Source organism: Streptomyces sp. P13-3-3, from assembly GCF_050571355.1.
Classification (GTDB): domain Bacteria; phylum Actinomycetota; class Actinomycetes; order Streptomycetales; family Streptomycetaceae; genus Streptomyces; species Streptomyces althioticus.
On record NZ_CP192228.1, the window covers coordinates 3399068 to 3454584 of the forward strand.

53 protein-coding genes and 1 tRNA gene (2 of these 54 running past the window's edge) are annotated in these 55517 nt (G+C 72.1%); 31 read left to right on the forward strand and 23 right to left on the reverse strand.

Annotated elements, in window-relative coordinates:
• A protein-coding gene (locus ACQZOG_RS15540; protein WP_430741564.1) for a serine/threonine-protein kinase crosses the window boundary here: on the forward strand, positions 1-1488 show its 3' portion. 342 nt of this gene lie to the left of the window's left edge; 1488 of the gene's 1830 nt are visible here — the last part of the coding sequence; the start codon falls outside the window, past its left edge; its stop codon occupies positions 1486-1488.
• Between the two features lie 147 nt (positions 1489-1635).
• Here ACQZOG_RS15540 and ACQZOG_RS15545 read toward each other — a convergent pair whose 3' ends face one another.
• Positions 1636-2379, reverse strand: coding sequence for an SLATT domain-containing protein (locus ACQZOG_RS15545; protein WP_037640813.1), 744 nt, complete (start codon positions 2377-2379; stop codon positions 1636-1638).
• Positions 2380-2692: 313 nt separating this feature from the next.
• Here ACQZOG_RS15545 and ACQZOG_RS15550 point away from each other — a divergent pair, with 313 nt between their 5' ends.
• From ACQZOG_RS15550 to ACQZOG_RS15560, 3 genes are all read left to right on the forward strand, one after another.
• Positions 2693-3034: a YbaB/EbfC family nucleoid-associated protein gene (locus tag ACQZOG_RS15550; protein WP_078492938.1), complete on the forward strand. Its 342-nt coding sequence runs from the start codon at positions 2693-2695 to the stop codon at positions 3032-3034.
• A gap of 103 nt (positions 3035-3137) precedes the next feature.
• On the forward strand, positions 3138-3737 hold the full coding sequence (gene recR / locus ACQZOG_RS15555) for a recombination mediator RecR (protein WP_030863096.1): 600 nt from the start codon (positions 3138-3140) through the stop codon (positions 3735-3737).
• Complete coding sequence (locus tag ACQZOG_RS15560) at positions 3730-4389, forward strand: DUF5063 domain-containing protein (RefSeq protein WP_037640814.1); 660 nt, start codon at positions 3730-3732, stop codon at positions 4387-4389. The genes recR and ACQZOG_RS15560 overlap by 8 nt, the downstream gene beginning before the upstream one ends.
• Before the next feature lie 82 nt (positions 4390-4471).
• Here the strand turns inward: ACQZOG_RS15560 and ACQZOG_RS15565 are convergent, their stop codons facing one another.
• Together ACQZOG_RS15565 and ACQZOG_RS15570 are read right to left on the reverse strand one after the other, a co-directional pair.
• Positions 4472-4744 (reverse strand): hypothetical protein, encoded by a 273-nt coding sequence (locus ACQZOG_RS15565; protein WP_037640815.1) that lies wholly within the window; start codon positions 4742-4744, stop codon positions 4472-4474.
• 83 nt (positions 4745-4827) lie between these two features.
• Complete coding sequence (locus tag ACQZOG_RS15570) at positions 4828-5301, reverse strand: hypothetical protein (RefSeq protein WP_230228985.1); 474 nt, start codon at positions 5299-5301, stop codon at positions 4828-4830.
• 672 nt (positions 5302-5973) lie between these two features.
• On the opposite strand from ACQZOG_RS15570, the gene ACQZOG_RS15575 reads away from it, so the two are divergent.
• The 4 genes from ACQZOG_RS15575 to ACQZOG_RS15590 all read left to right on the forward strand — a co-directional run bounded on the left by ACQZOG_RS15575 (position 5974) and on the right by ACQZOG_RS15590 (position 11085).
• Positions 5974-7251: an aspartate kinase gene (locus ACQZOG_RS15575; protein ID WP_033274843.1), complete on the forward strand. Its 1278-nt coding sequence runs from the start codon at positions 5974-5976 to the stop codon at positions 7249-7251.
• On the forward strand, positions 7251-8333 hold the full coding sequence (locus tag ACQZOG_RS15580; protein ID WP_033274844.1) for an aspartate-semialdehyde dehydrogenase: 1083 nt from the start codon (positions 7251-7253) through the stop codon (positions 8331-8333). Before ACQZOG_RS15575 ends, ACQZOG_RS15580 begins: the two co-directional genes overlap by 1 nt.
• 527 nt (positions 8334-8860) lie before the next feature.
• Positions 8861-9436, forward strand: coding sequence for a SigE family RNA polymerase sigma factor (locus ACQZOG_RS15585; protein ID WP_033274845.1), 576 nt, complete (start codon positions 8861-8863; stop codon positions 9434-9436).
• On the forward strand, positions 9433-11085 hold the full coding sequence (locus ACQZOG_RS15590) for a hypothetical protein (RefSeq protein ID WP_106963305.1): 1653 nt from the start codon (positions 9433-9435) through the stop codon (positions 11083-11085). The genes ACQZOG_RS15585 and ACQZOG_RS15590 overlap by 4 nt, the downstream gene beginning before the upstream one ends.
• Positions 11086-11174: 89 nt before the next feature.
• On the opposite strand, the gene ACQZOG_RS15595 is transcribed toward ACQZOG_RS15590, so the two are convergent.
• Complete coding sequence (locus tag ACQZOG_RS15595; RefSeq protein ID WP_203550415.1) at positions 11175-12017, reverse strand: SURF1 family protein; 843 nt, start codon at positions 12015-12017, stop codon at positions 11175-11177.
• A gap of 212 nt (positions 12018-12229) precedes the next feature.
• Here ACQZOG_RS15595 and ACQZOG_RS15600 point away from each other — a divergent pair, with 212 nt between their 5' ends.
• Positions 12230-14077 carry a S9 family peptidase gene (locus ACQZOG_RS15600; protein WP_203550414.1) on the forward strand — a complete coding sequence of 616 codons (1848 nt, stop codon included), beginning with the start codon at positions 12230-12232 and terminating at the stop codon, positions 14075-14077.
• Between the two features lie 384 nt (positions 14078-14461).
• On the opposite strand, the gene ACQZOG_RS15605 is transcribed toward ACQZOG_RS15600, so the two are convergent.
• A complete protein-coding gene (locus ACQZOG_RS15605) occupies positions 14462-16357 on the reverse strand; it encodes an NAD-binding protein (RefSeq protein WP_359520497.1) in 1896 nt (631 codons plus the stop codon).
• A 332-nt stretch (positions 16358-16689) separates the two neighbouring features.
• Here ACQZOG_RS15605 and ACQZOG_RS15610 point away from each other — a divergent pair, with 332 nt between their 5' ends.
• From ACQZOG_RS15610 to ACQZOG_RS15620, 3 genes are all read left to right on the forward strand, one after another.
• Positions 16690-17370, forward strand: coding sequence for a TetR/AcrR family transcriptional regulator (locus tag ACQZOG_RS15610; protein WP_193454457.1), 681 nt, complete (start codon positions 16690-16692; stop codon positions 17368-17370).
• Between the two features lie 98 nt (positions 17371-17468).
• Positions 17469-18458, forward strand: a complete 990-nt coding sequence (locus ACQZOG_RS15615) for an NAD(P)-dependent alcohol dehydrogenase (RefSeq protein WP_037640820.1) — start codon at positions 17469-17471, stop codon at positions 18456-18458.
• A gap of 546 nt (positions 18459-19004) precedes the next feature.
• Positions 19005-20207, forward strand: coding sequence for a cation:proton antiporter (locus tag ACQZOG_RS15620; RefSeq protein WP_037640823.1), 1203 nt, complete (start codon positions 19005-19007; stop codon positions 20205-20207).
• Positions 20208-20211: 4 nt separating this feature from the next.
• Here the strand turns inward: ACQZOG_RS15620 and ACQZOG_RS15625 are convergent, their stop codons facing one another.
• Positions 20212-20682, reverse strand: a complete 471-nt coding sequence (locus ACQZOG_RS15625; RefSeq protein ID WP_033274853.1) for a cation:proton antiporter regulatory subunit — start codon at positions 20680-20682, stop codon at positions 20212-20214.
• 197 nt (positions 20683-20879) lie between these two features.
• Here ACQZOG_RS15625 and ACQZOG_RS15630 point away from each other — a divergent pair, with 197 nt between their 5' ends.
• The 3 genes from ACQZOG_RS15630 to ACQZOG_RS15640 all read left to right on the forward strand — a co-directional run bounded on the left by ACQZOG_RS15630 (position 20880) and on the right by ACQZOG_RS15640 (position 22045).
• Positions 20880-21107: a type II toxin-antitoxin system VapB family antitoxin gene (locus tag ACQZOG_RS15630; protein WP_354793484.1), complete on the forward strand. Its 228-nt coding sequence runs from the start codon at positions 20880-20882 to the stop codon at positions 21105-21107.
• The gene (locus ACQZOG_RS15635) at positions 21104-21511 is read left to right on the forward strand and encodes a PIN domain nuclease (RefSeq protein ID WP_033274855.1); all 408 of its coding nucleotides are present in this window, start codon (positions 21104-21106) and stop codon (positions 21509-21511) included. Before ACQZOG_RS15630 ends, ACQZOG_RS15635 begins: the two co-directional genes overlap by 4 nt.
• Before the next feature lie 177 nt (positions 21512-21688).
• Positions 21689-22045 carry a DUF6233 domain-containing protein gene (locus ACQZOG_RS15640; protein WP_430741565.1) on the forward strand — a complete coding sequence of 119 codons (357 nt, stop codon included), beginning with the start codon at positions 21689-21691 and terminating at the stop codon, positions 22043-22045.
• 10 nt (positions 22046-22055) lie between these two features.
• On the opposite strand, the gene ACQZOG_RS15645 is transcribed toward ACQZOG_RS15640, so the two are convergent.
• Both ACQZOG_RS15645 and ACQZOG_RS15650 read right to left on the reverse strand, forming a co-directional pair.
• Entirely contained in the window at positions 22056-22316 is a 261-nt protein-coding gene (locus ACQZOG_RS15645; RefSeq protein ID WP_230228989.1) for an Imm32 family immunity protein, read from the reverse strand.
• A gap of 125 nt (positions 22317-22441) precedes the next feature.
• Complete coding sequence (locus tag ACQZOG_RS15650) at positions 22442-22723, reverse strand: hypothetical protein (protein ID WP_158698215.1); 282 nt, start codon at positions 22721-22723, stop codon at positions 22442-22444.
• Between the two features lie 123 nt (positions 22724-22846).
• On the opposite strand from ACQZOG_RS15650, the gene ACQZOG_RS15655 reads away from it, so the two are divergent.
• From ACQZOG_RS15655 to ACQZOG_RS15670, 4 genes are all read left to right on the forward strand, one after another.
• The gene (locus ACQZOG_RS15655; protein ID WP_033274858.1) at positions 22847-23467 is read left to right on the forward strand and encodes a TetR/AcrR family transcriptional regulator; all 621 of its coding nucleotides are present in this window, start codon (positions 22847-22849) and stop codon (positions 23465-23467) included.
• Between the two features lie 40 nt (positions 23468-23507).
• Positions 23508-24728, forward strand: coding sequence for an acyltransferase family protein (locus ACQZOG_RS15660; RefSeq protein ID WP_033274859.1), 1221 nt, complete (start codon positions 23508-23510; stop codon positions 24726-24728).
• Between the two features lie 103 nt (positions 24729-24831).
• A complete protein-coding gene (locus ACQZOG_RS15665; RefSeq protein WP_158698216.1) occupies positions 24832-25086 on the forward strand; it encodes a hypothetical protein in 255 nt (84 codons plus the stop codon).
• A gap of 148 nt (positions 25087-25234) precedes the next feature.
• Entirely contained in the window at positions 25235-25474 is a 240-nt protein-coding gene (locus ACQZOG_RS15670; protein WP_430741566.1) for a hypothetical protein, read from the forward strand.
• A gap of 36 nt (positions 25475-25510) precedes the next feature.
• On the opposite strand, the gene ACQZOG_RS15675 is transcribed toward ACQZOG_RS15670, so the two are convergent.
• From ACQZOG_RS15675 to ACQZOG_RS15685, 3 genes are all read right to left on the reverse strand, one after another.
• A tRNA-Pro gene (locus ACQZOG_RS15675) sits at positions 25511-25584 on the reverse strand.
• 48 nt (positions 25585-25632) lie between these two features.
• Positions 25633-26388, reverse strand: a complete 756-nt coding sequence (locus ACQZOG_RS15680; protein WP_430741567.1) for a Pr6Pr family membrane protein — start codon at positions 26386-26388, stop codon at positions 25633-25635.
• A gap of 185 nt (positions 26389-26573) precedes the next feature.
• Complete coding sequence (locus ACQZOG_RS15685) at positions 26574-27497, reverse strand: metallophosphoesterase (protein WP_033274862.1); 924 nt, start codon at positions 27495-27497, stop codon at positions 26574-26576.
• A gap of 145 nt (positions 27498-27642) precedes the next feature.
• On the opposite strand from ACQZOG_RS15685, the gene ACQZOG_RS15690 reads away from it, so the two are divergent.
• Entirely contained in the window at positions 27643-28107 is a 465-nt protein-coding gene (locus tag ACQZOG_RS15690; protein ID WP_033274863.1) for a GatB/YqeY domain-containing protein, read from the forward strand.
• A gap of 245 nt (positions 28108-28352) precedes the next feature.
• On the opposite strand, the gene ACQZOG_RS15695 is transcribed toward ACQZOG_RS15690, so the two are convergent.
• The gene (locus tag ACQZOG_RS15695; RefSeq protein ID WP_037640827.1) at positions 28353-30626 is read right to left on the reverse strand and encodes a transglycosylase domain-containing protein; all 2274 of its coding nucleotides are present in this window, start codon (positions 30624-30626) and stop codon (positions 28353-28355) included.
• Positions 30627-31054: 428 nt separating this feature from the next.
• On the opposite strand from ACQZOG_RS15695, the gene wblA reads away from it, so the two are divergent.
• On the forward strand, positions 31055-31393 hold the full coding sequence (gene wblA, locus ACQZOG_RS15700; RefSeq protein ID WP_019527064.1) for a transcriptional regulator WblA: 339 nt from the start codon (positions 31055-31057) through the stop codon (positions 31391-31393).
• Between the two features lie 442 nt (positions 31394-31835).
• Here wblA and ACQZOG_RS15705 read toward each other — a convergent pair whose 3' ends face one another.
• Complete coding sequence (locus ACQZOG_RS15705) at positions 31836-33212, reverse strand: ArsA family ATPase (protein WP_359596943.1); 1377 nt, start codon at positions 33210-33212, stop codon at positions 31836-31838.
• Between the two features lie 103 nt (positions 33213-33315).
• On the reverse strand, positions 33316-34293 hold the full coding sequence (locus ACQZOG_RS15710) for an ArsA family ATPase (protein WP_033274866.1): 978 nt from the start codon (positions 34291-34293) through the stop codon (positions 33316-33318).
• Between the two features lie 127 nt (positions 34294-34420).
• Here ACQZOG_RS15710 and ACQZOG_RS15715 point away from each other — a divergent pair, with 127 nt between their 5' ends.
• The 4 genes from ACQZOG_RS15715 to ACQZOG_RS15730 all read left to right on the forward strand — a co-directional run bounded on the left by ACQZOG_RS15715 (position 34421) and on the right by ACQZOG_RS15730 (position 37391).
• Complete coding sequence (locus ACQZOG_RS15715; protein ID WP_003975360.1) at positions 34421-34582, forward strand: DUF4177 domain-containing protein; 162 nt, start codon at positions 34421-34423, stop codon at positions 34580-34582.
• A complete protein-coding gene (locus ACQZOG_RS15720; protein ID WP_033274867.1) occupies positions 34579-35049 on the forward strand; it encodes a RidA family protein in 471 nt (156 codons plus the stop codon). The genes ACQZOG_RS15715 and ACQZOG_RS15720 overlap by 4 nt, the downstream gene beginning before the upstream one ends.
• A 633-nt stretch (positions 35050-35682) precedes the next feature.
• On the forward strand, positions 35683-36564 hold the full coding sequence (locus tag ACQZOG_RS15725) for an NUDIX hydrolase (RefSeq protein ID WP_193468065.1): 882 nt from the start codon (positions 35683-35685) through the stop codon (positions 36562-36564).
• Positions 36561-37391, forward strand: coding sequence for an MBL fold metallo-hydrolase (locus ACQZOG_RS15730; protein WP_037640832.1), 831 nt, complete (start codon positions 36561-36563; stop codon positions 37389-37391). The genes ACQZOG_RS15725 and ACQZOG_RS15730 overlap by 4 nt, the downstream gene beginning before the upstream one ends.
• Before the next feature lie 77 nt (positions 37392-37468).
• On the opposite strand, the gene ACQZOG_RS15735 is transcribed toward ACQZOG_RS15730, so the two are convergent.
• The gene (locus ACQZOG_RS15735; protein ID WP_006132548.1) at positions 37469-38143 is read right to left on the reverse strand and encodes a Crp/Fnr family transcriptional regulator; all 675 of its coding nucleotides are present in this window, start codon (positions 38141-38143) and stop codon (positions 37469-37471) included.
• A gap of 276 nt (positions 38144-38419) precedes the next feature.
• On the opposite strand from ACQZOG_RS15735, the gene nth reads away from it, so the two are divergent.
• The 3 genes from nth to ACQZOG_RS15750 all read left to right on the forward strand — a co-directional run bounded on the left by nth (position 38420) and on the right by ACQZOG_RS15750 (position 41636).
• The gene (nth, locus tag ACQZOG_RS15740) at positions 38420-39604 is read left to right on the forward strand and encodes an endonuclease III (protein WP_430741568.1); all 1185 of its coding nucleotides are present in this window, start codon (positions 38420-38422) and stop codon (positions 39602-39604) included.
• Between the two features lie 91 nt (positions 39605-39695).
• Entirely contained in the window at positions 39696-40391 is a 696-nt protein-coding gene (locus tag ACQZOG_RS15745) for an NUDIX hydrolase (RefSeq protein ID WP_033274959.1), read from the forward strand.
• Positions 40392-40436: 45 nt separating this feature from the next.
• Entirely contained in the window at positions 40437-41636 is a 1200-nt protein-coding gene (locus tag ACQZOG_RS15750; RefSeq protein ID WP_058916338.1) for a MarP family serine protease, read from the forward strand.
• Positions 41637-41688: 52 nt separating this feature from the next.
• Here the strand turns inward: ACQZOG_RS15750 and ACQZOG_RS15755 are convergent, their stop codons facing one another.
• From ACQZOG_RS15755 to ACQZOG_RS15780, 6 genes are all read right to left on the reverse strand, one after another.
• Positions 41689-41871 (reverse strand): hypothetical protein, encoded by a 183-nt coding sequence (locus ACQZOG_RS15755; RefSeq protein WP_078492825.1) that lies wholly within the window; start codon positions 41869-41871, stop codon positions 41689-41691.
• A 100-nt stretch (positions 41872-41971) separates the two neighbouring features.
• Entirely contained in the window at positions 41972-42922 is a 951-nt protein-coding gene (locus ACQZOG_RS15760) for an alpha/beta fold hydrolase (protein ID WP_230228993.1), read from the reverse strand.
• A complete protein-coding gene (locus ACQZOG_RS15765; RefSeq protein WP_037639460.1) occupies positions 42919-43407 on the reverse strand; it encodes a phage holin family protein in 489 nt (162 codons plus the stop codon). The genes ACQZOG_RS15760 and ACQZOG_RS15765 overlap by 4 nt, the downstream gene beginning before the upstream one ends.
• 86 nt (positions 43408-43493) lie before the next feature.
• Positions 43494-44927 (reverse strand): Na+/H+ antiporter NhaA, encoded by a 1434-nt coding sequence (gene nhaA, locus ACQZOG_RS15770; RefSeq protein WP_033274874.1) that lies wholly within the window; start codon positions 44925-44927, stop codon positions 43494-43496.
• A gap of 403 nt (positions 44928-45330) precedes the next feature.
• Positions 45331-47286 carry an acetate--CoA ligase gene (acs, locus tag ACQZOG_RS15775; RefSeq protein ID WP_193468063.1) on the reverse strand — a complete coding sequence of 652 codons (1956 nt, stop codon included), beginning with the start codon at positions 47284-47286 and terminating at the stop codon, positions 45331-45333.
• Between the two features lie 195 nt (positions 47287-47481).
• Positions 47482-49926 (reverse strand): SulP family inorganic anion transporter, encoded by a 2445-nt coding sequence (locus ACQZOG_RS15780; RefSeq protein WP_430741569.1) that lies wholly within the window; start codon positions 49924-49926, stop codon positions 47482-47484.
• Between the two features lie 331 nt (positions 49927-50257).
• Here ACQZOG_RS15780 and ACQZOG_RS15785 point away from each other — a divergent pair, with 331 nt between their 5' ends.
• Entirely contained in the window at positions 50258-51526 is a 1269-nt protein-coding gene (locus tag ACQZOG_RS15785) for a polysaccharide deacetylase family protein (protein WP_033274877.1), read from the forward strand.
• 3 nt (positions 51527-51529) lie between these two features.
• Here the strand turns inward: ACQZOG_RS15785 and ACQZOG_RS15790 are convergent, their stop codons facing one another.
• Positions 51530-52510 carry an ATP-binding protein gene (locus tag ACQZOG_RS15790; RefSeq protein WP_430741570.1) on the reverse strand — a complete coding sequence of 327 codons (981 nt, stop codon included), beginning with the start codon at positions 52508-52510 and terminating at the stop codon, positions 51530-51532.
• Positions 52511-52611: 101 nt separating this feature from the next.
• Here ACQZOG_RS15790 and ACQZOG_RS15795 point away from each other — a divergent pair, with 101 nt between their 5' ends.
• The gene (locus ACQZOG_RS15795) at positions 52612-53436 is read left to right on the forward strand and encodes a hypothetical protein (RefSeq protein WP_058916336.1); all 825 of its coding nucleotides are present in this window, start codon (positions 52612-52614) and stop codon (positions 53434-53436) included.
• A gap of 432 nt (positions 53437-53868) precedes the next feature.
• Here the strand turns inward: ACQZOG_RS15795 and ACQZOG_RS15800 are convergent, their stop codons facing one another.
• On the reverse strand, positions 53869-54702 hold the full coding sequence (locus tag ACQZOG_RS15800) for an HAD family hydrolase (protein WP_033274879.1): 834 nt from the start codon (positions 54700-54702) through the stop codon (positions 53869-53871).
• 596 nt (positions 54703-55298) lie between these two features.
• On the opposite strand from ACQZOG_RS15800, the gene ssd reads away from it, so the two are divergent.
• Positions 55299-55517: the start of a septum site-determining protein Ssd gene (ssd, locus tag ACQZOG_RS15805; protein WP_033274880.1), read on the forward strand. Its footprint extends 879 nt past the window's final position; the window shows 219 of its 1098 coding nt (coding positions 1-219); its start codon is at positions 55299-55301; its stop codon lies off the right edge, out of view.

The window sequence follows — 55517 nt, forward strand, 5'->3', positions numbered from 1 at the left end:
GTGCGCATCCTCGGCGCGGGCCTCGCCCACGCCCTCAAGGACATCCACGCGGCCGGGATCGTCCACCGCGACCTCAAGCCGTCCAACGTCCTCGTCACCATCGACGGGCCCCGCGTCATCGACTTCGGCATCGCCCGCGCGCTGGAGACGGTCACCGACGGCGGACTCACCCGCACCGGCGCGCTCGTCGGCTCGCCCGGCTTCATGGCGCCCGAGCAGGTGCGCGGCGACCGCATCACGCCCGCCTGCGACGTGTTCTGCCTCGGCTCCGTGCTCACCTACGCGGCGACCGGCGCGCTGCCGTTCGGCACCGCCGACAGCGGGGTGCACGCGCTGATGTTCCGCATCGCGCAGGAGGAACCCGACCTCACGCAGGTGCCCGAGGGGCTCGCCGACCTGGTGCGGTCGTGCCTGCGCAAGGACCCGGCGGCCCGGCCCACGCTCGACGAGGTGCTGGCCGCCACCGGCGCGGAGGACACGGTCGCCGACGGCCGCTCCCGCGATCCGTGGCTGCCCAGCGCGCTGGTCGCCCAGCTCGGCCGGCACGCCGTACGGCTCCTCGACGCGGAGGACCCCCAGGCGCCGGCGCCCTCCGGGGAGCCGGGAGGGGAGGCGCCCGCCGAGCACGCGCGCGCCGCCGACGACGGCGCTGTCCCGCCCCCGCCGGGACAGCCCGGCGTGAACCACCTGCCCACGGTCGTGGTCGGCCAGGGCGGCGCCCCGGCCCCACCGCCGGGACCGGCACCGGGACCCGCGCAGGGTGGGGCGTACGGCGGAGGCGCCTACGGCCAACCGCAGCAGCACCCGCAGCCGCCCGCGTACGGCTACCCGTACGGCGGCCACGCCGCGGGCGCGACCCCGCCCTACGGCCCGCCGCCGTACGTTCCCCCACCGCACGGGCCGCGCCGCGACAACCGCTCCACCGCGCTGCTCGTGGTGATCGCGCTGGTGGTGGCGCTCGCCGCGGGCGGCAGTGTGTACGCGCTGATGAACGGCGCCCGGGACGACGACCGCGCGGGCGGCGACCCGTCGACGCCCGCCGCGCCGAGCAGCGCACCGCAGGGCACCGGCGACGCGGCCACCACCGACGACGCGCCGCCCGAGGAGACGCGCTCACCGAGCGGCAGCGAGCCCGAGGACGGGACGGTCCCGGAGGAGTTCCTGGGCCGCTGGTCGACCACCATCGACAACGACAGCGGCTCCCACAGCCGCCGCCTCACCGTGCGGCAGGGCGAGGCCGGCGACACGGTGATGTCCCTGGTGGCCGACGGCCCCACCGGCGACGGCACCTACCACTGCGTCTTCGAGGCCCGCCTCACCGACGCCTCCGACGGCCGCCTCCGGATCGGCCCCTCCACGGTCACCGTCGGCGAACCCCGCTCCGCCTGCACCCCCGGCTCCGCCAGCGAGATCACCCTGCTCCCGGACGGCACCCTCCGCCGCGAAAGCACCGGCACGGGCGAACGGCTGACGTACACCCGCGACTGACGGCTGCCGCGCGCCGCCGCCCGCGGGCAGCCGTGCCGCAGGGCGGCACGGGTGGGCGCGGACGGCACCCCGCAAACGCCGGGCTGCGCGGACACCCGCCCGCCGACATCGGCGCACCGCACACCCGAATGCGCCCCCGGCGGAACCTCACCGCGCCTCCGGCGGCCGCTGCCGAGGCATGTTCGGCCGGGCCCCGTTCGGCGCGGCGGCGAACCGTCCGACGGGCAGCGCCGTCTCGGCCCGCCCTCCGCCGGCCAGGGCGGACCGCACCCCCAACGGCACCCCGCTCCGGAACTCCATCATCCAGTCCGCCGTCTCCACCCGGATCAGCTCCGTCACGTCCTCGGTGAATCGCCGCAACACCGTCAGGCACCGCTCCGCGGCCTCACTCGCCGTCCCCTCCGCGGGCCCCAGCACCTCCCGCACGCACTCCGACGCCCAGTCGAACTGGAACGCCTGCAGCCGCCGCTGCACGGCCTGCGCGGTCGCCACGTCCCGCATCCACCCGGACGTCATCCCGAAGAAACGATCGGCCGCCACACACGCCACGGCGACCAGCAGCGCCAGATACCCCCACGGCGTGACACCGTCCACCGCCCCGGTCAGATCGAGCAGCGGCAACGCGGCCCCGGCCAACGCCCCCACCGCCGTACCGGCCCGCAGCGCCCACGCGCACCGCCGCTTCCACATCCGGTCCTCGAGGTACCACGCGGCGGTGTCCAGCGCCCCGCGCTCCACCCACCGGTACAGCTCGTCCAGCCGCGCGGCCGGCTCCCCCCAGTCCCCGAGCGGGAACGCCCGGCCGACGGGGTCGCCCGGACGCAGCCCCGCCGCGCCTTCGCCCCGCCCGTCGTGAGGCCGACCCTCGGGCTGCATCTCCGGCTGACCCACCCGGTATCTCCCCTCCTGAACCGACCTGACCGACCCCACGCGCACGCACCGCGCGCGGTCGGCCGGTCACGCGTGGTGCTCGCGCGCCGGGCCCTTCCTACCGCCCAACGGGTGGGCGCGTCGGGGGTTCGCGCGCTTTTACGCCCGGAAGAAGGCGGTCATCGGGTATAGGGCCCCGGAACGGACTCACCCGAAAGAGTGCCGGGGCAACGGCCGTCCCGAGCACGTAGGCTCGTGCCGAGGGTGCGGTCGTCGCACCCGGACCGACGCGGCGACCCGGCGTCGACCCGACATACCGACCTAGGAGCGAATCGTGATCCCCGGTGGTGGCCAGCCCAACATGCAGCAGCTGCTCCAGCAGGCCCAGAAGATGCAGCAGGACCTGGCCAAGGCCCAGGAGGAGCTGGCGCGCACGGAGGTCGAGGGCCAGGCGGGCGGCGGCCTGGTGCGGGCCACCGTCACCGGCTCCGGCGAGCTGCGGGCGCTGAAGATCGACCCGAAGGCCGTGGACCCGGAGGACACCGAGACCCTCGCGGACCTGGTCGTCGCGGCGGTCCAGGCGGCGAACGAGAACGCGCAGACGCTGCAGCAGCAGAAGCTCGGCCCGCTCGCCCAGGGGCTCGGCGGGGGCGGCATCCCCGGCCTCCCCTTCTGAGCGAGGTCACCGGCCGGGGCCCCGCGGGCCTTCGGGGCTTCTAAGCGGGGCCGCGGGCCTCTACCGTACGTAGTGAAGGAACACCAGGAAGGACGGCAGTCCGTTGTACGAAGGCGTGGTCCAGGACCTCATCGACGAGCTGGGGCGGCTGCCCGGCGTCGGTCCCAAGAGCGCGCAGCGGATCGCCTTCCACATCCTGCAGGCGGAGCCCACGGACGTACGGCGTCTGGCGCACGCGCTGATGGAGGTCAAGGCGAAGGTCCGCTTCTGCGCGACCTGCGGGAACGTCGCGCAGGAGGAGCAGTGCAACATCTGCCGCGACACCCGCCGCGACCCCGCGGTCATCTGCGTCGTGGAGGAACCCAAGGACGTCGTGGCCATCGAGCGCACCCGCGAGTTCCGGGGCCGCTACCACGTGCTGGGCGGCGCGATCAGCCCGATCGACGGGGTCGGCCCCGACGATCTGCGTATACGAGAACTGCTGGCCCGGCTGGCGGATGGCACCGTGACCGAGCTGATCCTCGCCACGGACCCCAATCTCGAAGGCGAGGCCACGGCCACGTACCTCGCCCGCATGATCAAGCCCATGGGCCTGAAGGTCACCCGCCTGGCCAGCGGCCTCCCGGTGGGCGGCGACCTGGAATACGCGGACGAGGTGACCCTCGGCCGCGCCTTCGAGGGGAGACGACTCCTAGATGTCTGACGCCACGCTGCACGCGACGCACCAGAACCCGGACGACTTCGCGGTACAGATCGCCGATCAGATCGAGAGCTTCCTGGTGGCCGTCACGGAGGTCGCGAAGGGCGCAGAGCCGGACTCGGCGGTGCCCTTCCTCCTCCTGGAGGTGTCCCAGCTGCTCCTGGCCGGCGGCAGGCTGGGCGCCCACGAGGACATCGTCCCCGACGAGCGCTACGAGCCCGACATGGGACCCGAGGCCGACGTCGACGAACTCCGCGAGAACCTCGCCCGGCTCCTGGAGCCGATCGACGTCTACTCCGAGGTCTTCGACCCCTACGAGCCCCGCAAGGCCCCGGTCCCGGCCCGCATCTCCGACGACCTCACCGACGTCATCACCGACCTGCGCCACGGCATGGCCCACTACCGCGCCGGCCGTACGTCGGAGGCGCTGTGGTGGTGGCAGTTCTCCTACTTCTCCAACTGGGGCTCCACCGCGTCCGCGACGCTGCGCGCCCTGCAGTCGGTCGTCGCGCACGTCCGCCTGAACCAGCCCCTGGCCGAGCTCGACGGCCTCGACACCGACCAGGGCATCGGCGACGACACCCTCGAGTTCGAGGCGGGCAAGGTCATGGCCGAGGAGATCGGCACCCCCCTGGGCGTGCGTCCGGTCACCTGAGGGGCCCTCGGATCACCTGAGGGGCCTTCGAGTCACCTGCGAGGCATTCGAGCCGGCGGTGCCCGGCGTCCCGCCGCGCCCGTCAGCCCCAGGGCGGCCCCTCGTTGATCCCGAACAGCACGGACATCAGCACCAGCAGCCCCAGCGGTACGACGACGAACGCCGTCTCCGGCCGTTCCCTGCGCAGCGCCTGCCACCCGAGCGCGACGAGCGGTCCCGACAGCCCCCCGGCCATCAGCGCCCACCCCGCCCCACGGCTGCCGGCCACGTTGAACGCGACGAACGCCGCCAGGACGAACAGCGCGGGAGAGGCCCACAGGTGCCGCAGCGCCTGCGGGGCTTCGACGTTGCTCATCGTTGTGTCTCCTTCCGCCCCGCGGGGCGGTGCGCCGTCCCCCCGGCACGGCGCACCACCCCCACGCGACGAGTCCCGGTGTCTCAGACGAGGCCGCGGATGTACGTGTACAGCTGGTACTGGGCCTCGGCGCCGGCCGCGACCCAGGCGATGCGCACCGGGTGGTACCAGGGCAGGCCGTCCATGTAGGAACGGAACTTGCCCCAGTTCGACTTGGCGGCCTTGACCGCGCCGCTGTACACCTTGCCGCCGTGCTTCTTCAGCAGGTTGAACAGGGCCTTGGCGGCACCGCCGACGGCCCCGCGGGCCTGGACCTCGGTGGCAGTTCCGTCGGCCACGGCACGCAGGGACGTGGTGTCCCGGGCGTTCAGTTCGGCGGAGACGGCCGGGTCGGCGAGGAGCGCCCGGGCCTGAGCCGCGGTGAGGGCCGGCGCGGACGAGACCGCCGCGGGGGCCGAGGCGGTGGCTTCCGCGGCCTGGGCCAGGCTCGCGCCCGCCCCGACCGCCAGGACGGCAACGGCCGAAACAGCGGCCAGACGCAGAGTAGTGCGGGTCATGTACGATCTCCCTTGTGTTCAATCACAAGGGGAGGAAGCCCAAAAGGGCGACCTGGACTGGCGTGGAAACCGAAATGGTCCCCCCGCGGACTTCTTCCCCCGATTAATGTCCCCTCCGACCGTCACGTCACTTCGTGACGGCGGTTCCGGCGTCCAATCCGGCTGGTCAGGCCAGGTGTTCGACGCGGCAGGAATGTAACACGGAGGGTGATCATTTCGCCAATGGCTGTTTTCCGTCCGCCTGTTCGCGGGTCATGTATTTCAGTTTTGAATTCAACGTCCGGGGTTTGTCGGCGTCCCCCCTGATTCCCCCGCGCTTCCGCACGTCGTCCCGGAGCTTGAGAAAACCCGGAGCGGAGCACGGGCGGCGCCGGTTGTGCCCGACACGTTCCGGCACGTCCAGCGTCGTCGGTCTTCCCGAACCCGTGAGCGTCAGCCCGGACACCCGGCCCCGAAGCTCTCGCCGACCGGAAACCGCCGCGTCGCGGTGTGACGCGGGGCACTTTTCGAGTGGCGGGGCTGAGGCTGGGCATGAGCCCCTGGCGAGCGTCCGATGTCTCACCATGCGATATCGCGAAGGGTGGATTTTCGGACGTCGATAGACTGAGCGGACCGCAGCGCACACATATGTGGGCGGACTGTGGACAACGACGGACTGAGCGAGGAGCGCACGTGGGCCTTGTCGTGCAGAAGTACGGAGGCTCCTCCGTAGCCGATGCCGAAGGCATCAAGCGCGTCGCCAAGAGGATCGTGGAAGCCAAGAAGAACGGCCACCAGGTGGTCGCCGTGGTTTCCGCGATGGGCGACACGACGGACGAGCTGATCGATCTCGCCGAGCAGGTTTCCCCGATCCCTGCCGGCCGCGAGCTCGACATGCTGCTGACCGCCGGAGAGCGGATCTCCATGGCCCTGCTGGCCATGGCGATCAAGAACCTGGGCCACAACGCCCAGAGCTTCACCGGCAGCCAGGCAGGTGTCATCACCGACTCGGTCCACAACAAAGCCCGCATCATCGATGTCACGCCGGGCCGCATCAAGGCCTCGGTCGACGAGGGCAACATCGCCATCGTCGCCGGGTTCCAGGGCGTCAGCCAGGACACCAAGGACATCACCACGCTCGGCCGCGGCGGCTCCGACACCACCGCCGTCGCCCTCGCCGCGGCGCTCGACGCCGAGGTGTGCGAGATCTACACGGACGTCGACGGTGTGTTCACCGCCGACCCCCGCGTGGTGAAGAAGGCCAAGAAGATCGACTGGATCTCGTTCGAGGACATGCTCGAACTGGCCGCCTCCGGTTCCAAGGTGCTGCTCCACCGCTGTGTGGAGTACGCCCGCCGGTACAACATCCCGATCCACGTCCGCTCGTCCTTCAGCGGACTCAAGGGCACGTGGGTCAGCAGCGAGCCGATCGAGCAAGGGGACAAGCAGGTGGAGCAGGCTCTCATCTCCGGTGTCGCACACGACACCTCCGAGGCCAAGATCACGGTCGTCGGCGTGCCCGACAAGCCCGGCGAGGCCGCGTCGATCTTCCGCACCATCGCGGACGCCGAGATCAACATCGACATGGTCGTGCAGAACGTGTCCGCCGCGTCCACCGGCCTGACGGACATCTCCTTCACCCTCCCGAAGTCCGAGGGCCGCAAGGCCATCGACGCCCTGGAGAAGAACAAGGGCGCCATCGGCTTCGACTCCCTGCGCTACGACGATCAGATCGGCAAGATCTCCCTCGTCGGCGCGGGCATGAAGACCAACCCCGGCGTCACCGCCGACTTCTTCACCGCTCTCAGTGACGCCGGTGTGAACATCGAGCTGATCTCGACCTCCGAGATCCGCATCTCGGTCGTCACCCGCAAGGACGACGTGGCGGAGGCCGTGCGCGCCGTGCACACCGCCTTCGGTCTCGACTCCGACAGCGACGAGGCCGTGGTCTACGGAGGCACCGGCCGCTGATGACCGGCACCGCAGGGCCCGGACGCTCCGGGCGGCCGACGCTGGCGGTCGTGGGGGCGACCGGGGCCGTCGGCACGGTCATGCTCCAGATCCTGTCCCAGCGCGCGGACGTCTGGGGCGAGATCAGGCTCATCGCCTCCCCGCGCTCGGCCGGCCGCAAGCTGGCCGTGCGCGGTGAGGAGGTCGAGGTCGTGGCGCTCACCGAGGAGGCCTTCGACGGGGTCGACGTCGCCATGTTCGACGTGCCCGACGAGGTCTCCGCCGAGTGGGCGCCCGTCGCCGCCGCGCGGGGCGCGGTCGTCGTCGACAACTCCGGAGCCTTCCGCATGGACCCGGACGTGCCGCTGGTCGTCCCCGAGGTCAACCCGCACGCGGTGCGCAGCCGCCCCCGCGGCATCGTCGCCAACCCCAACTGCACGACCCTGTCGATGATCGTCGCGCTCGGCGCGCTGCACGCCGAGTTCGGCCTGCGCGAGCTGGTCGTCTCGTCGTACCAGGCGGTCAGCGGCGCCGGTCAGGCCGGCGTGCGGACCCTGCGCGACCAGCTCTCCCTGGTCGCCGGCACGGAGCTGGGCACGCACCCCGGCGACGTACGGCGGGCCGTGGGCGACAACACCGGGCCCTTCCCGGAGCCGGTCGCGCTGAACGTCGTGCCGTGGGCGGGCTCCCTGCGCGAGGACGGCTGGTCGTCCGAGGAGATGAAGGTGCGGGACGAGTCCCGCAAGATCCTCGGCCTGCCCGCCCTCCCGGTCGCCGTCACCTGTGTCCGCGTCCCCGTGGTCACCGTGCACTCCCTCACCGTCCACGCCCGCTTCGAGGGCGAGGTCACCGTCGACAAGGCGCGCGAGATCCTCGCGACCGCCCCCGGTGTCGTCCTCTTCGACAACCCGGCCGCCGGGGAGTTCCCCACGCCCGCCGACGTCGTCGGCACCGACCCGACCTGGGTCGGGCGGGTGCGCCGGGCCCTGGACGACCCCACGGCGCTGGAGCTCTTCGTGTGCGGGGACAACCTGCGCAAGGGGGCCGCGCTCAACACCGCGCAGATCGCCGAACTGGTGGCCGCGGAGCGCAAGGCCGCCTGACCCGGGACGGACGGACCGCCGGCCGGGCATAAAAGTCCTGGATCACAGAGGATCCATTTGTAGGATCTGTGAGGGACTTGTGGGCCGGACCGGTCGGTCGAGCCACTTGAACATGCAACTTCCTGGGCCGAGGATTGCAGACGAGGATTCACCTCCCCGCCAGCCGCAACCGAGCGGAGGGCGGGGAGCGTCTTTGCGGTCACCCTTATCCGGGGCGTGGGGACGCTGCTTCCCAGACGTGGGGACGTCTGGAGCCGGGCGTGGGGACGTCCGTTCAAAATGGAACACAGGGGAAGAGCGGGACGCATGAGGGCATTCGGTGTGCTGTCGGTGGTGCTGCCTGACGCGGGTGGGCGGTGGACGGTACCGGTCGGCGCAGACGTGACGCCCGGCACGTACAACCCTCCCGGGGGGAAGTGTGTCCAACTGGCGTGGCAGAGGTACTCGACTTCACAGCGCCCCGTGGCACGGTGTTCCGGCCGCCTCGCGGCGCGCTCCGGCCCCGCGTGGCCGGCGCGTCCGGTGGCATGCCGGTGATCGCGCCCATGCCCGCAGCGCGCCCCGCCCGCATCCCCGGTCAGCGCGACGGCGCCGACGAGACGGTGGTGGCCGGCACCACGGTCGACCACCTCACCGAGACCTACCGCGTGCACTACCGCTCGCTGCTGGGCCTCGCCGCGCTGCTCCTCGACGACACGGCCTCCTGCGAGGACGTCGTCCAGGAGGCGTTCATCCGCGTCCACTCCGCCCGCAAACGCGTCCGTGACCCGGAGAAGACCCTGGCCTACCTGCGCCAGACGGTCGTGAACCTGTCCCGCAGCGCGCTGCGCCGCCGCATCCTCGGCCTCAAGCTGCTGTCCAAGCCCATGCCCGACATGGCGAGCGCGGAGGAGGGCGCGTACGACCAGCTCGAACGCGACTCCCTCATCAAGGCGATGAAGGGGCTTCAGCGCCGTCAGCGCGAGGTGCTGGTCCTGCGCTACTTCGCCGACATGACGGAGGCGCAGGTCGCCGAGACGCTCGGCATCTCGCTCGGCTCGGTCAAGGCGTACGGCTCACGCGGCATCGCCGCGCTGCGGGTGGCCATGGAGGCGTCGGCATGAGCGACGGCCAGGACGCGCGGGACCCGCGCCCCGAGGAACGCGAGCCGGAGGGCTCGCGGGGCTCCTCCGGGGGCGCGGCGGACACCGCGAAGGGCCAGGAGGCCGCGGACGGCCGTACGGCCGGCGCCGGCGAGAACTCCGCCGAAGGCGACGGCGACGGCGGATCCGAGAGCGACCGGCGCCCGGCCGGATCCGGACGTACGGCGGACGCCGTGGGGGAGGATGGCTCCGCGGCGGAGCCGCAGGCCGAGGACGGGGAGGACACCGCACCGGACCGGGAACCGGAACAGGACGCGGAACCGGAAGCGGAGACGGAACCGGAAGCGGAGACGGACCCGGAAGCGGAGACGGACCCGGAAGCGGAAGTGGGTTTGGAGCCGGAGACGGACCGGGACGCGGAACCGGAGACGGACCGGGATGCGGACGCGGAACCGCAAACGGAAACGGACGCGGAACCGGCTGCCGCGGAACGCCGTCCGGACCCTGCACGGGGCCCGGACCACGGGGGCGTGCCCGAGGGGGACGGGCTCGCGCGGCTGCGCGCGCTCGTGACACCGCACGGGCAGAACCCGAGAGACACGCACGCTGGGAACGGAACTGTGAACGACGGCCGGGACGAACAGGGCCCCGACGGGCTCGACTCGGACGAGCTGCACCTGCGCACCCTGCTGCACCAGGCCGTCCAGGACGTGGAGCCGAGCGACGGCACCCTGGACTACCTGCGCCGGGCGGTCCCCGCCCGCCGTGCGCGCAAACGCCAGGCACTCGTCGGCGCGGCGGCGGCCGCGCTCTTCCTCGGCACGGCCGTCCCCGCCGTCGTCCACGTCTCCACCACCTCCGGCTCGGCCGCCAACCCGTCCGCCGTCGGCCACGCCTCACAGGCCCAGGGCGGCACCGGCCAGGGCAAGGACGCCGGCAACGGCGAGACCACCGCCGGCGGCGCCTCCGACGAGATCGGCGACGACCGGAAGGACCCCACGAAGGAGGGGGACAAGGCCGGCGCGAGCACCGGGACGGGCACGGGCGCCTCCGAGGGCGCCGACCCCTCGGCCGGCACCACGGCGGACGCCCCCGCCTGCACCGCCGACCAGCTCGGCCCGGCCACCGCGACCAGCGCCGCCCCCGACTCGGCGGGCGCGGTCTACGGCTCTTTCCGGGTCACCAACGTCTCCGGCGCGGCGTGCGTCGTCGACGGCCCGGGCACCGTGGGCGCGACCCCGCAGGGCGCGGCCGACCCGGCGAAGATCGGCACCGCCCGGCATGTCGCGGGCGACGCGGCGGCCGCCCTGCCGGACCCGTCGCTGGAGGCGGCGACCGTGGTCCTGAAACCGGGCGAGGCGTACGAGGTGCGGTTCGCGTGGGTGCCCTCGGAGACCTGCCCGGTCCCCGGCGACACCGCGGGCGGCGGCACGGGCGGCCCCTCAGCGGACCCGACCCCGACCGGGGAGCCGACGAACACGGCCGGCGCGTCCACGGGCACGGGCACCGCCCCCGGCACGACGACCCAGCTCCTCCGCCAGGACGGCGGCACCGAGGGCAGCGTGGCGGTGACCTACACGACGACCACCGGCTCCGGCTCGGCCACCACGACGGTCACCAACGCCTGCGCGGGGACGGTGTACTGGACGGGCCTGCTGACCCTGGCGTAGGGCGCGCCGCCTGGGCGGCAGGGCGGCCTGGAGGCTTGGGTTGTCTGGGGCCTGGGGCCTGGGGCCTGGGGCCCGGAGGGCTCGGGGGGTCACACCCCCGAGGTGCTCGACGGCTCCCGTTCCGTCACCGGATCCGCGGACCCGGCGGGCTTGGTGGACTCGGCGGCGACGTCGGTCGGTGCGATCCCCAGCTCCGCGTCCCGTGCGAGTTCCACCTCGCGGCGGAACAGGCGGAACCACATGAAGATCACGAAGCCGACGAAGGCGAACCACTCCGCGGTGTAGCCGAGGTTCTGGAACGCCTTCAGATCGAGGCCGGTGCCGCCCGGCGCGGTCGCGGGGACCGCGGTCATGCCCGAGTCGCCGTCGTTCAGGGTGACCCAGGCGTCGTAGACGTCGTACGGGACGAGGTTGATCAGGGAGGCCGCGCTGATCGCGGCGGTCTGGCCCTGCGGGAGGCCGCTGCGGGCGCTGACGCCGTTGCTGCCGGGGGTCTCGGAGGCCTGGAGCGCTCCGGTGACGGTGACCTCGCCGGCGGGCGGCGCGGGCGCCTTCGCCGGGTCGGGCTCGCCGGGCAGCCAGCCGCGTACGACGGGCAGGGCGCGGCCGGTGTCGGTGCGCAGCAGGGTCAGGACGTAGTAGCCGTCCTTGTCGTCCAGCGTGCGGCCGGGGACCAGGAGCTGCGTGTCGTACCGGCCGGTCGCGGTGGCCTGCTTGCCGGAGGTGGCCTTGGTCACGGGCAGCAGGTCGTCCAGCGGCCGGGGCGTGTCCTTCTTGGCGTCGGCGACCTGCGCCTCGGCCTCGCGGTGGTTGTCCACCCGGTCCTCGAACCGGCCCAGCTGCCAGGACCCCATGAACACGCAGAAGGGGATCGAGAGCAGCAGGAAGACGTTGATCGCCCACCAGCGGGGGGTCAGCAAGAACCGGTACACGCCCTCAACGGTACGGGCCCGCGGACGGTTCCCGTGCCGCGGGGTCGCCTGCGGGGCGGCCCTCGGAGGGCCCGCGCGAGTGCCCGGTGACGGGCCGTACGCGGTCCGTTCGTCACATCGTGTGAAGGGTCCGGTGGAAGTTCCGCAGGAAGTTGTCCACAGGCTGGGGACCGAGGACGCGCGATGCCCGTCCGGACGGGCAGTATGGGGTCATGACTGAGAGCAACGGGTCCGACGCGCCGGACCGGGCGGACCACCAGACCGAGCGAGTGCAGCAGACCGGGGAGATGCCGGACTGGGAGAAGCGCTTCCGCGCGCCCCGGGTGTCCCTCCCCGACTGGGCGGAGGACGCCCCCGACCGTTCCCTGTTCGTGTCGAACGCGACGGGGACGTACGAGCTGTACGCATGGGACCGGGCGACCGGTGAGCAGCGCCAGGTGACCGACCGGCCGAACGGCACGACGGACGGGGTGCTCTCGCCGGACGGCGAGTGGATCTGGTGGTTCGACGACAAGGACGGCGACGAGTTCGGCGTCTGGCGCCGCCAGCGCTTCTCCGGCGGCGAGGACGAGCTGGCCGCCCCGGGCCTGGACCCCTCGTACCCGGCGGGCCTCGCGCTGGGCCGCGACGGCCGCACGGCGGTCGTCGGCCGTTCCACCGACGAGGACGGTACGACGATCCACCTGGTGCGGACGGGCGAGGCGCCGGTGGAGCTGTACCGGCACCGCGAGTCGGCGGGCGTCGGCGACCTCTCCTACGACGGCTCCCTGATCGCCGTGGAGCACACGGAGCACGGGGACGCGATGCACTCCGCCCTGCGCGTGATGCGCCCCGACGGCACCACGGTCATCGAGCTGGACGACACCTGCGGCGGCACCGAGGAGCTGGGCCTGGAGGTGCTGGGCTTCGCCCCCGTGGCGGGCGACACCCGGCTGCTCGTCGGCCACCAGCGCCGCGGCCGCTGGGAGCCCATGGTGTGGGACGTGGCGACGGGCGAGGAGACCGACCTCGAACTGGACCTCCCCGGCGACGTGAACGCCGAGTGGTACCCGGACGGCAGCGCCCTGCTCATCGCCCACGGCTTCGAGGCCCGGGGCGAGCTCTTCCGCTACGACCTCGCCGCGCGCCGGCTGGAGAAGATCCCCACGCCGCGCGGGGCGGTCTCCGGCGCGACGGCCCGGCCCGACGGCACCGTGGAGTACCTGTGGTCGTCGGCCGCGCAGCCGCCGGCGGTCCGCTCCACGTCCGGCGGTGTGGTCCTGGACCCGCCCGGCATGAAGTCGCCCGGCTCGGTGCCGGTGGAGGACGTGTGGGTGGAGGGCCCGGGCGGCCGCATCCACGCGCTCGTGCAGAAGCCGGCCGGTGCGAGCGGCCCGCTGCCGACCGTCTTCGAGATCCACGGCGGCCCGACGTGGCACGACAGCGACTCCTTCGCGGCGGGCCCCGCGGCCTGGGTCGACCACGGCTACGCGGTGGTCCGCGTCAACTACCGCGGCTCCACCGGGTACGGCCGCGCCTGGACGGACGCCCTGAAGCACCGGGTGGGCCTGATCGAGCTGGAGGACATCGCGGCGGTCCGCGAGTGGGCCATCTCCTCCGGCCTGGCCGACCCCGGCCGGCTGATCCTCACCGGCGGCTCCTGGGGCGGCTACCTGACCCTGCTGGGCCTCGGTACGCAGCCGGAGCACTGGGCGCTGGGCATCGCGGCGGTCCCGGTCGCCGACTACGTCACGGCGTACCACGACGAGATGGAAGCGCTGAAGGCGATGGACCGCACCTTGCTGGGCGGCACGCCCGAGGAGGTCCCCGAGCGCTTCGAGGCGTCGTCCCCGATCACCTACGTCGACCAGGTGAAGGCCCCGGTCTACATCTCGGCGGGGGTGAACGACCCGCGCTGCCCGATCCAGCAGATCGAGAACTACGTGAAGCGGCTCGAGTCGCGCGACGCGGTCCACGAGGTCTACCGCTACGACGCGGGCCACGGCTCGCTGGTGGTGGACGAACGGATCAAGCAGATCCGTCTGGAACTCGACTTCGCGGCCCGTCACCTGCCGAGCTGACGGCACCTGCCGCGCGCCGGGGGGACGCACGACTCCCCCCGGCGCGGGGTGGCCCCGAGCCCGTCACGCCGGGAGCGGCCCCCGCCCTTCCCAGCCGCGCCCTTTCCGACCGCGTGCGCCGGCTCCGGGCGACTTCCCGCCTGACCGCGCGATTCCGCGCCTGACCGCGCGACCGCGCGACTGCGCGACTCGCGTCTGACCGCGCGGCTCCGTCCCTGCCGGGGCGGAGCGACAGCGCGTCCCGAAGCACGAGGTGCTGTCGCACGCCCCGCGCGCACGCCCCGCGCTCGTTGGCACGACGAGGCCTGCCGCGTGCTGCCGCTTGGATGTCCCGCGACCGGCGGGACGCCGATCACCCCGGAACGGCGGCGCACCCCGCCGCGATCAGCGCGGGCTCCGCGTCCGCCGTCCCAGCAGTTCCGCCAGCCCCCGGCGGGTCGCCGCCAGGACCACGCGGTCGCCGGCGCGCAGGACGTACGTGTCCGGCAGGTCCCACACCAGGCCGGAGCCCGGCGGCTCGGAACCCGCGGTGGCGCCCCGGGCGGCCGTGTCCAGGGCCAGCACCCGCCAGGCCCCCGGCCGGAACGCCTCCGCGACCGTGCGCCCCTCCAACTGCGGATGCCCGTCGACGACCACGGCCGCGAACAGCAGCACCCGCCGCTCCACGGGAATCGCGCCGAGAATCTGGCGCCCCATCATCGCCCCGGCGAAGGCGGGCGCGGCCAGGTGCGACACGGACCGGCTCCGGGTCAGCGCGGCCGGGTGCGCGGTGCGCAGCGTCCGGTAGACGGCCTTGGCGAAGTCGTCGTCGTACAGCCGCAGCACCGCCCGCAGATCGGGGCGTACGGAGCGGGCGTAGAGGACGGACTCCAGGTTCGTGGTGTCGATGCTGGTCAGCGCGAGCAGCGCGTCCGCGCGGTGGATCTTCGCCGACTCCAGGACGCCCTCCTGGGTGACGTCCCCGACCACGACCGGTACGCGTAACCGCCGGGCGACGGCCATGCCCCGCGCCTCGGGGTCGGCCTCGACGCACACCACGGGGATGTGCAGTTCGCGCAGCCGGGTCAGCACCCGGGTGCCGATCTTGCCGAGCCCCAGCAGGACGACGTGCCCGCTCAGCCCGCGCGGCGGCTTCCGCAGCGCGGACGCGGTGCGGAAGGTGCCCAGCGCCTCCAGCACCGCGGCCAGCAGCACCGGCAGCAGCAACAACCCGACCAGCCCGGACAGCAGTTGGAGTACCTGCTGCCCGAGCGGCGCGTCGACCGCGGGGTCGTTGATGGCGAACAGGTCCAGCAGCGTGATGTAGATGGCGTGCAGCGGATGGTCGTCGGTCACCAGGATCAGCGCCACCGCCAGCGCGACCACCGCGGCCACCAGCCCCGCCAGCGACCAGCGCAGCCGCGCCGAGAACAGCGAGGCGAACGGCATCACCCCGGCCCGCCGGGCCGGCAGCGGGGGACCGGAGTACGACACCTGCTCCAGCACCACCGTGCCGCGCCCGGTCGCCGCAGCCACCGCCTCGGCGTCCGGCAGCAGCTGGGGCCCGTCGCCGCTGTCCTCCGAACCCTCAGCGCCCGCCGGGTCGTTGCTGGTCGCGGACAGCAGCGCCAGCGTGCACAGCCCGGGGTCGGCCACCTCCCCGGGCCGCGGCGGCCGGCGCTCCACCGCCCGCAGCAGCAGGCCTTCCGCGTCGACGACCTTGCTGGTGCCGACGAGGGCGGTGGCGACCAGCGCGGGCGCGGTGGTGTCGGCGTCGGACAGCACGGTGGTGGCGATGTCGGCGCCGTGGCCTCCGTGCCCCCCGTGGCCGCCCCGGTGGCCCGCCGACGTGCCGCCCGCCACTTCGGCGGCCTGGTCGAGCAGTTCCTCGATGTGCTGGCCGAGCCGCCGGTTGTAGAGCCGCAGCACCAGGCGCAGCCGGGGATTGAGCCGGCGGGCGGTCAGCGCGGCGCGGATGTTGGTCTCGTCGTCGTCGTACACGAGGGCGAGCGCGGCGGCCCGGTCCACGCCCGCGTCGGCGAGCACGGCCTCGCTCGGCTCGGCGGCCTCCATCACCCGTTCGTCGGGGACGAGGGTGTCGTCGGAGCCGCCGGTGCCGCGGTTGACGGCGGTCACCATCCGGCCGAACAGGGCGGCGGAGGCGGCCCGGGCCCGTCCGGCCATCGGCTGGGGCGGGGTGCTCCGCGAGGGGGGCACCACGAGAACCACCTGTTCCCGGTACACGCCGCGCAGTTCGGTGGCGAGGCGGTGCGCCAGCCCGTCGTCGCCGCACACCACCATGTGGGCGGACGGATCGCTGGGCGGGGCGGGGTTGGGAAGGAGGCTCACCACAGGGCAGAAGACTGCCTGATCTTGACCGGTGGTTCCAGGGCGCACGACTAGCATGACGGGCGCACAGGCGAGGTGGACGCCGTACACCGGGGCGCCCGGTGTGCGCGAGGGACGCGGGGAGAGGGGTGGCGGTGATGCCCGGTCGTACGGGCCGGACGCACGGGACCGGTCGGCCGGATGGGACCGGTCGGTCGGACGGGACCGGTCGGTCGGACGGGACCGGTAGGACGGGTCGGACCGACGCGGTCCGTCGGCCCCGCACGCCCCTGAGCCGGCAGCGGGTGCTGTCCGCCGCCGTCGCCCTCGCGGACGAGGGCGGGGCCGACGCGCTGAGCATGCGGAAGATCGCCCTGCGGCTCGACGTCGTCCCCATGGCGCTCTACAAGCACGTGGCCAACAAGGACGAACTGCTCGACGGCATGATCGACACGGTCGTCGGCGAGATCGACCCGCCGGTCGAGGGCGCGGACTGGAGGACCACCGTCCGGCTGCGGGTGCTGTCGGCCCGCCGCATGCTGCTGCGCCACCCGTGGGCGTCCGCGGTCATCGAGACGCGGATGAAGGAGCGCGCCGCCCCGACTCCGGCGGTGATGGCCTACCTGGACGGGATGATCGGCGTGTTCCGCGCCGGAGGGTTCTCGCTCGACCTAGTGCACCACGCGATGCACGTCATGGGCAGCAGACTGCTGGGGTTCTCCCAGGAACTGTTCGTCGACTCCCCGACCCCCGCCGCGCCTACGTCCTGTCCGACCCCCGCCGCGCCCGCGTCCTCCCCGTCCCCCGAGGAGATGGCCGCGCGTTACCCGAACATCGCCGAGCTGGCCCAGGCGGTCGCCCACGACAGCGGGTCGGTCGTCGGCTCCGGCTGCGACGACCAGTACGAGTTCGAGTTCGCGCTAAACCTGACCCTGGACGGCCTCGAACGCCTCCGTGGCGCGGCCGCCGCCGACCGACGACGCTGACGGCCCTCTTGCCAGGTGTACGGCGTACACCCATCATGACAGGTGTACGCCGTACACTCACCCCCCACATCCACCCCCGGTGCGATGGAGGCGACAGGATGAAGGCGATCGTCCAGGACCGTTTCGGCCCCCCGGACACCCTCAGGCTCACGGACGTCGACCGCCCCGAACCGGCGGCCGGGCAGGTGCTGGTCCGCGTGCGCGCCGCAGCGGTCAACCCGTACGACTGGCACATGCTGCGCGGCGATCCTTACGCGGCCCGGCTGCTGGGCGGGGTCGGCCTCACCCGCCCCAAGCAGCGGGTGGCCGGGATCGACGCGGCGGGAGAGGTGACGGCGGTCGGCGCCGGGGTGTCGGGGCTGAGCCCCGGCGACGAGGTGCTCGGCTTCTGCCCCGGGGCCTTCGCCGAGTACGCCGTCACCACCCCGGACCTTCTGGCCCGCAAGCCCGAGAACCTCACCTTCGAGCAGGCGGCGGCCGCCCCGATGGCGGCGGTGACCGCGCTGCGCGGCATCAGCACGGTGGGGCGGGTCCGGGCGGGACAGAGCGTGCTGGTGAACGGGGCGGGCGGCGGTATCGGCACGTTCGCCGTGCAGCTGGCCGTGTCGCTGGGGGCGGAGGTCACCGGCGTGAGCGGCCCGGACAAGGCCGATCTGGTGCGCTCCCTGGGCGCCGCGCACGTCGTCGACCACACCCGCGAGGACTGGACGGACGGACGCCGGCTCCACGACGTGATCCTCGACAACGTCGGCGACCGGCCGCCGTCCCGCACGCGCCGCGCACTGACCCCGAGGGGCACGCTGGTGGTGAACGGCGGAGGATCGCCGGGGCGGGTGTTCGGCGCGATCGGCGCCACGCTGGGCGCGCTGGCACTGAACGCCGTGGTGCGGCAACGGCTTGCGGTGATCCTCCCGGCGGCCCCGTCCGGCCCGACACGGGCGGACCTGACCGCGGTGACCGAGCTGCTCGGTTCCGGCCGGCTCACCCCGGTGATCGGCCGCACGTACCCCCTCGCGGACGCCGCCGAGGCCGTACGCCACGTCGAGCAGGGCCATGCGCTCGGCAAGACGGTCCTCACGTTGGGGTGAGCCGGGACGCGCCTGCGGACGCTGGTCAGGGCGGCGTTGCGTCACCGGTGGAACACGGTGAGCTGCCAGGCGTTTTACGCGTCTCGTACATGTATGCGACGTACAGGAAATTTGTCGTACGGTAAACTTTACCTGGCCTTGGGGCTCTGTTGAGCTGCCGAACGCTCAGTCCGCGAGACGCGGACCCGGATGCGAGGGGGGACGTGACATGAATCGACGCGCAGTACGCCGCGACACGGACCGGCCCGTGCGCATCGACATCACCCCCCGCGACAGCGTTCCCGAACCCGGCGCCACCGTCTCCGGCGCCTGACCCGCCCGGCCGCCCGCCCCTCCGTCAAGGGCGCGGCAGCCCGCCCGTACGCCACCGCCCGCCCGACCGGGCCCCGGCGTCGCGCCGTACGCGGACCAGGACCACCCGCCGTCACCCCACACCGCACCCCGCGGACCCCGCGCGCGACCCGGCGCCCCGCCGTCCGCCCGCGCACCACCCGAGCCCCTTACAGGCACTGACGCCGCCGTCACCGACCCGGAGGACCGACGCCCGTGCACAACACCGCCACCATGCTCATCGAACTGGGCGCCATCATCCTCGCCCTGGGCCTGCTGGGCCGCCTCGCCGGACGCGTGGGCTTCTCGCCCATCCCGCTCTACCTGCTCGCCGGGCTCGCCTTCGGTCACGGAGGCATCCTTCCGCTGCAGGCCAGCGAGGAGTTCACCGCCGTCGGCGCCGAGATCGGCGTCATCCTGCTGCTGCTCATGCTGGGCCTGGAGTACAGCGCGTCCGAGCTGGTCACCAACCTGAAGACGCAGTACCCGTCCGGGGCGGTGGACTTCGTCCTCAACGCGGTACCGGGCGCGGTGGCGGCGCTCATCCTGGGCTGGGGCCCGGTCGCGGCGGTCGCGCTGGCCGGTGTCACGTGGATCTCCTCCTCCGGCGTGATCGCGAAGGTGCTCGGGGACCTGCGCCGGCTCGGCAACCGCGAGACACCGGTGGTGCTCGGCGTCCTCGTCATCGAGGACCTGGCGATGGCGGTCTACCTGCCGATCCTCACCGCCGTGCTGGCGGGAGCCGGTCTCGCGGGCGGCTCGGTCACCCTGCTGATCGCGCTCGGCACCGTGGGCGCGGTCCTCTACCTGGCACTGCGCCACGGACGCCTGATCAGCCGCGCGGTGTCCTCGGACAACGCGGAGATGCTGCTGTTGGTCGTGCTCGGCCTGACGCTCCTCGTCGCGGGCGTCGCGCAGGAACTGCAGGTGTCGGCGGCCGTCGGCGCGTTCCTCGTGGGCATCGCCCTGTCCGGTGAGGTCGCCGAGGGCGCGAGCAACCTGCTCACCCCGCTGCGGGACCTGTTCGCCGCCGTCTTCTTCGTCTTCTTCGGCCTGTCCACCGACCCGGCCGACATCCCGCCGGTGCTGGTCCCGGCGCTGCTCCTGGCGATCGTCACCGCGTTCACGAAGATCGGGACGGGCTGGTACGCGGCCCGGCGCGCCGGCATCAAGGGCGCGGGCCGCTGGAGGGCGGGCGGCACGCTGGTGGCGCGCGGCGAGTTCTCCATCGTCATCGCGGGCCTCGCGGTCGGCGTGGAGCCCCGCATCGGCCCGCTGGCCACGGCGTACGTCCTGATCCTGGTCGTCGTCGGCCCGCTGACCGCGCGCTGGACCGAGCCGCTGGCCCGCAAGCTCACCGGCCGTCCGGAGACGCCGGTCGAGGCGGAGCGGGTGGCGTCGGAGCCGGCGAAGGTGTGAGGAGCTACTCGCGGCCGAGGATGTCGGCGGCGACGCCGACGCCCTCGCGGGTGCCGATGACGATGAGGGTGTCACCGCCTGCCAGCCGGAAATCCGGGCCCGGCGACGGGATGGCCTCGGCGCGGCGCAGCACCGCGACGACGGACACACCGGTCTCGGTGCGCATCCGGGTGTCGCCGAGCACGCGCCCGTTCCAGTAGGAGGTCGACGGCAGCTCGATCCGCTCGGCGACCAGCCCCAGCTCGGCCGTCGCCAGCAGGTTCGGGCTGTGGTGCGAGGGAAGCAGTGCGTCGACGACGGTGGCGGCCTCCTCGGCGTTCAGCTTCAGGCACACCGCGGTGTCGTCCGGGTCGTCCCTGCGGTAGACGTTCAGCGTCCGGGAACCGTCGAGATGGGCGATCACCGACAACCGCCGCCGCTCCCGCGTCACGAGGTCGTACCGCACCCCGATCCCCGGCAGCGGAGTGTGCCCCATCCGCCCAGCGCCGCCCATGACCGTCCCCCTACACCGTCTCGAATTCACCTACGGGCCATGACCGACGGCACCCTACGGCACGGGGGGTCGGGGGGCGACATCAGGGCCGGGGGAGCGGCAGCTCTCGTCGGCCGAACCCCTCCGATATATCGAGGCGTGTGTATTGATATACGTCTCGATGTTCAGGGAGGGTGTTCATGAGCAGAACCGTCATCGACCTCGACGACGAGGCCCTGGAGGCCGCGGCGAAGGAACTGGGCACGACCACGAAGCGGGACACCATCAACACCGCTCTGCGCGAAGTAGTGGCCCGCAACCGCCGCCTGCGCGCCCTGGGCGAACTCCAGGATCTCGAGGACGAAGGAGCTTTCGACGCCGAGTTCCTCCTGGACAAGCGCAACTACCGGGGCGGTCCCGCGAGGTGAGCGTGGCCGACCACCTCATCGACACCTCGGCCCTGGTGCGCATGCTGCTGCGTCAGGCGACCGCGGAGTGGGAGCAGCGGATGGGGGCGGGCTTGATCGCCCTGTGCGACCTGACCGAACTCGAAGTGCACTGTTCTGCGCGATCGGCGGCGGATCGTGAGGCCCTGCAGGAGCGCCTGAACCAGTTCACGTGGTGCGCCATGCCCGATGGCATCTACCGGCGCGCACGAGTCGTCCAGCGGGAACTCACAGCGAAAGGTGAGCACCGCAGGGCCGGCGCGGTCGACCTCCTTGTGGCCGCCGTCGCGGAAGAGTCGGGACTGACGCTGTTGCACCACGACCCCGACTTCGAGACCCTCGCGCGCGTCACGGGGCAGCCGGTCCGGATGATCGATCTGAAGTAGCCGATGGTCGTGCTTCGCCGCGGACTGTGGATTCGACCTGGTCGCGCAGCGCACGGAGTCCCGTGTCCATGGCCGGGGGTCCCCTCTCGGGTGAGGGCGATCCGGGTACGTCGCCTGGACGGGGCGTGGTCGGCAGGTCGTTTCGAGTGGCCGACCACCGCCCGTAGAATCGAACGCGTGAGCGATCAACCGTCCCGACTGGAGCTGCTGCGCTTCGCGCGGCGGGTGGTCGTGCAGCAGGTGACGGCTGCCGTGCGGCAGCTCGATGGTTGGATCGCGGACGAGGAGCGGCGCGAGGCCGAGCGGCGACGAGGTGAGGAGATGCGGCCGCCGCCTCCGGAGTGGCTGCTCCAGCACGGGCTGAACCGGAGAAACGTGGACGCCGTCCACGTCGGAGACTGCTGGGCGGCCGCGAAGTCGGGCAGGTGTCGCCCGGCGTCGCGCGAACAGGTGGTGGAGGCGCTGCGACACGGCGTGCCGGCGTGCGTGCACTGCCGCCCGGACACGGCGCTGGGCCTCCTGGACAACCCGTGACAGGAGCAGCTCAAGCGTCGTCGCACCTCTCCAAGACCAAGCGCGCCGAACCGTCTTCGAGCCCGTTGCTCTCCTCCAGATGGAGATGAGCACCATCGGGCGTGCCGTCCTGGGCCAGTGTGAGGAGGTGGCCGGCCAGGGTCTTCAACCCGGCGGAGTTGGCCTCGATGACGATCTCCCCGCGCAGGTTGCGGACGTTGATGCGTGCGCCTGCCTCCCAGGTGAAGACTCTGGTGGTTCCGTCGGTCACCACGCTCAGGTGAGTGGTCATCGACGGCGAGGTGCTGGGTTCAGGGGCCATGCTCAAGCATCGCGTATTCGTGCAAGCGTCCCGGCAAGCATCTTCTCCTTCGTTACTCCCGACGTCGGGACGTCAGCCTGTGGCCGCCCGGATTGCTAGCTGCTGACACCGGTGAGCTCTGTGAACGCAACTGTTCCTGAGGAACCGATCAGGAAGCCGATCAGAACACCGCCCCAGAAGTCCTCGACGTTGATGAAGGACTGTGCCTCGGACTTCCGTGCTGCGAGGACGATCGCGGCCGTGCTCAGGATGACCGCGAGCACGAGGGAGCCATTAGCCGTCCCAAGATGGTCGTGAAAGAGAGGGACGGACATCGACTGGTGCCGAGGCGGATGGGTCGGCAGGCTCAGCTCCACCGCGTCGATCCAGACGGGCACCGCGAAAGGGTTCTTGACGTGCGAGTAGACGATGAAGTCCGTACCTGAGTACACCTGCGGGACGGATAGATAAACCGTGAGCCTCCCGAAGGTTCACCGGGCGCGATTACGTACGCTGCGCCCATGCGACCTGTGGCGAAGAGTGACCTGACGGGGCGGGCACGGCTGCGCGAGGCGGCCCTGGAGCTGTTCGCCGAGCGCGGCTTCGAGGCGACGTCGACCCGCGCGGTCGCGGCGGCAGCGGGTCTTTCCCCTGCCTTGGTGACACGGCACTTCGGCTCCAAGCAAGGCCTGCGCGCGGCGGTCGACGCTTACGTCCTGGACCGCATCGCCGAGCAGCTGCGCGCGGTCGACCCGGCCGCCGACCTGATGGCCTCCCTAGGCTCTGCTTCCGCCAACGTGTTCGGCTCCGACCCTGTCCTGCGCGGCTACCTGCGTCACGTCCTTCTGGAGGGCAGCGCGGCCAGCGCGGAACTCTTCGGCAGGCTCCTGTCCGGCGCCCGCGCCGAGGTCGACCGTCTCTCGGCCGCCCACCAGGGCGAGGGGGAGGGCCCGGACGCGGAGTGGGCCGCGTTCCAGATGCTCTGCCTGATCCTCGGCCCCCTCCTCCTGGAACGCGTCATGCAGCCCCAGCTGGACGAGCCGATGTTCGCCCCCGACGTCCTGGCCCGCCGCAGCGCAGCCAACCAGAAACTCCTGCTGCGCGGCTACTACGGGCACCTGGAAGGGAAGGCCGGGGGATAGCACCAGTGCGGAGTGTACGCGTGTTCACCATCATGTATGCATGTATACCCGTCGTGTTGAACCCTCGCCGGACACTGTCACGACCACCGCACAGCACGCAGCCGGCCCGAGCCGTCTCGCGTGGCTCGACAACCTTCGCATCGCCCTGACCATCCTCGTCGTCGTCCACCACGCCGCACAGGCATACGGCCCTGCCGACTGGTGGTACGTCGAGAAGCAGCCCAAGTCCTCGGTACTGGCCACGCTTTCCGCGGTCGACGGCGCGTTCTTCATGAGCCTGTTCTTCTTCGTCTCGGCGGTCCTCGTGCCTGGTTCGTACGGTCGCCGTGGAGCCCGCCGCTTTCTCACCGGCCGCCTTCTGCGTCTTGGCGTTCCGCTCCTCGTCGGCGCACTGACGATCGTGCCCGGCCTGATGTACGCGTACTACGTCCACTACCGCGGCTACGGCCCGCTCCCCTTCGGACGCTACTTCGCTGACATTTACCTCGGCCTCGGTGACGAACCCGCGGACTGGACCGGCCCGTCCTGGCCCGACCTGCAGTTCGGCCATCTCTGGTTCATCCAGAACCTGCTCGCCTACAGCGTCCTGTACGTGATGTGCCGACAGGCGGCACGCCTGCTGAAGCGACGCGGCCACCGGAAGCACACCCGTCAAGTGCCCTCCCACCGCTCCTTGGTGCTGCTCACCGTCGCCCTGGCGGCAGCGACGTTCCTGTTCCGCCTCAAGTACCCCTTGGACACCTGGGTCCCGGTCCTCGACGTCCTCCAGGTCGAACCGGCCCGCCTCCCGCAGTACGCCACCTTCTTCACCCTGGGCGTCCTCGCTCACCGCTACGGCTGGCTGCGCCGTTTCGATGCCCGCACCGGCTGGCTCTGGCTGATCGCCGGATTCCTCGCCGTCACCCTGCTGTTCGCGGTCGGGGCGGATGCGCCGGCCTTCGCAACCGGCGGTTTCAACGGAGCCTCGGCGCTCTGGTCGACGTACGAAAGCTTTTTGTGCGTGGCGCTCAGCGTCGGCCTGCTCACTCTGTTCCGCGAGACGCTGACCGGCACGAACCGGCTCACCCGCGAACTGTCCGCCAGTTCCTACACGGTGTACATCGTGCACCTGCCCATCGTGGTGACGGTGCAGTACTTCCTCGCGGATCACGGCCTGACGGCGACGGGAGCCTGGCTCATTTCGTCCGGGGTCGGCGCGTCGGCCGCCATCGTGGCCGCCGCCGTGATCCGCCGGCTCCCTGGAGCCTCAAGAATCCTATGACGTGGAGCACTCCGCTTGGCGGCCGGGCGGCGGCGGTCTCTTCCACGGATCGTCCCGCTGCCAGCGGGGACTTGGCGTGTGCCAGGCGCAACAGGGTCCGGTAATGATGCGGTGGGACTCCGTAAGCCTGCCGGAAACTCCTGATCAAGTGGTGGCGCTTGCTGCAACCGGCCACTGGGGCAGAGTCGTTGAGCTCGAAGTTGAAGGCCAGTTGGCTGTGGAGCATCTCCCTTACGTGGCGAACATCCGCATGCCTGGCGAGCAGGACGTTCAGGAGGCGGATCAGCGACGACTCGAGATCCCACTCGTCCTCACCGTCCGCCAACCCTCGGTGGCCGGTGAAGAGGCCGCGGTCTGACTACGTCACCCCGTGAAAGCGCGGCCGGCCTGTGCCGACCGAGCAACCGCCACGTGGACCACGTTCGCCGCGACCGTCGGTGGAGGCGCCGTCGGCCTCACCGGCCCAACGTTCATCGTCGTCGCCACCTCCCAGGAATACCGCAACCGTGCCGCGCAGACCGTCTCCCCTGTTCCTGACGACCACGGTCCTCGCATCGCTGGTCACCCTGCCGCAGCCGACCTGGGCGCTCGGGGTCGAACTGCTGGTCGCTGCGGCGGCGAGCGCGAGTCTGCTCTCGGTGCCCGACCACGCGGCCCGCCGTGGCACGTCCGAGCACGCGCGTCCCGTCCTCGTCGTCGCGCTCGTCGCGTATGAACACGCACACGAAAACAGGTGGGGCACCTAGGAACGTTCCTAGGTGCCCCACCTGCTGTTATAGCTGTCGGGGTGGCGGGATTTGAACCCACGACCTCTTCGTCCCGAACGAAGCGCGCTGCCAAGCTGCGCCACACCCCGGTGTCGCTCGCTGTCGCGGCGACGACGTTTACTTTAGCCCACTGGTGGCTAGAGACGAAATCTGGTTTTCGGGCGGATGTGGTCCAGGGCCACCAGGAGGACCGCCACGGCGTAGATCGCGAGTCCCACGAGGAGCGCGTTGGCCAGCACGCTCCGGTAGCCGTCGCGGGCCACGTCGAGGAACGGGTAGAGATAGCGGCCGGCGGAGCCGGGGAGCAGCTCGCCCCGGGCGAGGGTGAAGGCCAGGTACGCCAAGGGGTACAGCAGCCACGTCGTGGCCTGGCGCAGGTGCATGCGGGCCGGCGGTGTCAGGACCAGCCAGTCCAGCAGCGCGGCGACCGGCAGCACCGTGTGCAGCAGGTGCCCCGCGACCGGCTCGAGCCATGTCATGTCTCCTCCGCCGGAGCCCGTCGCCATGGCGTACGTCGGCGCGGCGTCCGCGAGGGCGATGTGGTGGACCAGGGCCGCGACGACCACGTACAGGAGCGCCGCCCCCGTGACGGCGCCCGGCAGGGGATGGCGGGCCGTCCACGCGCGGCGCGCCGAGGCGAGCGTCACCAGGGCCAGCAGCGCCGTGCTCTGGATCACGAAGTAGCTCAGTACCCGGGTGGGGCTGCCGAGAAGGATCTCGGTCAGCACGGCCGCCGTCGCCAGCACGGCCAGGGCCAGCCGGTACACCGCGGTCAGCGGCCGCCGCATCGGCGGTACGACGGCTCGGGCGGGGACGACGGAGGGGAGCAGCTGCGGAGCCGTCCGCGGGAGGGCGGGCAGGTCCGGGATGTCCCTGGGTATCGGGGCGGTCATGCCCCCAGCGTGGGACGGCCGCCGGGGCGCGGCGACGTGGCGTGGGCCGGTCGGGTTACCCGCACGTCGGACGACCCGCCGGCCGCCGCCGATACGTCAGGCGACCCGCCGGCCGTCGTCGACGCGTCGGACACCCCGTCGGCCGTCGCCGATACGTCGGACGCCCCGCCCGCCGTCGCCGACCCTCAGCGCGACACCAGCGTCAGCAGCGTCGCCTCAGGCGGGCACGCGAAGCGCACCGGCGTGTAGCGGCTCGTGCCGCAGCCCGCCGAGACGTGCAGGTACGACCTGCGGCCTTCCGCCGTGTGCGTGGACAGGCCCTTCACGCGGTCCGTGTCCAGGTCGCAGTTGGTGACCAGGGCGCCGTAGAACGGGATGCACAGCTGCCCGCCGTGCGTGTGGCCGGCGAGGATCAGCGGGTAGCCGTCGGCCGCGAACGGGTCCAGCACCCGCAGGTACGGCGCGTGCACCACGCCCATCGAGAAGTCCGCCCCGGCCGACGGGCCGCCCGCCACCTCCGCGTACCGGTCCCGCTTGATGTGCGGGTCGTCGAGTCCCGTCAGCTCGATCGACGTGCCCTCGATCTTCAGGGTGCCCCGCGTGTTGGTGAGGTTGAGCCAGCCCGCCGAGTCGAAGCCGTCCCGCAGGTCCTCCCACGGGTTGTGGACGGCGTCGACGACCGGAGGGTTGCCGTTCAGGCCGTGGCGGCCCTGCACCTTCTCGACCAGGTAGCGGGCGGGGTTGCGCAGCCGGGGGCCGTAGTAGTCGTTGGAGCCGAAGACGTAGGCGCCCGGGAACTCCATGAGCGGGCCGAGCGCGTCCAGGACCTCGGGGACGCCCTCGGGGTCGGACAGGTTGTCGCCCGTGTTGATCACGAAGTCGGGGCGCAGACCCGCCAGCGAGCGCAGCCACCGCTGCTTCTTGCGCTGGCCGCCGACCATGTGGATGTCGGACACCTGCAGCACGCGCAGGGGGCGCATCCCGGAGGGCAGGACGGGCACGGTCACCCGTCGGAGGCGGAAGGAGCGGGCCTCGAAGCCCGCGGCGTACAGCAGTCCGGCGGCGCCGGCCGCCGTGATTCCCAGGGGGATTCGGTATCGCGCGCGCATGCGCCCATCGTGTCAGACCCCGAGGGGTCCTCCGCACGACCCACGACCCACGGGGGCCACTCCTCCCGGGAGTTCACCCGCGGACGTACCGAGGCCCCCGCAAATCAGCAGGCGCGGCCGCGACCGCACCTGCGACAATCAAGTCATGACCACGCTCAAGTCGAAGCTGCACGACGACCTCAACGCCGCGATCAAGGAGCGCGACGAGCTCCGCTCCTCGACGCTCCGGCTGACGCTCGCCGCGATCACCAAGGAGGAGGTCGCGGGCAAGGAGAAGCGCGAGCTCTCCGACGACGAGGTGCAGAAGGTGATCGCCCGCGAGGCCAAGAAGCGCCGCGAAGCGGCGGACGCCTTCGCGCAGGGCGGCCGCGCCGAGCAGGCCGAGCGGGAGAAGGCGGAGGGCGAGGTGCTCGCCGGCTACCTGCCCAAGCAGCTGTCCGACGACGAGCTGAACGCGATCGTCGCCCAGGCGGTCGAGGAGGCCCGCGCCGCCGGCGCCGAGGGGCCGCGCGCCATGGGCGCCGTCATGAAGATCGTGAACCCGAAGGTGGCCGGTCAGGCGGAGGGCGGCCGGGTGGCCGCCGCCGTGAAGAAGCTCCTGGCCGGCTGAGACGGCGCCACGACGACGTACGGCCACAGGGACCCACGGTCACATGAACCCACGGCCGCAAGGCCCCACGGCCATGAGAACCCACGGTCACAAGGCCCCACGGCCACAAGAACCCACGGTCACAAGGACCCACGGCCATGACCCACGGCCGTAGAAGCGTACGGCCACAACACAGTGCGGCCCCTTCCCCACCCGGGGAAGGGGCCGCACCCCGTTGTCGGTCGACCGTCGGTCGGTCGCGACCGTCAGTCCCGGCCGCCCGGCCCGTTGCCCGGGCCCTGGATGAAGCCCTCGGGGAAGGTGAAGCCCGGGTCCGGCTGGCCGCCGTTGCCGCCGTCACCGCCCCCGTTGCCGTTGCCGCCGTTGATCAGGCCGCCGATGAAGCCGTCGTCGCCCTTGCCGTCGTCGCCGCGGCCGCGGCCCTTGTCGCGGTCCTCCGGCTTCTTCGGGTCCGGGATGTGCACCCGGTTGAAGTCCGGGGCCTCCTTGCCCTCCAGCGCGCCGTTCATCGCGTCGCGCCAGATGGGGCCCGGGACGGCGCCACCGAAGACCAGCTCGTGGTACTGGCCGCCGATGCTGATGTCCCGCATCTTCACCTTCTGGCTGGCGCTGCCCACCCACACGGCGCCCGACATGTTCGGCGTGTAGCCGACGAACCAGGCGTTCCTGCGCTCGTCCGTCGTACCGGTCTTACCGGCGTTGGCGCGGCCGTCGCCGAGGCCGGCCTGCTGACCGGTACCGGAGTCGATCACGCCCCTGAGCAGCTCGTTCACCGTGTCCGCCGTCTTCTCGCTCATCGCGCGCGAGCACGTGGACTTCGGAACCGGCAGGGACTTGGACTGGTCACCCGTCTTCTGGGTGATCGACTCGATGGCGACCGGCGTGCAGTACATGCCCCGCGAGGCGAAGGCCGCGTAGGCGCTCGCCATGGTGAGGGGCGACAGACCGGTGGAGCCGAGGGTCATCGAGGACGGCACCTCGGGGATCTTGTCCCCGTTGCCCTGCACCACGCCGAGCTTGTCGGTCATGGTCACCACCGGGCACATGCCGATGTCCTCGATCATCTGCACGAAGTAGGTGTTGACCGACTTCGCCATCGCGTCCCTCAGCGCGTACGGCCCGACCTCGGACTCGTCCTCGTTCTCCAGCTTGTAGCCGCCGTCGTTCACCCACGGCTTGTCACAGCCGCGCACGGTGTCCGGGTACGGCATCTCGTACGGCGAGGAGTACTCCTGCGTCGGCGGCCGGCCCTCCTCCAGGGCGGCGGCGGCCACGAACGGCTTGAACGTCGAACCGGTCGGGAAGCCGAAGTTGGAGCCGCCCCAGGCGGAGTCCACGGAGAAGTTGATCTCCGTCTGGTTCTTGCCGTAGCCGTACGGCTTCGACTGGCCCATCGCGACGATCTTGCCGGTGCCCGGCTCCACGAGCGTCGACGCGGCGGCGACCTTGTCCGACTCGTAGACGTGGTCCTTGAGCGACTCCTGCACCGACTTCTGGGCCTGCGGGTCCAGCGTCGTGCGGATGGTGAGGCCGCCCTGGTTCCAGACCTTCGCCCGCTCCTCGCGCGTCTTGCCGAAGACCGGGTCGTTGAGGAAGACCTTCTCCACGTACTTGCAGAAGAAGCCCGCGCCCTTGGCCGCGGTGATGCAGCCGTTCTTCGGCTCGCTGACCTCGAGGCCCAGCGGGGAGCGCATCGCCTCGGCGGCGTCCTCCGGGGAGACGTCCCCGACCTCGGCCATCCGCTTCAGCACGATGTTGCGCCGCTTCTTCGCCTCGGCCTCGTCGTTGACCGGGTCGTAGCGGCTCGGCGACTGGACGATGCCGGCGAGGAGCGCGGCCTCCTGGAGGTTGAGGTCCTTGGCCGGCTTGGAGAAGTAGCGCTGGGACGCGGCCTCCACGCCGTACGCCTGCTGGCCGAAGAACGTGATGTTCAGGTAGTTCTCGAGGATCTTCTTCTTGCCCAGCTCCTCCTCGACCTGGATCGCGTACTTCAGCTCCTGGATCTTGCGGCCGATGGTCTGCTGGGTGGCCTGCGCGACCTTCGTCGGGTCGTCGCCCGCCTCCTCGACGAAGACGTTCTTCACGTACTGCTGGGTGAGCGTCGAGGCGCCCTCGGAGACCTCGCCGCTGCGGGCGTTCTTGTTGAGCGCGCGCAGCACGCCCTTCAGATCGACCGCCCCGTGCTCGTAGAAGCGGGAGTCCTCGATCGCGACGATCGCCTTCTGCATGTACGGCGAGATGTCCTTGAGGTCCACCACCGTGCGGTCACGCGAGTAGACGGTGGCGATGAGGCCGCCGTCGGCGTCGAGGATGGTGGTGCGCTGGCTCAGCGGCGGCGTCTTCAGAGCGGCCGGGAGCTCGTCGAAGCTCTCCACCGACCCCTTCGCCGCCAGGCCCAGCGCGCCCACCGCCGGCAGCGCGATGCCGGCCATGACGGCACCGGCCAGGACACTGACACCGAGGAACTTGGCGGCCTGCTGCGTGGAGGACAGACCACCGCCCGAGCGCTTCTTTGGCATGGGAGCAGCCTACGTTCTCATTCGCCGGACAAGCGTATATGCCTTGGCCTAAGCTGCACTCAACTGTCACAGCAGTGAGGCCACGTATCAATACGTCCGGCGACCCCGAATCGTTCCGGATCTTTTCGACTTTTTTCGTACGAGTGAAGTCGAGGAGCGTGGAGACCGTGTCCGGATCGCCTCGTGTGTCACGCGGTGCCCGTTGTGACGCAACTGAACTGACCCGTCATGCCCCGTTTGTCACGCATGTCGCCCCCTCACTCCCCCGGGTGATCTGCCGCTTACCCATAGTCCGTTCGGACCATTCAAGATTGGGCCCGCTGGGGGTGTTGCGCTGTGCCCACCTTCCGTAACGTCCTCAACTGGCGGCGGTGAATATGCCGCTGCCGCCGTGGGGGAGCCTCGATTCGGGAGAGGACGGCGCCGGTATGGGCTGGGTTACCGACTGGAGTGCGCAGGCTGCCTGCCGCACTACCGATCCGGATGAACTGTTCGTTCAAGGAGCAGCGCAGAACAGGGCCAAGGCGGTGTGCACCGGCTGCCCGGTGCGCACGGAGTGCCTGGCCGACGCGCTCGACAACCGCGTCGAGTTCGGCGTGTGGGGAGGCATGACGGAGCGTGAGCGCCGTGCGCTGCTGCGCCGGCGGCCGACCGTGACCTCCTGGCGCCGGCTGCTGGAGACCGCGCGCTCGGAGTACGAGCGTGGCACGGGCGTCGTGCCGCTCAACGACGACCAGGTCTACGAGGACTACGCGGCGGTGAGCTGAGCTCTCGGTGAGGGCTCTCGGGGGGTCCTCGGCGTGCCCGGTCCCGTGACCGGGCCCACGCGGTTCACCTTCGGCGGTGGGCAGGTCCGGTCCGTGGACGCGGGGTGTCCCGGACGGTCAAGGGCGCCTTGCCGTGCGCGAGGGGCGCCCTGTGCGCCGGGGGTGTGCGTGAGCGCCGGTGCCTGCCGGGTCGTGCGCGGGCGCCTGAAGAGTGCCGAGGGTCGTGGCTGTCGTAGCTACGGTCACGCCCGAGCGCGGGGACGCCTGAGGCGTACGCCGGCATGCCGGGCGCCCCTGTGGCCGCCGACCGGTGCGCGGGGCGCGCGCCCCGCGGCAGACGGCGCCTGCGTCCACGCACCCGAGCGCCCGTGACACCGGCGCCTCGTTCCAGGCACCGCACCCGGACCGGGCTCACCGCGCCTGCCAGGAGGCCGGACGCCCCTCAGGGCGTACCGGACAGCTCCGCGTGCCCCGCCGCCAGGCGTTCGCCGATGTCGCGCAGGCCCGCGAGGTCGTGGACGTCGCCGGGCAGGGCGGCCACCTCGGTCATCGCCACCTCGGGGTGGAGCGCCGTGAAGCGGTCACGCGTCCGCCGCTCGCGCGCGAGCAGCTGCATCCGCTCCGCGTGCAGTCTCAGCAGACCGGCGGTGAGACGCTCGACCGAGCGCTCGCCGTCCGTCGCAGTCGGTTCGTCTTCGGGAGCCGCGCCGTCGACGTCCTCGGTGGCGGGGGAGCCTCCGTCGGTGACGTTACGCGCGGGTGATTCTGAACTGCCGTACGTGTCGGGAGAGTTACGAAGTCCAGCTTTCCCGTCCGGCTGATCCACAATGCGGGAGTCCTCAAGATTTTCCGCGGCGGCCAGCGCCCGCTCGGCCGACAGCAGGTCGGCCCCGCTGCCGTGCACCCGGTTGAGGACCAGACCCGCCAGCGGCATGTCCTCCGCGGCCAGCCGTTCCACGAAGTACGCGGCCTCCCGCAGCGCGTCCCGCTCGGGCGCCGCGACCACCAGGAACGCCGTCCCCGGCGCCTGGAGCAGCTTGTACGTGGCGTCCGCGCGCGTCCTGAACCCGCCGAACATGGAGTCCATCGCCGCCACGAACGTCTGCACGTCCCGCAGCAGCTGACCGCCGAGCACCTTGCCGAGCGCGCCGGTCATCATCGACATCCCGACGTTCAGGAACTTCATCCCCGCACGGCCGCCCACCTTGGCCGGGGCCAGCAGCACCCGGATCAGCTTGCCGTCGAGGAACGAGCCGAGCCGCTTGGGCGCGTCCAGGAAGTCCAGCGCGGAACGCGACGGCGGGGTGTCGACCACGATCAGGTCCCACTCGTCCCGCGACCGCAGCTGTCCCAGCTTCTCCATCGCCATGTACTCCTGCGTGCCGGCGAAACCGGCGGAGAGCGACTGGTAGAAGGGGTTGCCCAGGATCGCGGCGGCCCGCTCCGGGTCCGCGTGCGCCTCGACGATCTCGTCGAAGGTGCGCTTCATGTCGAGCATCATCGCGTGCAGTTCGCCGCCCGCGGAGTCGTCGATGCCCTTCACCCGGCGCGGGGTGTTGTCGAGGGAGTCGATGCCCATGGACTGCGCGAGCCGGCGCGCCGGGTCGATGGTGAGGACCACCACCTTGCGGCCCCGCTCCGCCGCCCGCAGGCCCAGCGCCGCGGCCGTGGTCGTCTTGCCGACGCCGCCCGAGCCGCAGCACACCACGATCCGGGTGTCCGGATCCTCGATCAGCGGGTCGATCTCCAGCGCGCGGGCGGGCGAGAGGTGCTCACGGACCGGGTCCTGGTCCTGCGCCGGTTCCGGACGACGGCTCATGACATCCCCTGCTTCCGGTCGATCCGACTCGTGACGGGGCCGATGCGGTGGTGCGGGCCGCCCGGGACGTTCTTCCGGCGTTCCCGGCGGGGCGTACGGCCGCTCATGACACGCCCTGCCCGCGCAGCTTCCGCGCCAGCGCGTACAGCCCGGCCAGGTCCATCCCCTCGGCCAGCAGCGGAAGTTCGTGCAGCGGCACGTCCAGCTCCGCCAGCACCGCGCGCTGCTCGGTCTCCAGCGTGTACCGCTCGGCGTACTCCTCCGCCTGCGCCAGCAGCGGCTCCACCAGCCGCTCCGCGTGCCCGCCGCGCCGCGCGCCGCCGAGCCCCGCCGAGGACAGCGAGCGCGCCACGGCGGGACGGGACACGCTCCCGACGAGTTCCAGGTCGGCGGCGTCCAGCACCTGCGGCCGCACCATGTTCACGATGACCCGCCCCACCGGCAGCCGGGCCGCGCGCAGCTCCGCGATGCCGTCCGCGGTCTCCTGGACCGGCATCTCCTCCAGCAGGGTGACCAGGTGCACGGCCGTCTCCGGCGACTTCAGCACGCGCATGACGGCCTGCGCCTGATTGTGTATCGGGCCGATCTTGGCGAGCCCGGCCACCTCGTCGTTGACGTTGAGGAAGCGGGTGATGCGGCCGGTCGGCGGGGCGTCCATCACGACGTAGTCGTAGACGAACCGGCCGCCGCGGTCCTTGCGCCGCACCGCCTCGCAGGCCTTACCGGTGAGCAGCACGTCCCGCACGCCGGGGGCGATGGTGGTGGCGAAGTCGATCGCGCCGAGCTTGCGCAGGGCCCGGCCGGCGCTGCCGAGTTTGTAGAACATCTGGAGGTAGTCCAGAAGGGCCAGTTCGGGGTCGATGGCGAGGGCGAACACCTCCCCGCCCCCGGGAGCGACGGCGATCTTCCGCTCCTCGTACGGCAGCGCCTGCGTCTCGAAGAGCTGCGCGATGCCCTGCCGGCCCTCGACCTCGACGAGAAGCGTCCGCTTCCCCTCCTCGGCCAGGGCCAGCGCCAGAGCGGCGGCCACCGTGGTCTTGCCGGTTCCGCCCTTGCCACTCACGACCTGGAGCCTGCTCACGCCTTCGAGCCTAAATGCTCACCGCGCGTGGCGGCGGCTCCGGGTGATGTTCCCGCCTCCGTGTGCCGTCCCGGACGGGGTGACGGCGACGCGGGCGGCGGTCGCGGCAGCGGCTAGAGTCGGCCGCATGACGAAGTGGGAATACGCGACTGTGCCGCTGCTCGTCCACGCGACGAAGCAGATTCTGGACACCTGGGGCGAGGACGGCTGGGAGCTCGTCCAGGTCGTGCCCGGGCCGAACAACCCCGAGCAGCTGGTGGCCTACCTGAAGCGCGAGAAGCAGGCATGAGCGGCGTCGTCGAGTCCCGGCTGGCCGAGCTGGGCCTGACCCTGCCCGAGGTCGTCCCGCCGCTCGCCTCGTACCAGCCCGCGGTCGTCTCCGGCCGGTACGTGTTCACGTCCGGCCAGCTGCCGATGGTGGACGGCAAGCTGCCGGTGACCGGCAAGGTCGGCGCGGAGGTCACCCCCGAGGAGGCCAAGGACCTGGCCCGCACCTGCGCGCTGAACGCGCTCGCCGCGGTCAAGTCCGTCGCCGGTGACCTGGACCGCGTCGCGCGCGTCGTGAAGGTCGTCGGCTTCGTCGCCTCCGCCGCGGACTTCACCGGCCAGCCCGCCGTCGTCAACGGCGCCAGCGAACTGCTCGGCGAGGTGCTCGGCGACAAGGGCGTGCACGCCCGCAGCGCGGTCGGCGTCGCGGTCCTGCCGCTGGACGCGCCGGTCGAGGTCGAGATGCAGGTGGAACTCACGGAGGCGTAAGCCCTCCGGGCGGGCCGTCCCCGGATCTCCTCCGGACCACGCCGCCGTCGATCGCCGTACGCCGCCCCGGCCGGCCCCGCGCCTGCCGGGGCGCGGCATGTCCGGCCCCGGGCGGGGGTGCGGGCCCGGGCGCCCCGCGCCTCCGGCCGCACCCCTTCGCCCCGAACGTACGCCGCCCTGGCCGGTCCCGCGCCTGCCGGGGTGCGGCACGTCCGGACCCCGGGCGGGGGTGCAGGCTCGGGCAACCCGCGGCACCGGCTGCATTCCCTCCGCCCCGAACACACGCCGCTCGCACCCCATCCGCCGCGAACGTACGCCGCCCCGGCTGGCCCCGCGCCTGCCGGGGTGCGGCACGTCCGGACCCCGGGCGGGGGTGCAGGCTCGGGCAACCCGCGGCACCGGCTGCATTCCCTCCGCCCCGAACACACGCCGCTCGCACCCCATCCGCCGCGAACGTACGCCGCCCCGGCCGGCCCCGCGCCTGCCGGGGCGCGGCATGTCCGGCCCTCGGGCGGGGTGCGGCACGTCCGGCCCCGGGCGGGGATGCGGCCTCGGCCACCCCACGCCACCGGCGGCCCCCCTCCGCCCCAAGAGGCACTCGAACATCCGGGCGTCTCGGGATAGCCTCCGGCCATGGCGAATGCGCAGGCTGGCGGGCAGTGGTACCCGCCGGAGTGGCCCGAGCGGATCCGAGCGCTGGCGAGCGGTGAGCTGGCACCCGTCACGCCGAAACGCGCGGCCACCGTCATGCTCCTCAGGGACACCGGCGACGGACCCGCCGTGCACATGCTGCGCCGCCGTACGTCCATGGCGTTCGCGGGCGGCGCGTACGCCTACCCCGGCGGCGGCGTCGACCCGCGGGACGACGACCGGCACGTCCGCTGGGCCGGACCCTCGCTCGACTGGTGGGCCGACCGGCTCGGCGTGGACCGCGCCGGCGCCCAGGCGATCGTCTGCGCGGCCGTGCGGGAGACGTACGAGGAGGCCGGCGTGCTGCTCGCCGGCCCCGCCCCGGACGCCGTCGTCGGCGACACCACCGGCGCGGACTGGGAGGCGGACCGCGCCGCGCTCGTCGCGCGCGAGCTGTCCTTCGCGGAGTTCCTCGACCGGCGCGGCCTGGTGCTGCGCTCCGACCTGCTGGGCGCCTGGACCCGCTGGATCACCCCCGAGTTCGAGCCGCGCCGCTACGACACGTGGTTCTTCGTCGCCGCCCTCCCCGAGGGCCAGCGCACCCGCAACGCCTCCACGGAGGCCGACCGCACGGTGTGGATCACCCCGCGCGAGGCGGCCGGCGGCTACGACCGGGGCGAGCTGCTGATGATGCCCCCCACGATCGCGACCCTGCGCCAGCTCGTCGCGTACGGCACGGCCGCGGAGGCGCTCGACGCGGCGCCCGCGCGGGATCTCACACCGGTGCTGGCCTCCGCGCGCCTGGTGGACGGCGAGATCGTCCTCTCCTGGCCCGGGCACGACGAGTTCACCAAGCACATCCCGACCGGGGGAGCCCCCGCATGACGGACGCCACCGCCCTTCCCGGCCAGCCGCGCGGCGGGGTCCTCTCCGGTCCCGCGACCGCGCGGGCCGTCAACGTGCTCGCCCCGAACGCCTCGGCGATGACGCTGGACGGCACGAACACCTGGATCCTGTCCGAGCCGGACTCCGACCTCGCCGTCGTCGTCGACCCGGGACCGCTGGACGACGGGCACCTGCGGCACGTCGTCGGCACCGCCGAGCAGGCCGGCAAGCGGGTCGCCCTCACCCTGCTGACGCACGGTCACCCCGACCACGCCGAGGGCGCCGCCCGGTTCGCCGAGCTGACCGGCACGAAGGTCCGCGCCCTGGACCCGGCGCTGCGCCTCGGTGACGAGGGGCTGGCCGCCGGGGACGTCGTCACCGTGGGCGGCCTGGAGCTGCGGGTCGTACCGGCCCCCGGCCACACCGCCGACTCCCTGTGCTTCCATCTGCCGGCGGACCGGGCGATCCTGACCGGCGACACCGTGCTGGGACGCGGCACGACCGTCGTGGCCCACCCCGACGGCCGCCTCGGCGACTACCTGGACACCCTGCGCCGGCTGAGGTCCCTCACGGTCGACGACGGCGTCCACACGGTCCTGCCGGGACACGGGCCGGTGCTGGACGACGCCCAGGGCGCTGTCGAGTACTACCTCGCGCACCGCGCCCACCGGCTCGCGCAGGTGGAGACGGCCGTCGAGGACGGCCACCGCACGTCCTCCGAGGTCGTCGCCCACGTCTACGCCGACGTCGACCGCTCCCTCTGGCCGGCCGCGGAGCTCTCCGTGCGCGCCCAGCTGGAGTACCTGAAGGAGCACGGCCTCATCTGACGGCCCGCCCGCGTGACGGCACGCCCGCGCCCCCACGGCCGTGGGCCGTGGGGGCGCGGAGAAGCCGGGGTGACGCCTCAGCGGGAGCGCTTGGCCAGCCGCTCCACGTCGAGCAGGATCACCGCGCGGGCCTCGAGCCGCAGCCAGCCGCGCTGGGCGAAGTCCGCCAGGGCCTTGTTGACCGTCTCGCGGGACGCGCCGACCAGCTGGGCCAGCTCCTCCTGCGTGAGGTCGTGCACCACGTGGATGCCTTCCTCCGACTGCACGCCGAAGCGGCGCGAGAGGTCCAGCAGGGCGCGCGCGACACGGCCGGGGACGTCGGAGAAGACGAGGTCGGACATGGCGTCGTTGGTCTTGCGCAGCCGGCGGGCGACGGCGCGCAGCAGCGCCGTGGCCACCTCGGGGCGGGCGCTCAGCCAGGGAGTGAGGTCGCCGTGGCCCAGGCCCAGCAGCTTCACCTCGGTGAGCGCCGTGGCGGTCGCCGTGCGCGGGCCCGGGTCGAAGAGGGACAGCTCACCGATCAGCTCGCCCGGGCCGACCACGGCGAGCATGTTCTCGCGGCCGTCGGGGGAGGTGCGGTGCAGCTTCACCTTGCCCTCGGTGACCACGTACAGGCGGTCTCCCGGGTCGCCCTCGTGGAACAGTGAGTCGCCCCGTGCCAGGGTCACCTCACTCATGGAGGCGCGAAGCTCCGCGGCCTGCTCGTCGTCGAGCGCCGCGAAAAGCGGGTTCCGCCGCAGAACGTCGTCCACGAGTTCTCTCCTATTCGACCTGCTCAGGGGATCTTGGTTCCCCTGCGTGCCAGGGGACCGTGGTTCCCATTTTGCCGGACCGTCCAAACAGTGTGATCTGTCACAAGGATGCCGCACGGGTCGGCCGGGGTATGCGGCAGGGGTCCAATTGGACGCCGATCTTCAGGGTCCGGGGCGGATGTCCGTGCCGGGTCGTAGGCTGGCCGGGTGTCCAAAACGCCGGTGAGAGCACAGGCCGAGGGGGCTGCGCGGGTGAGTGCAGAACGCGATTCCGCTGTGGGCGAACAGGTCTCCGATGGCGGTAGGAAGACGGCGAAAGCCGCGAGGACGGCTGCCGCCGCGGGGCCCGCCTCCGCGAAGAAGGCCGCACCTGCGCGGAAGACGCCTGCGAAGAAGGCCACGGCGGAGAAGGCCACGGCGGAGAAGGCCACGGCGGAGAAGGCCGCGGAGAAGAAGGCCACGGCGAAGAAGTCCGCCGGGAAGAAGGCCGCAGCCGACAAGGCCGCTCCCGCCCGGAAGCCCGCAGCGAAGAAGGCGTCCGCCAGGTCCGCCAAGAAGGCCGCCCCCGCCAAGTCGTCCGCCGCTCTCAAGAAGGCTCCCGCCCCCAGGAAGCAGGTCGTCGCGCCGAAAAAGGCGACCGCCTCCGTTCCGGCCGCCCCGGCGAAGACGGTCGCCGCGCACCCGCAGGGCGAGTCCCGCACCGCGCTGGTGCGCAGGGCCCGCCGTATCAATCGCGAGCTCGCCGAGGTCTACCCGTACGCCCACCCCGAGCTGGACTTCGAGAACCCCTTCCAACTCGTCGTCGCCACCGTGCTGTCGGCCCAGACCACCGACCTGCGCGTCAACCAGACGACGCCCGCGCTGTTCGCGAAGTACCCCGCCCCCGAGGACCTGGCGGCCGCCGACCCGGAGGAGGTGGAGGAGATCCTCCGCCCCACCGGCTTCTTCCGCGCCAAGACCAAGTCCGTCATCGGTCTGTCGAAGGCGCTGGTGGAGCAGTTCGGCGGGGAGGTGCCGGGCCGGCTGGAGGACCTGGTCAAGCTGCCCGGCGTGGGCCGCAAGACCGCGTTCGTCGTGCTCGGCAACGCGTTCGGCCGCCCCGGCATTACGGTCGACACTCACTTCCAGCGCCTGGTGCGCCGCTGGAAGTGGACCGACGAGACCGACCCGGACAAGATCGAGGCGGCGGTCGGCGCGCTGTTCCCGAAGAGCGACTGGACCGACCTCTCCCACCACGTCATCTGGCACGGCCGCCGCATCTGCCACGCCCGCAAGCCCGCCTGCGGCGCCTGCCCGATCGCCCCGCTCTGCCCGGCGTACGGCGAGGGCGAGACGGACCCGGAGAAGGCGAAGAAGCTGCTGAAGTACGAGAAGGCCGGCCAGCCGGGCCAGCGGCTGAAGCCCCCGCAGGCGTATCTGGACGCCGGGGGCAGACCGGCCCCGCCGCTGGGGGCCGGATGAGGGCGGTCCGGGCACCCTGGCGTGCCGCGGAACGATCTCGCGGGCGTCGTGCGTTGGACGCGTGGGACGGGGCCGGACGACGGGGGTGGGCATGACGCGCGCGAGCGGGACGCAGGGGGGCCCGGTGGCCCTGAGCAGGGACGGGCTGCCCGCGTGGCTGGACCCGGTGGTCCACGCCGCCGAGACGGTCCGGCCCACGCAGCTGAGCCGCTTCCTGCCGCCGAAGGACGGCTCGGGGCGGCAGTCCGCCGTCCTGATTCTCTTCGGCGAGGACGAGCGCGGGCCCCAGCTGCTGCTCATGGAGCGGGCCAGTTCGCTGCGCTCGCACGCCGGGCAGCCGTCCTTCCCCGGCGGCGCCCTCGACCCCGAGGACGGCGACCCGCAGGGCGACGGACCGCTGCGGGCGGCGCTGCGTGAGGCCGAGGAGGAGACCGGGCTCGACCCGTCCGGCGTGCAGCTCTTCGGCGTGCTCCCGAGGCTCTACATCCCCGTCAGCGGCTTCGTCGTGACGCCCGTGCTCGGCTGGTGGCGCGAGCCCACCCCCGTCGGCGTCGTCGACCCGAACGAGACGGCGCGGGTGTTCACCGTGCCCGTGACCGATCTCACCCACCCGGACAACCGCGCGACCGCGATCCACCCCAGCGGCTTCCACGGACCCGCGTTCCTGGTCGAGTCGGCCCTCGTGTGGGGGTTCACCGCGGGGGTCATCGACCGGTTGCTGCACTTCGCGGGCTGGGAGCGCCCCTGGGATCGGGACAAGCAGGTCCCGCTGGACTGGAGGGCGTGACAGGGTGGGCGCCGTGCTGCGTAGGACGAGGCGAGGCTTGAATCGGTGAACGTGCTGGACATCCTGCTGCTGGTGGCAGCCGTGTGGTTCGCCGTGGTCGGATACCGACAGGGCTTCGTCGTCGGCATCCTGTCGGTGATCGGGTTCCTCGGGGGCGGCCTGATCGCCGTCTACACGCTGCCCGTCGTCTGGGACGCGGTGACGGACAACTCCGAGGTGGGCACCACCGCCGCCGTCGTGGCGGTCGTGGTGGTCATAGTGTGCGCCTCCGTCGGCCAGGCCCTGACCACCCATCTGGGCAACAAGCTCCGCCGGTACATCACCTGGTCCCCCGCCCGCGCCCTCGACGCCACCGGCGGGGCCCTCGTCAACGTCGTCGCGATGCTCCTGGTCGCCTGGCTGATCGGCTCCGCCCTCGCCGGGACGACGCTGCCGACGCTCGGCAAGGAGGTGCGCGGCTCCAAGGTGCTGCTCGGCGTCTCCCGGGCGCTGCCGGACCAGGCGGACATCTGGTTCGCCGACTTCTCGTCCGTCCTCGCGCAGAACGGCTTCCCGCAGGTCTTCAGCCCGTTCGCCAACGAGCCCATCACGGACGTCCGTCCGCCCGACCCGGCGCTCGCGGGCAGCCCTGTCGCCGCCCGCGCGCAGCGCTCCATCGTCAAGGTGACGGGCACGGCGACCAGCTGCGGCAAGGTGCTCGAGGGCACCGGCTTCGTCTTCGACGACCGGCGCGTCATGACCAACGCCCATGTGGTGGGCGGCGTCGACGAGCCGGTCGTGCAGATAGGCGGCGAGGGCCGCATGTACGACGCCACGGTCGTCCTGTACGACTGGAAGCGCGACATCGCCGTGCTCGACGTGCCCGACATGGATGCCCCCGCGCTGCGGTTCGCCGCGGAGGACGCGAGCAGCGGGGACGGCGCGATCGTCGCCGGCTTCCCGGAGAACGGCGCGTACGACGTCCGCGCGGCGCGGCTGCGGGGGCGCATCACGGCCAACGGCCCCGACATCTACCACCGCGGCACGGTGCGCCGCGACGTGTACTCGCTGTTCGCGACGGTCCGTCAGGGCAACTCCGGCGGCCCGCTCCTCACGCCCGAGGGCGAGGTGTACGGCGTCATCTTCGCGAAGTCGCTGGACGACGACCGGACGGGATACGCGCTGACCGTGGACGAGATCCGCGAGGACATCGCCAGGGGCCGCAGCGCCGCCCAGGAGGTGGACAGCGACAAGTGCGCGCTCTGAGCGGTAACGGGACCGGGAGCTGCCGGGACGTCAGGAACAGCCGGACGGACCGTCAGCCCCGCGGGTGACGGAGCCGGACCGATACCCAGCGCGCACGGCGGCGGAGAATGCGCGGGATGCCGACCCTGAGATCCGTAGCTGCCATCTGTGGTGCACCGCCTCGCTGGTGGGAGCCCACACCGCTCGCCGAGCGGCGATTGCGGCTTGCGTCACTGTAGTCGTGCGTCCAGCCCATACCCGGACGTGTGCCCCCGCCCCAAGGTCCATAACCGCCTGAGGGGCCGCCAATTGGCCTATGCGCCAGGCAATTGGCGTTCGTATGACCGGTCGGCCCGTCAGCGGTCCGGCTCGGGATCCTTCAGCCAGTTGATCAGCTCCGTCGAGAAGGCCACCGGGTCCTCCTCGTGCGGGAAGTGACCCAGCCCGTCGAACAGCCGCCAGCGGTACGGCGCTTCGACGTACTGCCCCGAACCCGCCGCGCTGCGCGTGCGCACCACCGGGTCCAGCGAGCCGTGCAGATGCAGCGTCGGCACCCGCACCGGGCGCTTCATCCTGCGGTTGAACTGGATGCCGTCCGGGCGGGCCAGCGACCGCACCATCCACCGGTACGGCTCGATCGAGCAGTGCGCCGTGGACGGGATGCACATGGCCCGCCGGTAGGTCTCCAGGACCTTCTCGTCGGGCGGCTGCGGCCCCGACCACTCCTCGATGAGCCGGGCCACCATCGCCCCGTCGTCCGCGGTGAGCCGGCGCTCCGGGATCCAGGGGCGCTGGAAGCCCCAGATGTGCGACTGGGCGGCCGTCTGCCGGGCGTCGGCGAGCATCGAGGAGCGCCACCGCCGCGGATGCGGCATCGAGGACACCACGAGCCGCCGGACGAGCTTGGGACGCATCGCCGCGGCCGTCCAGGCGAGGTAGCCGCCCAGGTCGTGGCCGACGAGCGCGGCGTCCGGCTCGCCCAGGGAGCGGATCACGCCGGTGACGTCCAGGGCGAGGTTGGCCGGGTCGTAGCCGCGCGGGGTGCGGTCGCTGCCGCCGACGCCCCGCAGGTCCATGGCGACGGCCCGGAACCCGGCGTCGGCGAGCGCCGTGAGCTGGTGCCGCCAGGTCCACCAGAACTGGGGGAAGCCGTGCAGCAGCAGCACCAGCGGGCCGTCGCCCAGCTCCGCGATGTGGAACCGGGCGCCGTTGGCGGCGACGTCCCGGTGGACGAGTCCCGGGGCGTCCGGGAGGTCCAGGCGTACGACCGAGGCAGGTTGCGCCGAAGGAGTGGCGGGGTCCGTCATGAGGACGAGCGTGCCACAGCCTCGATGGCCTCGGGGCCACGGTGCTCGGGGAGGGCAGGACGCGGGTGCGGCTTCGCCTTCTGCAGCACGCCCGCCGTCTCCTTCACCGAGGCGGCGACCTTCTGCGGACCGCGGCCCTTCTTGGCCTTCTTGGCGAACACGATGCCGATGAGGGCGAGGAGCCCCGCGATCAGGCAGTTCGCCGCGAAGGACAGCAGGAAGCACACCGCCATGTTCCAGCCGCTCCAGGTGCGGATGCCGTAGGCGAGCGCGAAGTTCAGCATCGGCAGGGAGAACAGCAGCAGCACGCCCGCCGCCATGAACGCGCCGCCGCTCGTCGCGCCCCGCTTCACGTCCTGCCTGAGCTGCGCCTTCGCCAGCGCGATCTCGTCGTGCACCAGCGCCGACATCTCCGCCGTCGCCGTGGCGAACAGCTGGCCGATGCTGCGTTCGGCGCCGACCGGGCTGCCGTCGGGTGCGCTCATCGCGGTCTCCCTCTTCTCCGTACGCCTCGCGTACGTCCGTCGTGCCTGCGCGGGACGGTCCCGTTCTTTTGTACCGTCTCGTCAGATCATGCCGGACCGTCGTGCCGATCGCCTGCCCCGCCCGGCACTTGTGCAAGCGCGTCTCGCGCGGCGGCCTTCTCCCGGGCGAGCCGACGGTGCTCGGCGGCCTTCTTCTCCAGGATGTCGGCCATACGGAGGTGGTACTCCGGGTCGTCCTGCTCGTAGACGTCCGGCACGCCGCTCAGGTCCTCGTCCCGCTCCTCCTCCTCGGCCAGCTTGCGGTACTTGGCGTTCCTGATCTTCAGCAGGACGGTCGCCAGGACGGTGGCGAGGACGGAGCCGGTGAGGACGGCGGCCTTCACGCTGCCGGCCATCGTCGCGTCGTCCTCGAAGGCCAGCTCGCCGATGAGCAGCGAGACGGTGAAGCCGATGCCGGCGAGCGTGGCCACCGCGAACACGTCCGGCCAGGCCAGGTCGTCGCTGAGGGAGGCGCGGGTGAACCGGGACGTCAGCCAGGTGCCGCCGAAGATGCCGAACGTCTTGCCGACGACCAGGCCGAGGACGACGCCGAGCGTCTCGGGCTGGGTGAACACCTTTCCGAGCGCATCGCCGGAGACCGCGACACCGGCGCTGAACAGCGCGAACATCGGCACGGCGAAGCCCGCCGACAGCGGCCGGACCAGGTGCTCGATGTGCTCGCCGGGGGACTGCTCCTCGCCCTCCTCGCGGTGGCAGCGCAGCATGAGGCCCATGGCGACACCGGCGATGGTGGCGTGGATGCCGCTGTTGTACATCAGCCCCCAGATCACCAGGGCCAGCGGCACGTACACGTACCAGCCGCGCACCCGCTTGCGCAGCAGCAGCCAGAACACGACCAGGCCCGCGACCGCGCCGCCGAGCGCGGCGAAGTTCAGCTGGTCGGTGAAGAAGATCGCGATGATCAGGATCGCGAACAGGTCGTCGACGACCGCGAGGGTGAGCAGGAAGGCGCGCAGCGCGCTGGGCAGCGAGGTGCCGATGACGGCGAGCACGGCCAGCGCGAACGCGATGTCGGTGGCGGTGGGCACGGCCCAGCCGGCGAGGGAGCCGCCGCCCACTCCTGCCGTGAGCGTGTAGACCAGCGCGGGCGCGATCATGCCGCACAGGGCGGCGACGACGGGTAGCGCGGCGGCCTTCGGGTCGCGCAGGTCACCGGCGACCAGTTCCCGCTTGAGCTCGACGCCGGCGACGAAGAAGAAGATCGCGAGCAGGCCGTCGGCCGCCCAGTGCGCGACGGACAGGTTCAGCCCGAGCGACGAGGGGCCGAAGTGCCAGTGGCTGACGGTCTCGTAGCTGTCACCCAGCGCGGGTATGTTCGCCCACAGCAGCGCGGCGACGGCGGCGAGCAGCAGCAGGACACCGCCGACGGTCTCCGTGCGCAGGGCCTCCGCGACGAAGTTCCGCTCGGGGAGGGAGAGCCGTCCGAAGCTCTTGCGGGGGGTGGGGGTGGGGGCGCTCACAGGCATTTCCTCTGGTGGACGGGCAGCACGAATCGTGTGCCGACCAGACTTCCCGGCGCTCCATGAGACTACTTTTGCCGTTCTTTAGCGTAGCTAACGTGCCCCCCGGCCGCACCAGCAGCATCTGTGACCCGGGCGCGGAGCGGCCGACGGTGCCTTGGCAGGGGAACAGGCAGGGGCGTGGGGCTGACCTGCGGAGATGGCGGCCGGCCGGCGAGTCCGCCGAGCCGTGCCCGGACGTCGCGCGGGAGCCGGGCGTGGTTCGCCTCACAGATCGCGGCCCGCCACACAGGACGCCGCCCGTGCCCCCACGAGCGGGGGCACGGGCGGCGGTGCACTGGTCCGGACGGGTGCCGGCGGGCTGGGTCTCGCCCTCCGGCACCCGTCCGGGCAGGTGTGCCGGTCAGTCCTCGCTCGGCGCGGCCGGAAGCTTCGCCTGGATGAGGTCCATGACCGTGGAGTCCGTCAGCGTGGTGACGTCCCCGAGCTGGCGGTTCTCCGCGACGTCCCGCAGCAGACGCCGCATGATCTTGCCGGAGCGGGTCTTCGGCAGCTCGGCCACCGGCAGGATCCGCTTGGGCTTGGCGATCGGGCCGAGCGTGGCGCCCACGTGGTTGCGCAGCTCGCCGACGAGGTCCTCGCTCTCCGCCGCCGTGCCGCGCAGGATGACGAAGGCCACGATGGCCTGGCCGGTCGTCTCGTCCGCGGCGCCCACCACGGCCGCCTCGGCGACCGACGGGTGGGAGACCAGCGCGGACTCGACCTCCGTGGTGGAGATGTTGTGGCCGGACACCAGCATCACGTCGTCGACCCGGCCGAGCAGCCAGATGTCGCCGTCGTCGTCCTTCTTCGCGCCGTCACCGGCGAAGTACTTGCCCTCGAATCGCGACCAGTAGGTGTCGATGAACCGCTGGTCGTCGCCCCAGATGGTGCGCAGCATCGACGGCCACGGCTCGGTCAGCACCAGGTAGCCGCCACCGCCGTTGGCCACCTCGTTCGCCTCGTCGTCCACGACCGTGGCGGAGATGCCCGGCAGCGGGGTCTGGGCGGAGCCCGGCTTGGCGGAGGTCACGCCCGGCAGCGGGGAGATCATGATGCCGCCGGTCTCGGTCTGCCACCACGTGTCGACGACCGGGGTGCGGTCCGCGCCGATGTTCTTGCGATACCAGATCCACGCCTCGGGGTTGATCGGTTCGCCGACGGAGCCGAGCACCCGCAGCGACGACAGGTCGAACTTCGCGGGGATGTCGTCCCCCCACTTCATGAACGTCCGGATCGCGGTGGGCGCCGTGTAGAGGATCGTCACGCCGTACTTCTGGACGATCTCCCAGAAGCGGCCCTGGTGGGGCGTGTCCGGCGTGCCCTCGTACATGACCTGCGTGGCGCCGTTGGCGAGCGGCCCGTAGACGATGTACGAGTGCCCGGTGACCCAGCCGACGTCGGCCGTGCACCAGTAGACGTCGGTCTCCGGCTTGAGGTCGAACACCGACCAGTGCGTGTACGACGTCTGGGTCAGGTAGCCGCCGGAGGTGTGCAGGATGCCCTTCGGCTTACCCGTGGTGCCCGAGGTGTACAGGATGAACAGCGGGTGCTCGGCGCCGAACGCCTCCGGGGTGTGCTCGCTGCTCTGGCGGTCGACCACGTCGTGCCACCACACGTCGCGGCCCTCGGTCCAGGCGACGTCCTGGCCGGTGCGGCGGACGACGAGGACGTGCTCCACGCTCTCCACGCGGCTGACGGCCTCGTCCACGGCCGGCTTCAGGGCGGAGGGCTTGCCGCGCCGGTAGCCGCCGTCGGACGTGATGACGACCCGCGCGTCGGCGTCCTGGATGCGGGTGGCGAGGGCGTCCGCCGAGAAGCCGCCGAAGACGACCGAGTGCGCGGCGCCGATGCGGGCGCAGGCCAGCATCGCGACGGCGGTCTCCGGGATCATCGGCATGTAGACGGCGACCCGGTCGCCCTTGCGGACACCCAGCTCCAGCAGGGCGTTGGCGGCCTTGGAGACCTCGTCCTTGAGCTGGGCGTAGGTGATGGCGCGGCTGTCGCCCGGCTCGCCCTCGAAGTGGATCGCGACCCGGTCGCCGTGCCCGGCCTCGACGTGCCGGTCGACGCAGTTGTAGGCGACGTTCAGCTCGCCGTCCTGGAACCACTTGGCGAACGGCGGGTTCGACCAGTCGAGGGTCTCGGTGGGCTCCTTGGCCCAGGTCAGCCGGCGGGCCTGCTCGGCCCAGAAGCCGAGCCTGTCAGCCTTGGCCTGTTCATACGCCTCCGCGGTGACGTTGGCGTTCGCGGCCAGGTCGGCGGGGGGTGCGAAGCGTCGCTCCTCCTTCAGGAGGTTGGCCAGGCTTTCATTGCTCACGGCATCTGCCTTTCCCAGGGTGTCCGTTGTGTCCCAGGCCACAGCTCATCAGACCCGGGGGCACGCTGACAAGGGTCGACGGGAAATTGGTTTAGACCTGTCGGGGTCGTGTCGTGCGGTTGCCCGACACCCCTTCCCACGGGGCGCCGGGCAACCTGGTTCAAGTGGTGTAACGCCTCTCACACCTGGCGGGCGTCACACCGCCAGGTCCACCTCGCGTACCCGGTCGAAGACCCTCTCCTCCTCCTGTTCGGCGAGGAGGTACGCCTGGGCCTCACCCACGTGGAAGTACACCCCGTGCAGTTCGAGCGTCCCCTTTTCCAGCGCGCGGGCGACCGACTCATGGGCGCGCAGGTGCTCCAGCTGCTGCACCACGTTGGTCAGGCAGAGCTGCTCGACGTCGTCGGCGGGGGCCCGCCCGGCCAGCCGGGGCGCGGGCGCACCGGGGTCGCGCAGCCGCTCCAGACTCGGCCCGCCGTGCCGCAGCCAGCGGCCGAGCGGCGTGACGGCGGGGGAGCCGGGGCGGGAGCCGGGGCGGGAGCCGAGGAGGGCCTGCATGGCACCGCACCCCGAGTGGCCGCACACGGTGATCGACCGCACCGCCAGCACGTCGACGGCGTACTCGATGGCGGCGGCCACCGAGTCGTCGCCGCTCTCCGCACCGGGCGGCGGCACCAGGTTGCCGACGTTGCGCACCACGAACAGGTCGCCGGGGCCGCTGGAGGTGATCATCGAGGTGACCACCCGGGAGTCGGCACAGGTCAGGAACAGCTGCGACGGCTGCTGCCCCTCCCGCGCCAGCCGGGCCAGCTCGCCGCGCACCAGGGGCGCCGTGCGGCGCTGGAAGGTGCTGAGGCCGCGCACCAGCTGACGTCCGCCCGGGGCGTGTCCGCGGGCCGGGGTGCCCGGATCGGCGGGCCGGTGTGCGTCGGCGCTCGTGTGGGTCGTGTCCGGGCGGTCCCCGGTGTCCGGGGCGGGGGAGGGCCGCTCGCACTGGTGGTTGCGCCAGGCCGTCCAGGGACGGCAGCGGCAGTCGCCTGTGGTGCCGGACTCCCCGTCGTGCGCCGGTTCGGTGGAGAGCGCGCCGGGTTCGGCGATCCGCACCCCCGAGCGCCGGCCGGTGATCTCCACGGTGCCGCCGCGCGCGGTGTGCGTGTTCTGCCAGTCCTGCAGCGTCTCGTACGCCGCGTGGTCCATGAAGGACCCGTTCAACGACACCACCGCGTCCGCGCCTTGGGGGACGAGGTGCAGGGCCCGGCTGAGCCGTGGCACCGCGAGGAACGTCAACTGCCCGCGCACGTGCACGTGATGGACGCCGCTCTCCTCCTCGTGGGTGATCCGGGTCCGGGTGAGCCGGTGCAGGGCCACGCCCACGGCCACGGCGATGCCGAGCGCCACGCCCTCCAGCACCCCGAGCGAGATCACCCCGAGGGCGGTGACGGCGTAGACGAGGACCTCGCGGTGGCGCGTCACCGTGCGGATGTGGTGCAGGGACACCATGCGCAGGCCGACCGCCATGACCAGCGCGGCGAGGGCGGCGAGCGGGATCAGCTCCAGCAGCGGGACCAGCACCAGCGCGGCCGCCACCACCAGGGCGCCGTGGATGATCGTGGCGTTCCGGCTGACGGCGCCGGCGTGGACGTTCGCCGTGCTGCGGACGGCGACGCCGGCCACGGGCAGACCGCCGAGCGTGCCGGAGACCACGTTGGCCGCGCCCTGGCCGAGCAGCTCCCGGTCAAGGTCGGAGCGGACGGGGCTCGGCGCGCCGGGGCGGGCGGCGGCCAGCTTGTCCACGGCCGTCGCGCCGAGCAGCGACTGCACGCTGCACACCAGCGTGGTGGTCAGCACGGCCGCGACGAGACCGAGCACGGGACCGTCGGGCAGCCCGGCCAGCGCGTGGCTGTGCCACGACGGCAGGTCCACCACGGGCAGCACCAGTCCGGCCGCCGCGGCGACCGCGGTGGCGCCCGCGACGGCGACCAGCGCGGCGGGCATCCGGCGCAACAGGTGTCCGGCGCGTCCGGGCATCCGCGGCCAGAGCAGCAGGACGGCCAGCGTCAGCACGCTCACCGCCAGCGCGGCGGGGTCGAGGCGCGCCAACTGCGCGGGCAGGGCGCGGAGGTTGTCGGGTACGGAGCTCTGCGGCTCGCCCCCGAGGACGATGTGCGCCTGGGCGACGGCGATGGTGACGCCGATGCCCGCCAGCATGCCGTGCACGATCGCGGGGCTCACGGCGAGGGCCGCTCGGGCCACGCGCAGACAGGCGAGGCCGAGCTGGGCGAGGCCGGCGAGGACGGTGACGGCGCAGGTGGTGCGCCAGCCGTACTGGTGGATGAGGTCGGCGGTGACGACCGTGAGTCCCGCCGCGGGGCCGCTCACCTGGAGCGGAGAGCCGCCGAGCCGTCCGGCGACGAGCCCGCCCACGGCCGCGGCGACCAGGCCGGCCTGGAGGGGCGCGCCGGTGGCGAGGGCGATGCCGAGGGACAGGGGGAGGGCGATGAGGAAGACCGCCACGGCGGCCGAGAGATCGGCGCCCGCGACGCGGAAGCGGCGACTGCGGCCGGGCGGTGGGCTGTGCGGGGGATGGGCTCGTTCGGTGTGCGCCGATTCGGTGGCGCCGGCGGGAAGGCAGGCTGACATGGACTCCCGTCTCCTTCGGGTCTGCGCGGTCGCGTGACGGTGGGGGCCCGCTCGGGCGGAGCGGTCGCGGCCGTGGGGCACGGCCCCAGAACGGCGGGATGTAATGACTCTCAGTAAACAGATCGTAATTGCGAGTAAAGGACCGGCATAGACTTTCCGGGCAAATGGCGGCAGGCGTCACCCCGAGGGGTGAAGTGGCCATTTCATCGGCTTGTCGTATTAATTCACTTCTTCTTTCCGTGCGAGGTTGACGGCGCGGTCGGCATGGACCGGCCCGGCACCACACAACGCCTCATCGAGCTCGGCCCGAGAGAAGGAAGAAGGTGGGCTAATGGCCGCCACCCACAGGATCGCCGCGGGCACCGTGATCACCGCGGTCTGCCTCTCCGCGCTCGCCGGCTGCGGAACCGGCGGCGGAGGCGGGCAGGGCGGGCCGGAACAGGAGAAGGCGCAGCCGGCCCCCGCGCCCAAGAACGTCGTCCGGCTGATCGGCGACGGCTCCACCGCCTACACCGGCGCCCAGCCGCACCTGCCGAAGCCGGAGCGGCTGAAGCCCGGTGAGAAGCCCCCGCAGTTCGTGGTGTTCTCCTGGGACGGCGCGGGCGAGGACAGCCAGAAGCTGTTCTCCCACTTCCGCAAGGTCGCCAAGGAGAACGACGCGACCATGACGTACTTCCTCAGCGGCGTGTACCTCCTGCCGGAGGAGAAGCGCGACCTGTACAGCCCGCCGCAGCACTCGCCGGGGCGCTCCGACATCGGCTTCAACGACCAGCAGGGCATCGCCGACACCGTGAAGCAGCTGCGGCTGGCCTGGCTCGAGGGCAACGAGATCGGCACCCACTTCAACGGTCACTTCTGCGGCAGCGACGGAGGGGTCGGCGAGTGGTCGGTGGAGGAGTGGAAGGAGGAGATCGCCCAGGCCAAGCAGTTCGTGAAGACCTGGAAGACCAACGCCGGCATGAAGAACGAGGCCCCGCTGCCCTTCGACTACGACAAGGAGCTCATCGGGGCCCGCACACCCTGCCTGGAAGGGCAGAAGAACTTCATGAAGGCCGCCCGGGACCTGGGCTTCCGCTACGACACCAGCGGCGTCAACAACCAGGTCTGGCCCCAGAAGAAGTCCGGGCTGTGGGACCTGTCGATGCAGCTCGTGCCCTTCCCCGGGCACTCCTTCGAGCAGCTCACCATGGACTACAACTTCATGGTGAACCAGTCCGGCACCACCACCCAGGGCGACCCCTCCAAGCACGAGATGTGGGGCGACCAGATGCGGGACGGCCTGCTCCAGGGCTTCGAGCGCGCCTACAACGGCAACAGGGCGCCCCTGATCATCGGCAACCACTTCGAGTCGTGGAACGGCGGCACGTACATGCGGGCCGTCGAAGAGGTTGTCGAGACGGTGTGCACCAAGTCCGACGTGCGGTGCGTCTCCTTCCGCCAGCTGGCGGACTGGCTGGACGCGCAGGACCCGGCGACCCTGGAGAAGCTGCGCTCGCTGGGTGTCGGCGAGGCCCCGAAGAAGGGCTGGAAGACCTTCCTGGCCTCCGGCCCCGCCCCGGCCCCCAAGGGCGCGCCGGGTTCCCCCGCGCCGAAGGGGTGAGACTCAGGCCCCGGCGGTGACGCTCTCGCCGAGCACGAAACCGGGGTCGACCTGCGCGGCCAGGTCGGCCCCGGTGCGCTCGTTGCCCCACGACTCGGCGTTCTTGAGGTGGAAGTGCACCATCTGGCGCGTGTACCGCTCCCAGTCCCGCCGCTCGTACGTCGCGTCGGCCGCATCGCGCAGCGTGCGCAGGGCGAGCCGGTTGGACTCCTCCAGCGCGGCGAACCGCGGCGGGCGGCCCTTCTCCATGGCCCGCACCCAGTCCGAGTGGCCCACGGTCACCAGCAGGTCGTCCCCCACCTCCGCGCGCAGGAAGTCGAGGTCGTCCGGGCCCTGCACCTTGTTGCCGACGACCCTCAGCGCCACGCCGAAGTCACGGGCGTACTCCTTGTACTGGCGGTAGACGGAGACGCCCTTCCGGGTCGGCTCGGCGACGAGGAACGTCATGTCGAAGCGGGTGAACATGCCGGACGCGAAGGAGTCCGAGCCGGCCGTCATGTCGACCACGACGTACTCGCCGGGGCCGTCCACCAGGTGGTTCAGGCAGAGCTCCACCGCCCCGGTCTTGGAGTGGTAGCAGGCGACCCCCAGGTCGGCGTCGGTGAAGGGGCCGGTGACCATCAGGCGGACCGTGCCGCCGTCCAGCCGCACCGGGCGCGCGCAGGCGTCGTAGACCGGGTTGTCCTCCTGGACCCGCAGCAGCCGGGAGCCCTCGCCGGGCGGGGTCGTCTTGATCATCGTGTCGGCGGACGCGATGCGCGGGTTGCCGCCGCGCAGGTGGTCCTTGATCAGCCGGAGGTGCTCGCCCATCGCGGGGAGGGCGGCGGCCTCCGCCTCGTCCAGGCCCAGCGCGGCCCCGAGGTGCTGGTTGATGTCGGCGTCCACGGCGACGACCGGGGCGCCCTCGGCCGCGAGATGACGGATGAACAGGGAGGACAGGGTCGTCTTTCCGCTCCCGCCCTTCCCAACGAAAGCAATTTTCATGTTCACGAAGCGTAGTGCCTCGATAGCTCTACGTCACGGTGGGGCGTGAAGAAGACCACTCCATCGTGGGGCGGGCGTCCGGGGTGCGTAGGGTCGTACTCATGAGTACGACGGGCGCGACCGCCGATCCCCTCGCGGCCCTGGGCAACCTGCCCGGTGTGGCCGACTCCGTGGAGTCCGTACGCAAGGCCGTGGACCGGGTCTACGGGCACCGGGTCATGCGGCGGCGCAGCAACGAGATCACCTCCGAGGCGGCCCTGCGCGGCGCCCGGGGTTCGGCGGCGCTGTCCGGCGCGGACTGGGCCCTGGAGGAGGTGCGGCGGCGCAGCGACTTCAGCGGCGACGACGAGGCGCGCACCGTGGGCGCCGCGCTGCGGCTGACGGCCGAGGCGGGCCAGCTGCTGTCGATCTGGCGGCAGTCGCCGCTGCGGGTGCTGGCGCGGCTGCACCTGGTCGCCGCCGCCGACAAGGCCGAGTGCGTGGGCCGTCCCCGCCGGGCGGGCGAGCCGGTCGACGAGCCCCTCGTCGACCTGCCCCTGCCGGGTGCCGACGAGATGCACGGCCGCCTGGAGGGTCTGGCCGAGATCGTCATCGCGGGGGGTTCCGCGCCGGCGCTGGTGACGGCCGCCGTGGTGCACGGCGAGCTGCTCGCGCTGCGGCCCTTCACGTCCCACAACGGCCTGGTCGCGCGCACGGCCGAGCGGATCGTCCTGGTCGGCAGCGGCCTCGATCCCAAGTCGGTGTGCCCGGCCGAGGTGGGGCACGCCGAGCTGGGCCAGGACGCCTACCAGGAGGCGCTGCGGGGCTACCTGTCCGGCACGGCGGAGGGCATGGCCGCCTGGATCGCCCACTGCGGACGGGCCGTGGCGCTGGGTGCGCGGGAGTCCACGGCGGTGTGCGAGGCGCTGCAGCGCGGAGCGGCCTGAGTGCGGCCGTAGGGCACGCGGCTGGGGTGGAGAGCGCACTGGCCGGGGGCTGAGGGGCTTGGCGCGAGAATGCGGCGGTACGAATACTCGTACCGCCGCTGGCACGTCCACCGCGTTACCAAGCGTCCTCGATATGTGCCCATCAGGCCGGGGACTTTGCCCGGCCTGGTGCGGCTGGCCCGTAATCGACGGGTCGACGTCGCGTGGGTGCGCGGTTTCCATGCGCGGTCCGTGGGGCCTTAAAGCGTTTCGGAGGTCGTCCTCTCGGACGTCCTTGGTCTCGCGGGCCGTCAACTCCTTTGTACTCCGGCTTCCCGGAGAGGGGAAGTCCTGGCCGCGTTCCTTTACTTTTGGGCTCAAACGAGCAGTAAACGGACGCCGAAATGGCGAACGCGTCCCGGAGCGGGGACGCGCGGCGAAGAAAAAGTACGTTCAGGCAACGGTCGAGCGGCGCCGGCTCGCGTACCAGACAAGGCCCGCGGTGGCCGCCGCCGCGCCTATCGCGGCCGCCGCGACAAGAGCGGGACGCGGCGGAACGGAGAACGCGGGGAAACGCTGCTTCAGCCGCACCGGCCGGTGGAAATCGAGGATCGGCCACTCCCGCGCCAGCGCTTCCCGGCGCAGCGCGCGGTCCGGGTTCACGGCGTGCGGATGTCCGACGGCCTCCAGCATCGGGATGTCGGTCACCGAGTCGCTGTAGGCGTAGCAGCGGGACAGGTCGTATCCCTCGGACGCGGCCAGCTCCCGGACCGCCTCCGCCTTGGTGGGGCCGTACGCGTAGTACTCGACCTCGCCGGTGAAGCAGCCGTCGTCGCCCACCACCATGCGCGTGGCCACGACACGGTCGGCGCCCAGCAGCTCGCCGATCGGCTCGACCACCTCGGCGCCCGAGGTGGACACGATCACCACGTCACGCCCGGCGGTGTGGTGCTCCTCGATGAGGGTGGCGGCCTCGTCGTAGATGATCGGGTCGATCAGGTCGTGCAGGGTCTCGGCGACGATCTCCTTGACCTGCTGCACGTTCCACCCGCGGCACAGCGCGGACAGGTACTTCCGCATCCGTTCCATCTGGTCGTGATCCGCACCGCCGGCGAGGAACACGAACTGGGAGTACGCGGTCCGCAGGACGGCCCTGCGGTTGATCAGTCCGCCTTGGTAGAAGGACTTGCTGAAGGTGAGCGTGCTCGACTTCGCAATGACCGTCTTGTCCAGGTCGAAGAAGGCGGCTGTGCGGGGCGACAAGTGGTTTTCCACGCCCCTGAGCATAGGCGCAGCCCATTCGGCGTAGTGTGTGGCGCGTGGGTTTGCCTGAGAGGGCCCTCGGGTACACCATGGAAGTCACGGATCGTTCGCGACCGTGCTAACCCGGCCCGACTCCTCCCCCCCCGAGTCGGCCGTGGGGACGACCCCCGCTCTCCCCCCCGGCGGGGGTCGTCGCATGTCCGGACGCATTTTCCGCCGCTTTCTCCCCCTTTTCCTCACGTGCGGGTCCGCACGGGGAATTGATTGTCATGTGCGCGATCGATTACGGAGAGTGGTGGTCGAGGTGCTCTGCGGTGATCGGCCAGGCCACTCCGTGGTTTCGCACAGACGCAATGGCGGTCTCACCGGTACGGGTGACCGCGATATCCACAGTCACCGCCTCGTCCACAGTTTTCCACCAAGATCCCCACGATTTCCGGCGCCGCTGCACTGTCATTCCCACGCGTCCCGATCGCCGCGAGTGCACACCCGCTTCCGCTCGGCCGGGACGTGCCCGGCCGGAATCCTCCGGCCGGTCCGCGGGAGGCCGCAGCGCGGTCCTCCCCCACCTGGAACCGGCGGGCCCGAGGGCCGCGCGAGGTAGGGAGCACTGGGACGACATGACCGGAACCGTCACACACGACCCGCCCGGAGGGAACCGGCCGGGCGCACCGCTGATCGTCACCGAGGACACAGGTCTCCTCGACGACCTGCTGCGCCTGTGCGCGGCCGCCGGCGCCACACCGGAGGTCCACCACGGGCTGCCCGGGCCGCGCGGAAGCTGGGAGGCCGCGCCGCTGGTCCTCGTCGGTGACGACGCCGCCCGGCGGGCCCGCGGC

Bases quoted from the DNA above. Each gene is read 5' to 3' on its own strand.
- ACQZOG_RS15560 (WP_037640814.1), top strand. From the start codon at position 3,730: ATGTCTGACGCCACGCTGCACGCGACGCACCAGAACCCGGACGACTTC.
- ACQZOG_RS15565 (WP_037640815.1), bottom strand. From the start codon at position 4,744: ATGAGCAACGTCGAAGCCCCGCAGGCGCTGCGGCACCTGTGGGCCTCT.
- ACQZOG_RS15570 (WP_230228985.1), bottom strand. From the start codon at position 5,301: ATGACCCGCACTACTCTGCGTCTGGCCGCTGTTTCGGCCGTTGCCGTC.
- ACQZOG_RS15580 (WP_033274844.1), top strand. From the start codon at position 7,251: ATGACCGGCACCGCAGGGCCCGGACGCTCCGGGCGGCCGACGCTGGCG.
- ACQZOG_RS15585 (WP_033274845.1), top strand. From the start codon at position 8,861: ATGCCGGTGATCGCGCCCATGCCCGCAGCGCGCCCCGCCCGCATCCCC.
- ACQZOG_RS15590 (WP_106963305.1), top strand. From the start codon at position 9,433: ATGAGCGACGGCCAGGACGCGCGGGACCCGCGCCCCGAGGAACGCGAG.
- ACQZOG_RS15600 (WP_203550414.1), top strand. From the start codon at position 12,230: ATGACTGAGAGCAACGGGTCCGACGCGCCGGACCGGGCGGACCACCAG.
- ACQZOG_RS15605 (WP_359520497.1), bottom strand. From the start codon at position 16,357: ATGGTGGTGTGCGGCGACGACGGGCTGGCGCACCGCCTCGCCACCGAA.
- ACQZOG_RS15615 (WP_037640820.1), top strand. From the start codon at position 17,469: ATGAAGGCGATCGTCCAGGACCGTTTCGGCCCCCCGGACACCCTCAGG.
- ACQZOG_RS15625 (WP_033274853.1), bottom strand. From the start codon at position 20,682: ATGGGGCACACTCCGCTGCCGGGGATCGGGGTGCGGTACGACCTCGTG.
- ACQZOG_RS15630 (WP_354793484.1), top strand. From the start codon at position 20,880: ATGAGCAGAACCGTCATCGACCTCGACGACGAGGCCCTGGAGGCCGCG.
- ACQZOG_RS15645 (WP_230228989.1), bottom strand. From the start codon at position 22,316: ATGACCACTCACCTGAGCGTGGTGACCGACGGAACCACCAGAGTCTTC.
- ACQZOG_RS15655 (WP_033274858.1), top strand. From the start codon at position 22,847: ATGCGACCTGTGGCGAAGAGTGACCTGACGGGGCGGGCACGGCTGCGC.
- ACQZOG_RS15660 (WP_033274859.1), top strand. From the start codon at position 23,508: ATGTATACCCGTCGTGTTGAACCCTCGCCGGACACTGTCACGACCACC.
- ACQZOG_RS15665 (WP_158698216.1), top strand. From the start codon at position 24,832: ATGATGCGGTGGGACTCCGTAAGCCTGCCGGAAACTCCTGATCAAGTG.
- ACQZOG_RS15680 (WP_430741567.1), bottom strand. From the start codon at position 26,388: ATGACCGCCCCGATACCCAGGGACATCCCGGACCTGCCCGCCCTCCCG.
- ACQZOG_RS15685 (WP_033274862.1), bottom strand. From the start codon at position 27,497: ATGCGCGCGCGATACCGAATCCCCCTGGGAATCACGGCGGCCGGCGCC.
- ACQZOG_RS15690 (WP_033274863.1), top strand. From the start codon at position 27,643: ATGACCACGCTCAAGTCGAAGCTGCACGACGACCTCAACGCCGCGATC.
- ACQZOG_RS15695 (WP_037640827.1), bottom strand. From the start codon at position 30,626: ATGCCAAAGAAGCGCTCGGGCGGTGGTCTGTCCTCCACGCAGCAGGCC.
- wblA (WP_019527064.1), top strand. From the start codon at position 31,055: ATGGGCTGGGTTACCGACTGGAGTGCGCAGGCTGCCTGCCGCACTACC.
- ACQZOG_RS15705 (WP_359596943.1), bottom strand. From the start codon at position 33,212: ATGAGCCGTCGTCCGGAACCGGCGCAGGACCAGGACCCGGTCCGTGAG.
- ACQZOG_RS15715 (WP_003975360.1), top strand. From the start codon at position 34,421: ATGACGAAGTGGGAATACGCGACTGTGCCGCTGCTCGTCCACGCGACG.
- ACQZOG_RS15720 (WP_033274867.1), top strand. From the start codon at position 34,579: ATGAGCGGCGTCGTCGAGTCCCGGCTGGCCGAGCTGGGCCTGACCCTG.
- ACQZOG_RS15725 (WP_193468065.1), top strand. From the start codon at position 35,683: ATGGCGAATGCGCAGGCTGGCGGGCAGTGGTACCCGCCGGAGTGGCCC.
- ACQZOG_RS15730 (WP_037640832.1), top strand. From the start codon at position 36,561: ATGACGGACGCCACCGCCCTTCCCGGCCAGCCGCGCGGCGGGGTCCTC.
- ACQZOG_RS15745 (WP_033274959.1), top strand. From the start codon at position 39,696: ATGACGCGCGCGAGCGGGACGCAGGGGGGCCCGGTGGCCCTGAGCAGG.
- ACQZOG_RS15755 (WP_078492825.1), bottom strand. From the start codon at position 41,871: ATGGGCTGGACGCACGACTACAGTGACGCAAGCCGCAATCGCCGCTCG.
- ACQZOG_RS15760 (WP_230228993.1), bottom strand. From the start codon at position 42,922: ATGACGGACCCCGCCACTCCTTCGGCGCAACCTGCCTCGGTCGTACGC.
- ACQZOG_RS15765 (WP_037639460.1), bottom strand. From the start codon at position 43,407: ATGAGCGCACCCGACGGCAGCCCGGTCGGCGCCGAACGCAGCATCGGC.
- ACQZOG_RS15780 (WP_430741569.1), bottom strand. From the start codon at position 49,926: ATGTCAGCCTGCCTTCCCGCCGGCGCCACCGAATCGGCGCACACCGAA.
- ACQZOG_RS15785 (WP_033274877.1), top strand. From the start codon at position 50,258: ATGGCCGCCACCCACAGGATCGCCGCGGGCACCGTGATCACCGCGGTC.
- ACQZOG_RS15790 (WP_430741570.1), bottom strand. From the start codon at position 52,510: ATGAAAATTGCTTTCGTTGGGAAGGGCGGGAGCGGAAAGACGACCCTG.
- ACQZOG_RS15795 (WP_058916336.1), top strand. From the start codon at position 52,612: ATGAGTACGACGGGCGCGACCGCCGATCCCCTCGCGGCCCTGGGCAAC.
- ACQZOG_RS15800 (WP_033274879.1), bottom strand. From the start codon at position 54,702: ATGCTCAGGGGCGTGGAAAACCACTTGTCGCCCCGCACAGCCGCCTTC.